This window comes from Actinomadura keratinilytica, assembly GCF_039539665.1.
GTDB classification, from domain to species: Bacteria; Actinomycetota; Actinomycetes; order Streptosporangiales; family Streptosporangiaceae; genus Spirillospora; species Spirillospora keratinilytica.
Genome location: NZ_BAABDO010000055.1, coordinates 1 through 41,174 on the forward strand (window position 1 = coordinate 1; position 41,174 = coordinate 41,174).

The following is a 41,174-nucleotide window of genomic DNA, read 5'->3' on the forward strand; positions in this document are numbered from 1 at the left end:
CCAGTTCCTCGCGGCGCCTGCCGCGCGCCGGCCCCGGCCGGGCCGGCAGCCCGCGGATCGCGGCGACGAGCAGCAGCAGCCCGCCGCCGACCGCCGCGCCCGCGAGGACGGCGAGCAGGACGTCCGGCGAGTACACCTCACCCACCTCCCCTCGGCGCGGGGGTCACCACTGGCCTCCCAGGGAGGTGTCGTAGCCGTGCCGGGCCAGCTCGTCGGCGCAGGCGATGGGGGCGGCGGGCACGGCGACGCCGTCGGGGCCCAGCGCGAACACCTCCGACGACAGCACCCGCTGGTCGACGCCGGTGACCTCGCGGACGCTGGAGACGAACCGGCGCAGCCGCCCGCCGTTGGCGTAGTCGTTGCGCTTCTCGATGAACACCACGAAGTCGATGGCGCCCGCGATCAGCATGTGGGTGGCCTCCACCGGCAGGCGCTCCTCGGCCTGGATGGCGTAGGTGGCGATGCGGTTGAAGACCTCCATCGAGGAGTTGGCATGGATGGTCGACAGCGACCCGTCGTTGCCCTGCGTCATCGCGTTCAGCATGGTGACGATCTCGTCGCCGAGCACCTCGCCGACGATGACGCGCGAGGGGTTCATGCGCAGCGACCGGCGCACCAGCTCGGCCATGGAGATCGCGCCCTGCCCCTCGGAGTTGGGCAGCCGCTGCTCGAACGCCACGACGTTGGGGTGCAGCTCGGGGAAGGCGTCCAGGCCGAGCTCCAGGGCGCGTTCGACGGTGATGAGCCGCTCGTGCGGCGGGATCTCGTTGGCCAGGGCGCGCAGCAGCGTGGTCTTGCCCGCGTTGGTCGCCCCGGCGATCATGATGTTCTTGCGGGCGGCCACGGCGGCGCTGAAGAACCGGGCCAGCTCCTCGCTGAGCGTGCCGTTGCCGACCAGGTCGGACAGGAACACCTTGGCGAGGCGGGCGCGGCGGATCGACAGCGCGGGCCGCACCGTGACGTCCATCACCGCCGACAGCCGCGAACCGTCGGGCAGCCGCAGGTCCAGCTGCGGGTTGGCGGTGTCGAACGGGCGCGACGACAGGCCGCTGTAGGCGGCCAGGATCTGGATCAGCTCGATCAGTTCCTCGTCGGACTCGGCCACCGGCTCGCCCATGACCTCGCGGCCGTCGGCGTACCCGATGAACACCCGGTCGCAGCCGTTGATGTCGATGTTCTCGATCTCGGGGTCCTCCAGCAGCGGCTGCAGGCGGCCGACGCCGAACAGCGCGGCGTGCACGCCCGCCGCCAGCGCCTCCTCCTCTTCGGCGTTGGGCGGACGGCGGCCCGCGGTGATCTCGCCGCGGGCGTACTCCTCCAGCACCTGGCCGATCAGCGCCCGTGCGAACTGCCGCTCGTCCTCGCCGGACATGGGGGGCAGCCCGGCGGCCGCGTCGAGCCGGCGCTGCTGGGCGAGCCGGTCGCCCACTTCCTGGCGCAGCCGTTTGACCAGTGCGTGATCCACCTAGAGCCTCCCCTCCTGCAGCTGCGGGTCGATCGGGGCCGCCGGGCCCCGGCCGCCGGGCGGGACCGGCTGGGCGGCTCCCGCGGGGCCGGGGGCGTAGGGGGCGTCGGGGCCCGGCGCGGCGACGCGGGCGGCGAGCGTGCCGGCGATCTCGCGGGCCGAGCGGATCAGCAGGGACCGGCCGAGCCGTCCGCCCCACCGGCCCGCCAGCAGTTCGGCGCCCTTGGGGTCGAGCGCGAGACCGCCCAGCACCGACACCGGCGGGGGCGGCGGGCCGCCGCCCGTGGCCGCCTCGGCGCGCAGCCGCCGGTGGGCGCTGGTGACGATCCGGTCGACCTCGGCGATGGAGGCGCGGAAGTCGCGCGGGTCGGCCAGCACGACGACGCCGATCGGCGGGCCGCCGCGCAGCTCGCCCGCCAGCGCGGCGATGCGTTCGCGCAGGTGGGCGACCTGTTCGAGGGTGGCGCGGGTGAACAGCACGAGCATGTCGGACGCGCGGATCAAATCCAGCAGCGGGGTGCCGGCGCCGAGCCGTCCGCAGTCGGCGAGCACGTCGACGGGGGCGAGCCCGGCGAACGCCCGGGCCAGCGGGCCCCACAGCCAGGTCATGCCCTGGGCCTGCTCGGCGTTGGTGATGCCGACCAGCACGTCCAGGCCGCCGACCAGCCGCTGGCAGTGCTCGGCGATCTGGTCGGGGCGCAGGCCGCGGCGGGCGGTGGCGGCCAGGCTGAGCAGGCCGCGCGACGGGTTGAGCATGCCGGTGCGGGAGTCGTCGCCGTCGCCGGACGCCGCGGGCAGCCGGTACACCAGGTCGCCGCCGGCCTGGTCGCATTCGGCGACGAGCACCGGCCGGGGCCACACGGCGCCGAGGGCGACGGCGGAGGTGGTGACCCCCGGCGCCCCCTTGTCGGCCGCGAGCGCGATGAGTGCCACGGTCAGTTCCCGCCCGTGCCGGACGACCGCTGCTGCCCGCCCGACTGCTGGCCACTGGACTGCTGCCCGCCCTGCCGGCCGCCGGTCGAATCGGGCAGCGGGCTCTGCCCGCCGTCGGAGCCTGCCGTGCTCGGCGAGGACTGGGCGGTGCGCTCGGGTGCGGCCGCCGGAGCGGACCCGACCTGCGTGCCGTCCGGGACGAGGCCCACGGCGACGGTGCCCGCCGACGCGGCCTGGGTGACCAGCGCGGCCTCGCCCGGCGCGACCGCCACGTCCACCGACGTCAGGTCGTCGCGCAGCCGGTCGGAGGCGCCGCCGCCCACGCCGAGGACGATCGCGTCGGTGGACAGCACCGTGCCCGCGCGCGGCCCGCCGTTGCCGCCGCCGACCGCGTACAGCGCCACGCGCTTGCCGCTCTCCAGGCCCCGGGCGGGGAACTGGCCGGGTTTGAGCGCCAGCCCCACCACCACGCGGCCCCGCGCGGCGTCGTCGCCCCGGCTGACCATCTCGTTGGTGAGCAGCGCGCCCTTGACCAGCGGCACGGCCGCGTACGCCTGCGTCACCCGCGCCCGCTCGGACCAGGCGATGTACGCCACGCCGGTGTCGCCGATCTGCACCTCCTCCAGCGCGCCGATCGGGATGCGCTGCCCGGCCGCGACCGGCTGGGCGATCCGGATGGCCGACACCCGCTGGCCGCTGGCCATCACCAGATACGCGCTGGTCAGCGCACCGCCGAGGATCAGGAGCACGGCCAGGGCGGCCAGCGCGGGCTTGCGCTCGCGCGGCGCGGACGGAAGCCGCTGCCCGCCGGACGCGCCGAGCCCGGACCGGCCGAGCCCGGCCGCCGCGCCGGCGCCGGTCGTCCCGCTCGCGACGGCCGACTGGTTGCTCTTCATCGCACTCGCCACGTGCTCCTTCCCGCCCCGGCGGGCGCCCGCCCCCTCGGGCCCCGCCCGCGATTCGGTGCCCCGTCATGCGCATGGAGTCCGCCGCACTCGCCCTGGCGGATCGCTCGGCACGGCATGCCCGAGCGATCCATGCTTGCGGGACCGGCGAGGTCACGTCAATGGATTCTGCTAGGTGAAGCCGCACCGTAACCGCACGCACCGTGGTGACCAGCCGATTCTCCGGCCACTCCGGCGCTTACACGAAGTTGCAGAGATCGCTGACTGCATTCGGGAAACCGCAGGTCGGGCCGGGCGAAATGGCGCATCCTGGGATCCGGCGCCACCGCGCGGCCGCCGAAACCCGGCGGAACGCGGGTGGGTAATCTCTGACCGGCGGCGGGGCACGACGGAGGGGCTCTGTATGCGGATCTCGTTCACGGCGCTGACCGGCCGGGGCTCCCGCGACGTGATCGTCGACGTCGATTCGGACGCGACGGTCGAAAGCGTCGCCCGTTCCCTTTCCACGGCCCTGGACGCCGATACGACGGCGAATGAGCGGCCGATTCCCATGGTGCCGCGATTTTCCAAAGCCGCCCGTGCCGCGGCCGGCGCGCCGCCGACCGTTCCGGCGGCGGGCGTTCCGGCGGCGGGCGCGGCGGCGGGGAGCGGCGCCCGGCACGCGCTGTGGCTGGACGGCCGCATGCTCGACCCCAAGGCGCAGGCCGTGCGGGAGCTGCGCGAGGGCGCCGTCGTGGCCGTCGAGCAGCGCACGGCCGCCGCGACCGTGCTGGCCGAGCCGACCGGCACGGTGGAGGTCCGCGTGGTGGGCGGGCCCGCCGCGGGCTCGGTGCACCGGCTCGGGCCGGGCGCGGCGACCCTGGGCTCCGGCGACGATGTGGACGTCCGCGTGGACGACCCCGCCGTGCCCGCCGTCGCGCTGCGGGTGACCGTCGACCGCGAGACCGTCCGGGTGGCCGCGTCGGCGACCGCGGTGCTGGACGGCGCGCCGCTCGACCGGGACGGCGAACCCGCGGTGTGGGAGCCCGGCGCGCTGCTGGCCGTCGGCGCCACCGTGCTGTCGCTCGCCCCGGCCGCCGCGCCCGACACCCACCTGGAGCGGATGCCCGAAGGCGGGCTGGCGTTCAACCGCCCGCCCCGCCTGCACCCGGCCCGGCCGCCCCGGCGGCTGGAGGTGCCCAAGCGTCCCGAACGCAACCCGCGCGAGCGGCTGCGGCTGTTCGGCGCGCTGCTGTTCTCGGCGTTCGGGCTGGTCATGGCGGTGGCGCTGGGCCAGTGGTGGTGGGCGCTGTTCGCGCTGGCCTGGCCGGTGATGACGGTCGGCGAGTGGATCGGCGACCGCATGCACGGCCGCAAGTCGTACAAGAAGGCGCTGCGCGAGTACCACCGCAAGGCCGCCGAGTTCGACGGCGAGCTGGACCGGCTGTGCCGCGCCGACCAGGAGGAGCGCCGCGCCCTGCACCCCGACCCGGCCGAGGTGCTGCTCACCGCGACCGGTCCGCGCCGCCGCCTGTGGGAGCGGCGCGTCACCGACGCCGACACGCTGCACCTGCGCGTCGGCCTGGCGGACCTGCCCGCCCGCGTGGAGCTGGTCGGCGACACCGACGGCATCGACGTCCCGGAGGCGCGGCTGGTGCCGGTGGCGCTGCCGCTGCCCGACCTCGGCGTGATCGGCCTGACCGGCCCGCGGACGGCCACCCGCGGCCTGGCGCGCTGGCTGGTGGCGCAGGCCGCCGCCCTGCACAGCCCCCGCGACCTGGCCATCGTCGTGCTGTGCGCCGACGACGAGGAACGCGCCGCGGAGAACTGGAACTGGGTGCGCTGGCTGCCGCACTGCGCGCCGCGCGAGGGCGAGGAGTGCGTGGCGCTGGTGGGCAGCGACCCCGAGTCGGTGGCGCACCGCGTCACCGAGCTGGCCATCCGCGTCACCGAACGCCGCCGCGCCGCGCAGGCGTCGTCCTCGTTCTTCGGCCAGGAGCGGCCGCCCGGCGACGCCGTCCCGTACAACATCCTCGTCGTGCTGGACGGGGCGCGGGCGCTGCGCCGCGTCCCCGGCATGCCGATGCTGCTGTCCCGCGGCGCCGAGTACGGCCTGTACGCGATCTGCGTGGACGACGAGGAGCGGCTGCTGCCGGAGGAGTGCACCGCCGTTGCGGCCTGGGAGGGGCCCCACACCCTGCGGCTGCGCGGCCAAGGGCTGGACGCGCTCGGCCCCGTCCTGGCGGACCAGGTGTCCGCGGCATGGGCCGACCGCGTCGGGCGCGCGCTCGCCCCCGTGCGGGACGTGTCGCGCGAGGACGCCGAAGACGCCATCCCCGCCTCGGCCCGGCTGCTGGACCTGCTCGACATGCCGGACCCGTCCGCCAAGCACGTGCTGGAAGCCTGGTACCGCACCGGCGGCCGCACCACGCGCGTGCCCATAGGCATCGGCCCGGACGGGCCGTTCGAACTCGACCTGCGCACGGACGGCCCCCATGGGCTGATCGCCGGAACCACGGGTGCGGGCAAGTCGGAGCTTCTGCAGACGCTCATCGCGTCCCTGGCGGTGGCCAACCGCCCGGACGAGATGACGTTCGTGCTCATCGACTACAAGGGCGGGGCCGCGTTCAAGGACTGCGCCCGGCTCCCCCACACCGTCGGCATGGTCACGGACCTGGACGGGCACGCCACCGAGCGCGCGCTCGAGTCGCTGTCGGCGGAGCTGCGCCGCCGCGAGGAGATCCTGCTGCGCGCCGGGGCCAAGGACATCGACGACTACCACGAGGGCGGCGGCGGCACGCTGCCCCGGCTCGTCCTGGTCATCGACGAGTTCGCCGCGATGGTGACGGAACTGCCCGACTTCGTGGCGGGCCTGGTCGATATCGGGCGCAGGGGGCGTTCCCTGGGCGTGCACCTGATCCTGGCCACGCAGCGTCCCGCGGGGGTCGTCACGGCCGACATCCGCGCCAACACCAACCTGCGCATAGCGCTGCGGGTCACCGACCCGGACGAGTCCACCGATGTGCTGGACGCCCCCGACGCGGCCAACATCCCCAAGTCGATCCCCGGGCGCTGCTATGTGCGCTCGGGCGCGTCCGAGCCGTACCCGGTGCAGACCGCCCGCGTCGGGGGCCGCCGCCCCGGGAGCGTCACCGCGTCCGCCCCGGCCGTCGTGCCGCTCCCCTGGCAGGGGCTGGGCCGCCCCCTGCCCGCGCCCCGCGAGGCCCTGGACGACGCACCCGGCGTCACGGACCTGGCCGTACTCGTCGAGGCCGTGGACGAGGCCGCGCGCCGCGCCGGTATCGACCGGCAGCCGTCGCCCTGGCTGAACCCGCTGCCGGACAGGGTCAAGCTCACGCCCCGTACGGCCGCCGGCGGCTCCGTGGTGGACGTGCCGCCGCTCCCGTTCGGCATCACCGACCTGCCCGCCGTCCAGTCGCGCGAGGCGCTCACCCTCGACCTGACGTCCGGCGGCCACCTGTACATCGCCGGGTCCGCCCAGTCGGGCCGGTCCACCGCGCTGCGCACCATCGCGGGCTCCCTGGCCGGGGCGTGCTCCCCCTACGACGCGCACCTGTACGCCATCGACTGCGGCGCCAACGCGCTGCTCCCGCTCGTCTCGCTGCCGCACTGCGGGGCCGTGGTGAGCCGCGACCAGCTCGACCGCGTCGAACGCCTCATCGCCGCGCTCTCCGCGGAGGTGTCCCGCCGCCAGCAACTGCTGGCCGAGGCGGGCTTCGCGTCCCTGTCCGAGCAGCGCGCCGCCGTGGCCCCCACCGACCGCCTGCCCTGGATGCTGCTCCTGCTGGACCGCTGGGAGGGGTTCGTCGCCGCGTTCGAGCACTACGACTACGGCCGCCTGGTGGACGCCCTGATCCGCCTGCTGCGCGAGGGCGCCTCGGTCGGCCTGCGCGCGGTGTTCACCGGGGACCGCTCCGGGCTGTCCGGCCAGGTCTCCACCGTCTTCGACCGCCGCCTGGTCCTGCGCATGGCCGACCCCAACGACTACGGCTACGCGGGCCTGCAGGACAGGCAGATCCCCGCCGCCATGCCGCCCGGCCGCGCCCTGGAGGTCACCGGCCCCGGCCTGCCCCCGCGCGAGTCGCAGATCGGCCTGCTCGGCGACGACCCGTCCGGCACCGCCCAGGTGGCCGCGCTCCAGGACATCGCACGCGCCTGCGTCACCCGCTACGGCCGGCTGCCCCGCAAGCAGCGCCCCATCCACGTGGACGAGCTGCCCGTCCGCGTCACCTACCGCGAGGCGATGGCCCTCGACCCCGAGTTCCTGGCGCCGTCCCCGCTGTGGGCCCTGGTCGGCGTGGGCGGCGACACGCTCTCCCCCGTCGGCATCGACCTGCTCAACGAGGGCCCCGGCTTCGTCGTGGCGGGCCCGCCGCGCTCCGGCCGCTCCACCACCCTGCGGACGATCGTCCACTCGCTGCTGGACCCGTCGGTGGGCGGCGGCCTCACCCCGGTCGTGCTCATCACCCCCCGCCGCTCGCCCCTGCGGCAGCTGGCGGGCCGCCCGGGCGTCCTCGGCGTCCTGTCGGCCGACGCCGACTCCGACGACCTCGCCGAGACCATCGGCGAGGAGCACCGCTACGTCGTCGTCGTGGACGACGCCGAACTGCTCGACGAAACGGACCTCGACGACGCCCTGTGCGGCGTCCTGCGCACCGCCCGCGACGGCGAGCACGCCGTCGTCATCGGCGGCACCACCGAGGATCTGGGTCGCGGCTACCGCGGCTTCCTCTCCGACACCCGCCGCTCCCGCTCCGGCGTCCTGCTGTCGGTGGACTCCCCTGACAGCGGCGAGCTGTTCGGCCTGCGCCTCCCCCGCAACGCGCCGCTGGGCGGCCCCACCGGCCGCGGCCTGTTCGTCGCCACCGGCGTCACCACCCAGATCCAGGTGGCCCTGCCACCCCCCTTGACCGGCGACGACCGCTGACCCGCACCTCCGCGGCCAAGCCCGGCCCCGCCCACCGACAGCCGTCCCGAAGCCCTTGTGCCCCGCCGCCGCGCGTGACGCCCGCAGCCGTGCGGCTCAAGCCGGCCGCATCGGGATCTCGGGTCGGGCACGGACTCCAAGCGCGGACGTCTTCGTGCACAGGCATGGCGCGGGCCCCGGCCTCGGGGGGTTGGGCCGGGGCCCGCGCGTCCTTGGGGCGCGGTCAGCGCGTGGCGGCCTCGATGTTCTGCTGGGAGCGCTTGATGTCCTGGCTGCCCTGCTCGAGCGCGATGGCCATCTTGTCGAACGCGGCCTTGGCCTCGGCCCACGCGCTGCGGAAACGGTCGGCGCCGGGGCCCCACCAGATCTCCGTGCTGCTCACCGTGCGGCTGTTGAGGTCCTTGATCAGGGCGTCGAGGTTCCGGGAGTGCTTGCTGAACATCCGGGAAAGCTCTTCGAGGGCTCCGATGCTCGCGCCCCGCTTGTCGCTCATGCCCGACCCCTTTCGTCGCTTACCCCGAATTGCGAGAGCGTCGACAGTTTACGACTCAAGTATCACAGGAAGCCACCCGTACATCGATCTGGAGGCATGTTCCACCGCATTCCCACCGCACCCGCATGGCCGGTTGCGGCCACCGATTGCCCTGCTGCACGCCCACGTCGACCACTGACCGACTACGCAGCGCGATGTCATGACGCGATGGATGACTAAGCGTCAAGAAATCCGCGGGCGACCGTCCACGCGACGTATGCGACCGCCGCGGCGTCATTTCCGCCCACGCAGTTACCCGCGTCCATTTCGCCGCAAAGCACACCGTTGCGTTGATCGATTGGCGAACGCCGTCCATGCCGGGCGGCGCCCCGCGACGAGGCGCCCCACACGTTCGCCCTGGTGACCGACATGCCGCCGCACGGGCACCCCGCCCTCCGGCCGCCGCAACGGCCCCGTCAAGCGATCGCCGCACCTAGCCCCTTCGCCTAGATCACCTCCTCGCCTGGAATACCCCGCCCAACGCCCGTTCACCCCGAACGGTCGCCAACCGCACCGAGGCGTCGGCGTCCGACGACGCCCTGGAAGGCGGCTTCGGCGGCGCGCAATCAGGCGGTATCGCCATGAAGGCGGGCGGGGCGGCCGGGTGGTCGGCGCAAGGTGCTCGTCGAGCCGATCGGCAGGCCCGCCGGGTTGGACGAGGTCGTGGCGCCCGCGCGGGAGCGGATCGGGGAGATCCTCACCGGGTGCTCGCCCGAGCAGCTCGACGTCCTGTCCGACTGCTTCACCCGGGCCGCGCAGGCGTGCCAGGAGGCCGCCGACCGGATGCGGGAGTGAGGGTCAGTGTTCGGGGCGGGGGTCGTTGAGGGGGCGGGCGTCCGGGTCGCGGACGTGTTCGGCGACGAGGGTGAACTGGGGGCCGTCGACGGTGAAGTCGAAGCGGCGGCGCACCGACTGGGTGACCTTGCCCGTGTCGTAGCGGACCTCGGTGTGCTCGGTGGCGTCCAGGGTGATGCGGTCGCCGGTGCGGACGGCGCGCTCGGGTTCCAGGCGGGTGCGGGCGCCGGTGTACGGGGGGCCGCCCTCGACCGGGGCGCGGCTGCGGTTCTGCAGCTCGCGGGCGGCCCGGTGCTGCTGGCGGGCGATGTCCGGGGAGATCCGCACGCCCAGCACCTCGGTGGGCACCTCCTCCGGGCGTGCGCTCTGCACGAGGGCCTCCGTGCGGTACTCGAGCATCGCGCGGGCGGCGACGGTGAGCTGGTGCGTGATGTCGGCGTCCACGAACGGGCGGTCGTCGACGACGGCGGACGAGGGCAGCGTCACGCACGCGGCCAGCACGGCCGTCGCAAGACCCAGACGGCGAACCATCAGTCTCCCTGGGAACCAGCCGAAAACAGAGCAAAGATACACCCCGTGCGGCGGGCCCGGGAGTCACTCGCATGTGGCCCGGCGGTCAGTCGTGGAGGGCGGCGCAGGACCCCTGAACCGCGCATTCCCTCCTCGGTGAGCAGGCCCCCGTCGCATGCTCGTTCCGCCGGGCCGGGCGGCGGCCGTCCAACTGCGCAATCGGAAAGTCGCCGGATCCGGCCGGATATCGGCAGGTCGTGTCGGGGACCGGGACGGGAATGTCAAGTTCGTCACACGGTCCGCGGGGTCGCCGACCGCGCGGTCGGGCGGCCGGATCGCACGTATTTCCGCTGGTCGCCGCGGCAGTCAGCGCGGCGTCCCTGGTCGCGGCCGGGTCCTCGAGAAGTGGAACGGTCGAACCGCCGCCGCACGAGGTGAACACGCCGGGCGGGACGCGGCCGCGGCGTCCCGATCCGGACAGGCGCGGGGCCCGTTATAAGGAGGGCCTTACGAAGTCGGCCGACAGTGATTATCTAGACTGCGTGCGTTGGTTGAGGGAGGAGACCCAACGTGCGCAAGGTCCTGATCGCCAACCGCGGCGAGATCGCGGTCCGCATCGCCCGCGCCTGTCGTGACGCCGGTCTGGCCAGTGTGGCGGTGTACGCCGAGCCGGATCTGGACGCGCTGCACGTTCGGGTGGCCGACGAGGCGTACGCCCTGGGCGGGCAGACCGCCGCCGACAGCTACCTGGACTTCGAGAAGATCCTGAAGATCGCCGACATGGCGGGCGCGGACGCGGTGCATCCCGGCTACGGGTTCCTGGCCGAGAACGCCGAGTTCGCCGCCGCCGTGGAGGCCGCCGGGCTGACCTGGATCGGCCCGCCGCCGGCCGCGATCACCGCGCTCGGCGACAAGGTGCAGGCCCGGCACATCGCGCAGAAGGTCGGCGCGCCGCTGGTGGCGGGCACCAAGGACCCGGTCTCGGGCGCCGACGAGGTGGTGGCGTTCGCGCGCGAGCACGGGCTGCCGATCGCGATCAAGGCCGCGTACGGCGGCGGCGGGCGCGGCCTGAAGGTGGCGCGCACGCTGGAGGAGGTCCCCGAGCTGTACGAGTCGGCGGTGCGCGAGGCGGTGTCCGCCTTCGGCCGCGGCGAGTGCTTCGTCGAGCGCTACCTCGACCGGCCCCGGCACGTCGAGACGCAGTGCCTGGCCGACCGGCACGGCAACGTGGTGGTCGTGTCCACCCGCGACTGCTCGCTGCAGCGCCGCCACCAGAAGCTGGTCGAGGAGGCGCCCGCGCCGTTCCTGACCGACGAGCAGGTGCGGGTGCTGTACAGCTCGTCCAAGGCCATCCTGAAGGAGGCCGGGTACGTGGGCGCCGGGACGTGCGAGTTCCTGGTCGGCCAGGACGGCACGATCTCGTTCCTGGAGGTCAACACCCGGCTGCAGGTGGAGCACCCGGTCACCGAGGAGGTGGCCGGCATCGACCTGGTGCGGGAGATGTTCCGCATCGCCGCCGGCGAGGAGCTGGGCTACGACGACCCGCCGCTGCGCGGCCACTCGATCGAGTTCCGGATCAACGCCGAGGACCCGGGCCGCAACTTCCTGCCCGCCGTCGGCACGCTGACGACCTGGCGTCCGCCGTCCGGTCCGGGCGTGCGGCTGGACTCCGGCTACGTCGAGGGCCAGACGGTGCCGCAGGCGTTCGACTCCCTCGTCGCCAAGCTGATCGTGACCGGCGCGACGCGGCGGCAGGCGGTGGAGCGGGCCCGGCGGGCGCTGGCGGAGTTCGAGGTCGCGGGCATGCCGACCGTGCTGCCCTTCCACCGGGCGGTGCTGGACGACCCCGCGTTCGTCCCCGCGGAGGACGACCGGGCGTTCACCGTGCACACCCGGTGGATCGAGACCGAGTTCGACAACCGGATCGCGCCCTACGACGGGGCGCCCGAGGCCGCCGAGGCGGGCGAACGCGAGCGGGTGACGGTCGAGGTCGGCGGCAAGCGGCTGGAGGTCGTGCTGCCCGCCGGGCTGGGCGCCGCGGCGTCCGGCACCGCCGCCGCGGGCGCCGCTCCCGCGCGCCGGCGCGGCGGCAAGAAGGGCGGGGCGGCCCAGGCGTCCGGGGACGCCCTGGTCAGCCCCATGCAGGGCACCATCGTCAAGATCGTCGCCGAGGAGGGGGCGACCGTCGCGGCCGGGGACGCCATCGTGGTGCTGGAGGCCATGAAGATGGAGCAGCCGCTGACCGCGCACAAGGCGGGCACGGTGTCCGGGCTGTCCGCCGAGGTGGGCGCGACGGTCCCGTCCGGCGCGGTGATCTGCGAGATCAAGGACGCCTGACCGGCCGACGGCGCCTGAGCGTCCGCGGAGCACGATGGACACCCCCGCCCCGGCGGGGGTGTCGCGCTTCCTCACCGGGTATTGCCTCCAGGGCACACCGACGCACGACTTCGGGATGATCGCGGCGAATCGCCTACCCGACACGGAACGGAGCGCGCCGCCCGCTCGTCGTACAAGGTGACGTGAGGAGGCACACTGTCATCATGACTTCGCAGCTTCGGCGAGGGACCGCGGGCCGGGGGCGAGGCGTCCGGCGCGGCGCCCTCGCGACCGTGGCCGCCGCGGTGTTCCTGCTGCTGTTCGGTTTCGCCGTCCCCGCCCAGGCGGACGACGTCTCGCAGATCGCCAACGGGCTCACCGGGTCCCGCCTTTACGTGACCACCGACGCCCGCGCGGCGGTGCCGGAGGCCGACCAGGCCGCCATCCGCGCCGCCCTCGACCACCGGCAGGACGCCGACGTGCGCGCCGTCGTCGTGCAGAGCGGCGTGGGCAAGAGCCGGCTCGGCCCGATGCTGGAGGCGGTCGCCCAGCGCGTCGGCGAGGGCAAGACGTACGTCGCCATCACCGCCGACGGCAAGATGATGGCGATCTCCAAGGAGCTGTCCGGCCAGGAGATCAACCAGCTGATCGCCCGGACCGCCGGCGGCGACATCAAGACGCGGCTGATCGGGTTCGCCGACCTGGCCGAGACCAAGGCCGACGAGAAGGCCCGGTCCAGCATGATCGGCGCGTTCGTGACGCTGGGGCTGCTGATCTTCGTGGTGGCCGGGGCGTCGGGCGCGCTGCTGGTCGCCCGCAGGCGGCGCCGCGAGCGGCAGGCCCGCGAGATGGCCGAGCTCAAGCGGGGCGTGGCGGAGGACGTCACGCTGCTCGGCGAGGACATCGCCCGCCTGGACCTCAACGTCATGGACCCCGATCTCGACCCCGCCGCGCGCGAGGACTACGAGAAGGCCATGAACTCCTACGACCGGGCCAAGGCCGCCACCGAGCGGGCCGCCCGTCCGGAGGACATGCACGCCGTCACCGAGGCGCTGGAGGACGGCCGCTACCACATGACGGCGGTGCGGGCGCGGCTGGCGGGCGAGCCGGTGCCCGAACGGCGCGCGCCGTGCTTCTTCAACCCGCAGCACGGGCCGTCGGTGAAGGACGTCACCTGGGCGCCGCCCGGCGGGGTCGCCCGGTCCGTCCCGGCGTGCGCGGCCGACGCGCAGCGGGTGCTGAACGGCGAGATGCCCGACGTGCGCATGGTGCCCTACGGCGACGGGCGCCGCCCCTACTGGGACGCCGGGCCGGCCTACGCCCCCTACGCGGGCGGCTACTACGCCTCCTACGGCGGCATGGACCTGCTCAGCGGCATGATGATCGGCACCATGCTGGGCTCGATGATGTCCGGCGGCTTCGGGGGCGGCTTCGCCGGCGCCGACGTCGGCGGCGGTTTCGGCGGTGACGCCGGTGACATCGGCGGCGGCTGGGACTTCGGCGGCGGCGACTTCGGAGGCGGAGGCGACTTCGGCGGAGGCTTCTGATCCCCCCGCCGCCTCCCTTCGCGGTCGATGCGGCACCGTCCGGGCGCGTTCCCTCGGGGACGCGCCCGGCGCGCGTTTTCACACGGGTCGCGGGGGGGGGAGGGCAGGACGATGACGCGGTTGCCGGGAGATCCGGGGCCGCTGCGGCGCGTCCGCTACGTGCTGGGGTTCCGGCTGCCGCCGGAGAACCGCGAGTGGGTGCGGCACGACCTCACCGACGCGGGCTGGCGCGGCCGCATGCTGCGCCGCCACGCGGCGCTGATGGTCCCGGTCTGCCTGCTGTTCACGCTGCTGCCCGGCACGTGGTGGATCGGCGCGGCGGCCGGGCTGCTGGCGCTGGCCGCCAGCACGTTGACCGTGGTGATCGGCGCGGAGGACCTGCGCCGCTCCCGGCTGCACCGGCACGGCCTGCCCGGCCCCTGACCGCGCCCGAACGGCGGCGGCCGGAAGGGCTAGAAGGCGTGCTCGGCCATCAGGCGGCGCGCCGCCTCGGTGATGCTGCCCGACAGCGACGGGTAGACCGCGAAGGTGTGCGCGAGCTGGTCGACGGTCAGGTGCTGCTGGACGGCCATCGACACGCCCAGGATCAGCTCGCTGGCGCGCGGTGCGACGATCACGCCGCCGAGCACGATGCTGGTGGACGGCCGGCAGAACAGCTTGACGAACCCATCCTGGAAGCCCTGCATCTTGGCGCGCGCGTTGCTGAACAGCGGCAGCATGACCGTGCGGGCGTTGACCTCGCCGGAGTCGACCATGGACTGGGTGACGCCGACGGAGGCGACCTCCGGCTCGGTGAAGATGTTGGAGGCCACCCAGCCGAGCTTGAGGGGCTGCACGGCCTCGCCGAGGGCGTGCCACATGGCGATGCGGCCCTGCATGCCCGCCACCGAGGCCAGCATGAGCACGCCGGTGCAGTCGCCGGCGGCGTAGATGTGCGGGACGCTCGTCCGCGACACCTTGTCGACCTTGACGAACCCGCGCCGGTCGAGCTCGACGCCGACCTCCTCCAGGCCGATGCCGCGGGTGTTGGGCACCATGCCGACCGTCATCAGGCAGTGCGAGCCCTCGACCTTGCCGCCGTCCTCCAGCGTGACGATCACCCGGTCGCCGGAACGCTCCACCCCGGCGGCCCGCGACCGCGACATGACCTTCATGCCGCGCCGCAGGAACACCTCCTGCAGCACGGACGCGGCGTCGGCGTCCTCGGTGGGCAGGATGCGGTCGCGCGAGGACACCAGCGTGACCCGCGACCCCAGCGACAGGTACGCCCCGGCCAGCTCCACGCCGGTGACGCCGGAGCCGACCACGATCAGCTCCTCGGGCAGCTCGGGCAGGTCGTACAGCTGCCGCCAGTTGAGGATGCGCTCGCCGTCCGGCTCGGCCCCGGGCAGCACGCGCGGGGTGGCGCCGGTGGCCACCAGGACGATGTCGGCCCGGATGTGCCGGTCGCCGACCGCGACGACGTGCGGCTCGACCAGCCGCCCCTCGCCGCGCACGATCTTGACCTCCTCGTAGGCGAGCCGTTCGGCGATGTCGAACGACTGCGCCCGGGCCAGGTCCTTGACCCGCTTGTTGACGGTGGCCATGTCGGCCTCCAGGGCGCCGACCACCCCGTCCGGGCCGCCGTTGTAGCGCAGCCCCAGGTCGGCCGACTCCGACATGACCGCCATGCGGACCGAGGTGGCGATCAGCGTCTTGGACGGCACGCAGTCGGTCAGCACGCACGCCCCGCCGGGACCGTCGCGCTCCACCACGGTCACGTCGGCGCCGAGCTGCGCCGCGACGAGAGCGGCCTCGTAGCCGCCGGGGCCTCCACCGAGGATCACGATGCGGGTCACGGTCCCATTGTTTCGCATAACGGGCAGTGACCTGTCCCGACCCGGGGTCGGCGGCCGCGTGCTGGGTACGCTTGGCTGCCGTGGCACTGTACGCGGCGTACGCCTCCAACATGGACCCCGACCAGATGGCCGAACGGGCCCCGCATTCGCCGATGCGCGGCACCGGCTGGCTGACGGACTGGCGGCTGACGTTCGGCGGGCAGGACGTCGGCTGGGAAGGCGCTCTGGCGACGGTCGTCGAGGAGCCCGGCGAGCAGGTGTTCGTCGTGCTCTACGACGTGCCCGCCTGGGACGAGAAGGAGCTGGACGCGTGGGAGGGCGCCGCGCTCGGCGTCTACCGCAAGATCCGGGTCCGGGTGCAGACGCTGGACGGCGACGTGCTGGCCTGGATGTACGTGCTCGACGACTACGAGGGCGGCCTGCCGTCCGCCCGCTACCTGGGCATCCTGGCCGACGCCGCGGAGAAGGCGGGGGCGCCCGACGACTATGTCAAGGACCTGCGCACCCGGCCGTGCAAGTCGCTCGGCGACTGACCGGCGGCCGCGCGAGCCGATCGGCCGCGTCAGCGGATCGACCACGCGAGCCGATCGGCCGGAGTCGCCCGCGGGCTGATCTCCAAGGTAGCGTCGCGGCGTGAGCAATGAGGCTTTCGACCTGGCCCGGGCGGCGGCCGAGCGGCTGCGCGCCCGCACGTCCCTGGACTCCTTCGACGTCGCCCTGGTGATGGGCTCGGGGTGGGTGCCGGCCGCCGACGCCCTGGGCGAGCCGGTGGCCGAGCTGGCGGTGACCGAGCTGCCCGGGTTCGCGCCGCCCGCCGTGGAGGGCCACGCGGGCCGGATCCGCGCGGTGGAGGTGGGCGGGCGCCGCGCCCTGGTGTTCCTGGGCCGCACCCACCTGTACGAGGGACGCGGCGTGGACCCCGTGGTGCACGGCGTGCGCACCGCGCTGGCCGCCGGGGTGGGCACGGTGGTGCTGACGAACGCGGCGGGCGGGCTGCGGCCCGAGCACCAGCGGGTCGGCGACCCGGTGCTGATCGCCGACCATCTCAACCTCACCGGCGCCAACCCGCTGACGGGCGCCAGGTTCCTGGACATGACCGAGGCGTACTCGGCGCGGCTGCGGACCCTGGCCCGCGAGGTCGATCCGACGCTCGGCGAGGGCGTGTACGCGGCGCTGCGCGGCCCGACGTACGAGACCCCGGCGGAGATCCGCATGCTGCGCACGCTGGGCGCCGACATGGTGGGCATGTCCACGGTGCTGGAGACGATCGCGGCGCGCGAGGGCGGCGCGGAGGTGCTGGGGATCTCCCTGGTCACCAATATCGCGGCCGGGCTGACCGACGAGCCGCTGGACCACGAGGAGGTGCTGGCGGCCGGCCGGGCCGCCGCCGCCCGCATGGGCGCGCTGCTGGGCACCGTGCTGTCGAAGCTGTAGGAAGCTGCAAGAGGCCGTCATGAGCGACTACCGCCGCCGGGCCGAGGACTGGCTGGCCCAGGACCCCGACCCGGACACCCGCGCCGAGCTGCGCGCGATCCTGGACGCCGGCGACGAGGCGGCGCTGGCCGACCGGTTCGGGGCGCGGCTGGAGTTCGGCACCGCCGGGCTGCGCGGCGAGCTGGGCGCGGGCCCCAACCGGATGAACCGGGTCACGGTCATGCGCGCCGCCGCCGGGATCGCCGCCCGGCTGCGGCAGGAGCCGCCGCCGGACGACGAGGGCGCGGGCGTGGTGATCGGGTACGACGCGCGGCACGGTTCGGAGCGGTTCGCCCTGGACAGCGCCGCGGTGCTGACCGGGGCGGGGCTGCGGGTGTGGCTGCTGCCGCGTCCGCTGCCCACGCCGGTGCTGGCGTTCGCCGTCCGGCACCTGGGCGCCGCCGCGGGCATCATGGTGACGGCCAGCCACAACCCGCCGCGCGACAACGGCTACAAGGTGTACTGGGGCGACGGCGTGCAGATCACGCCGCCGGTGGACGCGCAGATCTCGGCGGCGATCGACGCGGTCGGCCGGGTCGACGAGCTGCCGCTCGGCGAGGGCTGGACGGTGCTCGGCGACGAGATCGTCGAGGCGTACCTGCACGCCCTGTCGCATCTGCCGCTCGGCGACGCCCGCGAGGTGTCGGTGGCCTACACGCCGCTGCACGGCGTCGGGCGGGAGGTGCTGGAGCGCGCCTTCGCCTGGACGGGCTTCCCCGCGCCCGCCGTCGTCCCCGAGCAGGCCGACCCGGACCCCGACTTCCCCACCGTCGCGTTCCCCAACCCCGAGGAGCCGGGGGTGATGGACCGGGTGATCGGCCTGGCCGCGTCCTCGGGCGCCGACCTGGTGATCGCCAACGATCCGGACGCGGACCGCTGCGCCGTGGCCGTGCCGGGCCGCGACGGCGGCTGGCGGACGCTGACCGGCGACGAGATCGGCGGGCTGCTGGCCGAGCACGTGCTGCGCCACACCGCGGGCCGGGACCGGCTGGTCGTCACCACGATCGTGTCGTCGTCGCTGCTCGGCGCGCTGGCCCGCGAGCACGGGGTGCGGTTCGCCGAGACCCTCACCGGGTTCAAGTGGATCATGAAGGCGGAGCGGCCCGGCGACCGGCTCGTCTACGGGTACGAGGAGGCGTTCGGCTACAGCGCCGGCGGCGACGACGGCGTGGTCGTGCTCGACAAGGACGGCATCGGCGCGGCGCTCACCGCGGCGGCGCTGGCCGCCGAGGCCGCGCGCGCCGGCCGCACGCTGCTGGACCTGCTGGACGACCAGGCCCGCCGGCACGGCGTGTACGCCACCGCCCCGCTCACCATCCGCGTCACCGACCTGGACCTGATCGGCGCGGCGATGGCCCGGCTGCGCGCGGCTCCCCCGTCCCGGCTGGGCGGCCGCGACGTGGAGGCCGTCGAGGACCTGTCGGACGGGGCCGGGGGGCTGCCGCCGACGGACGCGCTGCGGTTCCGGCTGGGGTCGGCGCGGGTGGTGGTCCGCCCGTCGGGCACCGAGCCGAAGCTCAAGTGCTACCTGCAGGTCGTCCACCCGGTCGCGGACGGCGAGGACGTGGACGCCGTGCGCGCCCGCGCGGCCGCCGACCTGGACCGGCTGCGCGCCGACCTGGCGGCCGCCATCGGCCTCAGCTGAGCCAGGCGGCCAGGATCAGCGCGGCGGACGCCGCCGCGGGCACGGCCACGCTCGCCACGGCGGGCCACGCCCAGCCCGCCGCGTCCCCGGCGCCCGGCCCGCCGGCCCGTTCCCCGGTCCGCGTGCCGCGGTGGCGGGTCCTCAGCTCGTTGAGCTGCTGCGCCACGAACATCGTCGGCGTCCGCCCGGCGGCGTCGGGCGGCCTGTCGGCCCCGCCGCCGGACTGCGCGCGCCGGGCGGCGCGCTCGGCCTTGGCCTGGGCGCGCGGCGAGGTCTGCAGGGCCCAGGCGCGGACGGTGCGCTCGGCGCCGCCGCCGTCGGCGAACGTGATCGCCACGGCGGTGGTGGCCTCGATCTTCGTGATCGCGGGCCACGGCATCCGGGTGTCGCGCAGCGGGTTGCGGACGGTGACGCCCCGCTCGTCGGCGACGATCACGGGCCGCAGCCCCACCACGTAGGCGATGCCGCAGCCCAGCAGCAGCACCGCGGCCGTCGCCGCCGACGCCAGGTCGCGGCCGCGCAGCACGATGTCCAGCAGGTTCAGCGCGGCGAACGCCATCCACAGCCAGGCGCCGACCCGCGCGGGCGTGGAGCGGAACCGTTGCGGAGCGGTCATGCCAGCGGGCGGGCGCCGCGCCACTTGAGCTGCGCGAACCCGGGCTTGATCACACCGTTGATCAGTTCCAACCGGTCGCCGAACCCGATGAACGCCGACTTCATCGCGTTGACGGTGAACCACTGCAGGTCGTCCCAGCCGTAGTCGAACGCCTCCACCAGCTTGTGGAACTCGCGGGACAGGCTGGTGCCGCTCATCAGCCGGTTGTCGGTGTTGACCGTCACCCGGAAGTGCAGCCGGCGCAGCAGCCCGATCGGGTGCTCGGCGATCGACTTGGCCGCGCCGGTCTGGATGTTGGACGTCGGGCACATCTCCAGCGGGATCCGCTTGTCGCGCACGTAGGCGGCCAGCCGGCCCAGCCTGGGGGCGTCGTCGCCGGTCAGGTCGATGTCGTCGATGATCCGCACGCCGTGGCCGAGCCGGTCGGCGCCGCACCACTGGATCGCCTGCCAGATCGACGGCAGCCCGAACGCCTCGCCCGCGTGGATGGTGAAGTGGGCGTTCTCGCGCTGCAGGTACTCGAAGGCGTCCAGGTGGCGGGTGGGCGGGTACCCGGCCTCGGCCCCGGCGATGTCGAACCCGACCACGCCCTCGTCGCGGTACCGGACGGCCAGCTCGGCGATCTCCATGCTGCGCGCCTGGTGCCGCATCGCCGTCACCAGCGTGCCGATGCGGATGCCGTGGTCGCGCTCCCCCGCCTTGAAGCCCTCCAGGACCGCCTCGACGACCTGCGGCAGCGTCAGCCCGTTGCGCAGGTGCTGCTCGGGCGCGTACCGCACCTCCGCGTACACCACGCCGTCGGCGGCCAGGTCCTCGGCGCACTCGTAGGCCACCCGGGTCAGCGCCTCGGCCGACTGCATGACCCCGACGGTGTGGGAGAAGGTCTCCAGGTACCGCTCCAGCGACCCGGAGTCGGACGCCTCCTCGAACCAGGCCCGCAGGTTGTCGGGGTCGGTGGCGGGCAGCGCGTCGTACCCCGCGTCGCGGGCCAGGTCCACGATGGTCTCCGGGCGCAGCCCGCCGTCGAGGTGGTCGTGCAGCAGCACTTTCGGCGCACGCCGGATCGCGTCAAGAGTCGGCCGATCGTCCATGACGGCCAACCTACCCCCAGGTTTCCGCGGAGCTCTTCGTCAACTGTCGCCTATACCGGCGCGTCGCGCAGCTCCAGGTAGCGGGCGGCGGCGCGGGCGATGTCCGGGCCGTGCTCCCACAGGTCGGCGGGGTCGTCCCGCATGAGGCCTTCGGTGACGGCGTCCTGCAGCGGGTAGGGCACCTCGTGCCGGCCGCCCTCGGGGTAGAACGCGAGGACTTCGGCGGGGAGCTCGTCGCGCGGGACGTCGAAGCCGAAGGTGTAGTAGCGGATCCCGAAGACGATCATGGCGGCGTCGATCTCGCTCATGCCGGTGCGTTCGACCAGCTCGTTCACCCAGGCGGGGTCGGGCTGGAGGGGGCCGCGTTCGTCGAGCAGCCGCCGCAGGGCCAGGACGCGGTCGGCGCCGCCCCACCCCTGCGGCACGGGCGTCCGCAGCTCGCGCCATCCCGGCAGTTCCACGGGGTCGAACACGCCGTCGGGCGCGTACTCCCACACGTTCATCATCTTGTAGTGGCGGCTGTAGTAGCCGAAGAGCAGGACGCCGCGCGGCGTCCGCCACACCTCGCCGGACGCGTCCTCCCTGTCCCGTCTGTCCTCGGAGGTGAGACGCAGCAGCCGCCAGCGTCCCGACCCGTCGCCGCGCATGGTGTGCACCCAGGCGTTGAGGCTCTCCACCACGGGCCTGCGCGCGCGTTCGGTCCTCCACGGCCAGACGGTGCTCAGCGCGGCCGCACCCGTCTCACCGAACGACACCGAAAGCCCGGAACGCAGGTCGGGCAGGGACACGACCCGCACCGGACGGGGCTCGGACGGCGCCGGGATCTCCATGGCGTCCCGCACGACGGCCTCCTCCCACCGCAGGTTCGGCAGGGCCGCCAGGGCGCGGCCTGCCGGCAGGCCGGGGCGCGTCCGCAGCGGTGTCGGCGGCTGCGCGGGATGGGGAAGGCCGAGCCGTTCGCGCAGGCGCACGATGTTCAGCACGCACTGGGCGGCGTCGCGGGCGCACTTGATCACGCCGTCGCGCAGGGCGGGCTCGGAGATCTCGGGCACCAGCTCCGGCCACGCGTCGCGGGCCGGGCCGCGCCCGGCGAGCGCCGTCTCCACCAGCCGCTCGGCCCGCTCGCGGTCGAGGTCGCGCAGCGCGGCCGAGCCGTCGGGGTCGACCGGCCGCAGGTGGGGCCACCAGCCGGGCGGGTAGACCGGTGCGGCCTGCTCGGGGGCCGGTTTCTGGCACAGCTGGTACGGCAGCCGGGCGGTGACGGTGCCGTCGGCGGCGATCACGCTGATCGCGCCGTCGCGGAACACGACGCGCGACGGTTCGTCCGCGCCCGGGAAGGTGACCTCGGACTCGGTGGGGCCGTCCGGGCGCCGGTTCCGCTTCGCGGGGTCGAACGTCAGGACGAGCCGGGGATCCTCGATCCGCGCGCGGAACGTCACCAGGGAGCCGTGCACGCGCAGTGAGTCGAGGAACTCCTCTCCGTCGTACCACAGGATGAAGTCCTCGTAGCCCTTCACCATGCGCAGGTCGGGGATCTGCCCGTCGGGGGTGTACACCCTGGCCCAGTGCCCGTCGAAGACGGCCGTCAGATAGTCGCCGTGCTGGACCAGCTCCACGACGCCGCGGATCGCGGGCCGCCAGGTGGCGTGCGGGAAGTGCAGCTCCTCCGGGATGCCGCGGCGCAGGGTGGCGTGCAGGGCGTCCACCGGGTCGGCGGGCCGCAGGCCGTCGGTGAACGCGGGGTCCAGCTCGGCGTAGTCGTGGTCGGCCAGCCGCAGCAGGCGGTGCAGGGCCGGGACGAGGAGGGGCAGCGACGGCGAGGCGGCCTCGGCCTTCCAGGCGGCGACCTGTTCGCGCAGGACGTTCCGGATCGCCGGTTCCCGCCAGATCTTGCGCAGTGTGGCCGCGTAGTCGACGTTGACGTAGCGGCCGAGTTCGACGACGAAGACGTCCAGGAGCCGGGCGAACTCGGCCGGGTCCCGCTCGGCCTGGGCGGCGAGATCGGCCGTGTCGACCGAGGTGTCCCACCAGCGCGGCTCCGGCCGCCGGTGCGCCCAGCCGCTGCTCCAGTGCCTCGGCCGGTCGCCGGACAGCAGGTCCGCGGCCGGACCGGTCCCGGCCCGCCCGTCCGGCACCAGCCGTTCGCCCGCCTGCCAGGTCAGCCGGGCCAGCACGTCCGGACGGCACCGGCTCGCGTGCTCGGCGAACCACTCGTCGGTCAGGTGCGCACCCGCCTGCGCACTGACCAGCGCAGCCAGCCACAACCACCGGATCTCCTCGGCGAGGTGGGGATCGTCCTCGGCGTCGGTGTCCGGCTCGGTCGCGATCAGCAGCCGCTGGAACTCCTCGTCGCCTTCGGTCAGCCGCGCCAGGGAGTCCTTGGCGGCGTTCCACACCGCGTGCGAGGCGTACCGCAGCGCCCCCGTGCGCAGCAGCCGCGCGGTGAGGTCGTCCTCGGCCGCCGCCTTCTTGATCTTCGCGGCCCGCGCCAGCTTGCGCACGTCGGGATAGATCCGTGCGTACGGGACGAGCTGCACGGCGAACGCGGCGTCCAGGACCTCGTTGTACCTGCGGTACGCCTCCTCGGGCGCCAGCCGCTCGCCCATCAGCGCGACGTAGTCGCGCAGCGCCGTCGGCGCGACCACGCCCATGGGGGTGAACTCCAGGAAGACCCGGTGCACCCGGTCCACGTCCACCAGCGACGGGTGGTTCTTGTCCGCCTTGCGCGCCTGGTTGAACGCCCACGTCGCCAGCTCGTTCGCCGCGGCGGCGGCGAACGCACGGCACGCCCGCTCGAAGAACGGCGCAAGCTCCTCGGCGGACAGGGACCGCGCGAGCCTGGTCACCCCCGCCCTGGCCTTGCGGGGCTCGTCCGCCGCCATCTCGACCAGCTCGGCCAACCGCGTGTCCAGCCCGGCCAACTGCGTGTCACTCACTCGTACACCCTCGGAAAGCTCGACGACACCCCCTCAGACTCCCGAGAAGACGATCTGGTTCAGGCGGCCGGGGGCCCGCGGCCGTCGGGCAGGTCGCGGGCCGGAGCGCGGCCGACGGGGCGTCAGGACAGGTCGCGGACCAGGGCGCGGCCGGCGGCGCGGCCGGAGAACAGGCAGCCGCCGAGGAAGGTGCCTTCGAGGGCGTTGTAGCCGTGCACTCCGCCGCCGCCGAATCCGGCGACCTCACCGGCCGCGAACAGCCCGTCGACGGGGCGCCCGTCCAGCCCGAGGGCGCGCGAATCCAGGTCGGTCTGGATGCCGCCGAGGGTCTTGCGGGTGAGGATGTGGAGCTTGACGCCGATGAGGGGCCCGGCCGCCGGGTCCAGGATGCGGTGCGGGGCGGCGACCCGGCTGACCCGGTCGCCCAGGTAGCGGCGCGCGTTGTGGATGCCCTGGACCTGGGCGTCCTTGCTGTAGGGGTTGGCGATCTGCCGGTCGCGGGCCTCGATCTGGCGGCGCAGCAGCGCGGCGTCCAGCAGCGGCTCGTCGGTGAGGGCGTTCATCTTGTCCACCAGCTCCTCCAGGGTGGCGGCCACGACGAAGTCGGCGCCGTGGCGGACGAACGCCTCCACCGGGCCGGGCGCGCCCTTGGACAGCACCCGTTCGCGCAGCACCGCCTTGCGGTCGCCGCTGGTGATGTCGGGGTTCTGCTCCGACCCCGACAGCGCGAACTCCTTCTCGATGATCTGCCGGGTGAGCACGAACCAGGAGTGGTCGTGCCCGGCCAGATCGGGGGTGGTGCGCAGGTACCGCAGGGTGGACAGGGTGTCGTAGCCGGGCAGGCAGGGGTCGGGCAGCCGCCGCCCGAGCGCGTCGAACCACATCGACGACGGGCCGGGCAGGATGCGGATGGCGTGGCCCGGCCAGATGGGGTCCCAGTTGCGCACGCCCTCGGTGTAGTGCCACATCCGGTCCCGGTTGACCAGCCGGGCCCCGGCCTTGGCGCTGATGTCGAGCATCCGCCCGTCGACGTAGGCGGGCACGCCGGTGATCATCTTGGCGGGAGCGGGGCCCAGCCGCTCGGGCCAGTACCGGCGCACCAGGTCGTGGTTGCCGCCGATCCCCCCGGTGGTGAGCACGACCGCCTGGGCCGTCAGCTCGAACTCGCCCACGGCCCGGCGGTTGGACGCCACGCCGCGCGGGGCGTCGTCGGGGGCCAGCAGCGTGCCGCGCACTCCGGTGACGGCTCCGCCGTCCACGATGAGCTCGTCCACCTGGTGGCGGTGGTGGAAGGTCAGCAGCCCCTCCTCGGCGGCCCGCTGGGCGCTGCGCACGAACGGCCCGACCACGCCGGTGCCGGTGCCCCACGCCACGTGGAAGCGCGGCACCGAGTTGCCGTGCCCGTCGGCGCGCAGGCCGCCGCGTTCGGCCCAGCCGACGATGGGCGTCAGCCTGATGCCGTGCTCGAGCAGCCAGGAGCGCTTCTCCCCGGCGGCGAACTCGACGTAGGCGCGGGCCCAGCGCACCGCCCAGGAGTCCTCGTCGTCCAGCCGGTCGAACTGCGCGCTGTCCTGCCAGTCGCTCCAGGCCAGCTCGAAGGAGTCGCGCACCCGCAGGCGGCGCTGCTCGGGCGAGTCGACCAGGAAAAGGCCGCCGAACGACCAGTACGCCTGCCCGCCGAGGTTGGCGGCGTTCTCCTGGTCCACCAGGGCCACCTTCCGGCCGCGGCGGGTCAGCTCGTGCGCCGCCGCCAGACCGGCCAGCCCCGCCCCGACGATGATCACATCGGCGTCCATACCGCCTCCTTCTCCGACCGCCGCCGGGCCTCGCGCGGCGTCCTGGCGGGCGTGCCGGTCGCCCGGCGGCCGACCGCCCGCTCCCGCTTCTGCATACGCCGGTAATCACATGCACCGTAGCCGACCGCGCCGGCCGGCACCCGGCGCGGTGCGCGGCCGACGGGGCCGGGACGCGGGGTGCCGCACCGCCGCGCCCCGGCGCCGGCGGAGTCAGCCGGCGGAGTCAGCCGGCGGACGGGCCCGTCCAGCCCGCCGGCAGGTGGGCCAGGCGGACCCGCTGGGGGTGGTCGCCGACCGGCACGGAGGTGATCTTGCGGCCGGTGGCGAAGTCGATGGCGGTGACCTGGTCGGCGCCGCTCTCGGAGATCACGCAGGCCCGCCCGTCGCCGCTGACGGTCGCCCAGTACGGCTTGGACGCCGGCACCAGCGGGCCCTCCTGGAGGGTGGCGCGGTCGACGACGGTGGCGTAGTCGTCCATGGTCCCGGCGACGCACAGCTTGGTGCCGGCGGGGTTCATCGCCAGGCCGTGGTGGCGCGAGTCGTTGACGAAGGTGGTGCGGTCGTCGCTGGTGTCGGGGTTCTTCGGCAGCACCTTCTCCCGGGTGATCCGGTCGGCGGCGACGTCGTACTCGAAGAAGCCGTTGAAGAACGACACCTGGAAGTACAGCTTGGACTCGTCGGGGGTGAAGGCGACCGGGCGCACCGCGTCGGAGAAGTCCCGGCGGCCGAAGGCGTCCAGGCGCGGCCGCATGTCGATGGTCCGCACGACCTCGAACGTGGCGGCGTCGGCGATGGTGATCTTGCGGTCGCCCTTGAGGAAGTCCAGCCAGGGGGCGTCGAGGTCGTTGTTGACCTCGCCGATCGACATGTTCCAGATGTACCTGCCGCCGTCGGTGAAGACGTTCTCATGCGGCTTGTCGCCGGTGCGGAACGAGCCGACCTGCCGCCCGGTGCGGATGTCCAGCACATGGACGGTGTTGCTGGTGGACGCCGACACCGCCACCCGGGAGCCGTCGGGCGAGACGGCCATGTGGTCCGAGCGGTAGCCGGAGACCGGGAACCGCCAGTTGAGCCTGCCGGTGGCGGTGTCGATGGAGGCCACGTCGGCGAAGCTCGGGCGCGACACCACGATGGCCGAGCCGTCGGGGGTGGTGTACATGTCGTCGACGAACTGGTCGTGGCCCTCGCCGACGGTCTCCCGAATGCCCAGGAAAAAGGCGAGTCTGATCGGATTGAGGTAGATCTCGCGCAGCCGCTGGTCCTTGTCGGGAATGAGGTTGATCCGGCCGATCTTGGCGAAGTCGCCGGTGGACCTGATGGCGTCGGCGGTGCCCTCCCAGTTGTTGCCGACGAGCATCACCTCCTGCAGCGCGGGGTCGGCGCTCGCGGGAGCGGCGGGGGCGGCCGACACGATACCGGCGGCCGTCACGGCCGCCATCACGCCGCTGAGCAGGGATCTGCGCCGACGCGCAAAGGCCGGAACCTGCATTTCTTCCTCCGGGGGGTGGGACGAGAGGAGAAGTCTGAAAACGTCGATATTCAGACTTGTTACTCGATGGTAGGCACACGTGACCCGGGCCACAAGACCGATCAGGCGACCGGGTGCGGCCGCCCGGCGAGAACCGCGGACGGGGCCGACCGGCGCCGATGGGCGACAATCGGTGCGGCACGAAAGCGGAGGACACGGTGGCGGGCAGGATCACCCCGGCGGCGGGCCGGTACGGAGGCAGGTCGGCTGCCGAACGGCAGGCCGAACGCCGCAGGCGCTTCATGGAGGCGGGCCTGGACCTGTTCGGCGCGGGCCCCGGCTACCGCGCCACCAGGCTCACCGACGTGTGCCGGGCCGCCGGGCTGTCCACCCGCCAGTTCTACGAGGAGTTCCGCACCCTGGAGGACCTGCTCGCCGAGCTGCACCTGCACGTCAACGACGTCGCCGAGCAGGCCGTGCTGGCCGCCCTGCCGCAGGTCCGGCACCTGCCCGCCGCCGAGCGGTACGCGCGCCTGTTCCGCGCCTACGCCGCCGGAGCCACCGGCGACCCCCGCCACACCCGCATCGCCTACGTCGAGATCATCGGCGTGAGCCCCCGCCTGGACCGCCAGCGCCTGGACCGCCGCGCCCGCTGGATCGACTTCCTCCACCAGCAGGCCCGGGAGGCCGTCGCCCGCGGCGAGATCCCCGACCGCGACTACCGGGTCACCGCGACGGCGTTCATCGGGGCGGTCAACGGCCTCATGCACGACTGGGCGGTCGGCTGGGTCGACGCCACCCTCGACGAGGTCGTCGAGGAGCTCGTGCAGATTCTGCTGAGCCGCCTGCACCTCGCCCCGCCGCCCCCGGCCGGCCCGCCCGCGCCGGGCCGGTAGCGGGGGCCCCAGGGCCCACCGGGCCCGGCGCCGCCGAGGCGCGACGGGGTGACCGGAGTCACCCTCCGCCCGCCCGGCGGCGAGCGGAACCTATGACCGCCGCGCCGCGTCAATAGCATCACCGCGCGGTTCCGGGCTGTCCGAAGCCGGTCATTGCGAAATGCCTTGTGAACCGATCCAACGACCGCCTGCGTCAGATGAACGCGGGCATGCAGAAATTGCGGGCATCCGGCCCGATTGCATGGTAAATGGGCTCCGCACGGGAGGGTGATGGCCATCCGGAGGCTAACAGACTCGCGCACGCCGAGGGCGATAATCCGGGAACTTCTGAAGATCGACTACTTCCCCACTACTCTCCTGCAAACGCATGTTCGAGGCCCGGCAATTGAGCCCGGATTGGGGCCTGGGGGCCCATGCTCCCGCAACCGCCTGGCTGTTTGATGGGGCCCCTTCGCATGGTAGGAGGGCGTGAACTGTGAAGGGACGGAAACCGGACACCGGCGAAGGTTCGCTGTCATACATCGCCATTGCCCTGCTGATAGCCGCGATCGCCGGGGCGGTCACGCTCTCGGGGGTGGGCTCCGGTGTGGTCGGCGACATCCGGGCCGCTGTCTGCAAGGTCGGCGACGACGACTGCGAGAGCGAACGCACGGTCTACGCGGCCAAACCGCCGAGCCCGCAGGAGTGGGGCAACCGGCCCGCCGACCCCGGCCAGGCCCCTCCGCCCCCCACCGACGATGAGCGGAAGGCCGGCAAGCGGGCCGCGGACCAGATCCGCAACTATCTCGACGGCTGCGGCTGGTTGCGGTTCTGGAACTGCTGGGGCAAGCAGCCCCCCAAAGACATCCTGGCCACGATGTCGCCGGGCGAGATCCAGGCCCTGTTCGACCAGCTCAGCGACGACGAGACCCGTCGGCTCCTGCGGGAGCCCGGCGTAGTGGACGTCCTCCGGCTCCGCGCCGACCCCTGGCTGCTGCACCAGCTCGAACGCATCGCGCCGGGCTCCATCGAGCCGGACTTCACCGAGTACTACAAGAAAGAGAAGAACGACAACCCCGCCATCGCGTGGGGCCACGTCCCGGGCGCGCGGGTGTGGGGCGACACCGGGCAGCCGTCCCTCGAGGACCTCAACCAGGGCGGTCTCGGCGACTGCTGGTGGCTGTCCAGCATGGGCGCGCTCGCCCAGACCCCGGAGGGCCGCCGGCGGCTCCGCGAGATGATCCGGCAGAACCCGAACGGGACGTACACGGTGACGTTCCCGGACGGCGAGCGGGTCACCGTCACGCCCTACTTCCCCGTCAACAAGGACGGGAACCTGTCCTTCGCCCAGCCGGAGGGCCAGACGATCTGGCCGCTCATCCTGGAGAAGGCGTTCGCGCAGAAGAAGGGCGGCTTCAACAAGATCAACGGCGGCGACCCGGCGCACGGCATGGAGGTGCTCACCGGCCACGACAGCGACAGCAAGGACGCCGACGACGTGACCCGGCAGGACCTGGAGAACTGGCTGAACAGCGGCCGGCCCGTCGTCGCGAGCACCAAGGACGACGTCGACGGCAAGGAGATCTACCAGCAGCGGCTGCACGCCAACCACGCCTACGTCGTCAAAGGCATCACCAAGGATGGCAAGGTGGAACTGTTCAACCCGTGGGGCTACGACCACGCCACCCTGACGATGGAAGAGTTCAATCGATACCTCGCCGAGGTCGACATCGGTTCGTTCGAGTGAGGAAGGGTCACCATGTTCGAGCGTGCACACCGACGCGCGGTGCCGATTCTTCTCACCGGCGTACTGACGTTCGCGGCCGTCGGCTGCGGCTCCTCCGAGGAGACCACACCCATGACGAAGTCATCTCCGCAATCGATCCCCGCCGCCCGGCTCAGCCCGCCGGCCAACCCGCAGAAGGAGACCAACACGGTCGCCCGCGGCACCACCGGCTGGGTCGGCGGGCTGCGCCTGGGCGTCGCCAGCACCCAGAACGACTCGGGGACCGTCGTCGTCCTCGACGGGGACGGCGTGCCCCACGAGAACAACTGGCGGGTGACGGGCAAGGCCGGGCACAGCGAGAGGCTCGCCAACGGCTACACGATCACCATCGACAAGGTCGTCAACGCCGAGAAGCTCGAAAAGGGCATGATCGGCTCCGGCGGCGGCTCCGTGACCATCACCGTCACGCCGCCGAAGTAGCCCCGCTCCGGCGGCCTTGACCGCCCCGCCCACCCTGCTCCTTCCGCAGGGCGCCGCCTCGTCCCCGTCCGCCGCGGCGGGGGCGAGGCGGCGCCGTACCCGCCCGCACCGCACGTTCGATCAGCGAACGGCGCAGAAGGGAATGGGTGTTGAACAAGGTCGCCAAGGCGGTGGCGGGCGGTCAGGGGTTCGGGGGCGCGGCACGCCGTCGTGCGGGCGCCCCCGGAAGCTGCGCGGGTCAGCGGAGGCCCACGGCGCGGCGGGCCTCCTTGTAGGTGCGGGCAGGGCGCGGCCAGTAGCCCCAGGGCAGTCCGTCGGTGAGGGTCATGCCCGCCTGGGAGAGGTGGTGGCGGGCCCGGTCGTGGTCGCCCGCGTAATAGAACGCGGCGCCGAACAGGTGGTGGGCCTCGCGGGTGCGGGGGTGGTCCGCCATATGGGTCAGCCACTTGTCGGCCGCCGCGCCCAAGGCGGCATGAGTTTCGGGACGGGAAGAAAGGTACGCCTTCACACCGTCCTCGGACCCGATGCCGTTCTCCAGCAGGGCGACGGGCAGCATTGCCGTCAGCGGGTCGCCCGGTTCGGCGGCCTCGACCGCCGATTCGGCGAATTCCAGGACTTCGGCGTCCGAGCCGCACCACTTGCCGCACAGTGCCTGCGCCCGGGTGTAGTGGCCGCAGTACAGGCCGCCATGCCGGTCCTTCAGTTCCCGCCAGATCCGGTCGAGCTCCAACCGGCCCAGTTGGAGGCCCATGGCGTGCAATTGCAGGCAGTTCCAGGGAACCGGGTCCTCGGGCAGCAGTTCGGCGGCGCGGTACAGCGGTTCTCCGGCGCCCGCGAGGATCAGCCAGAACTGGGCGAACCGTTCCTCCGTGACGTCTTTGGCTCGGGCGCCGCCGCGGACGTTCCAGGCCTCGCGGATCAGTGTGCCGCCCAGCCACAGGTGGACGTCCGGGTCGTCCGGCCGGGCGGCGGCCAGGGCGTCGAGCCGGTCGCTGTGGCCCGCCGCGGCCCGGGAGAGCCGGTCGAGATAGAACCCGCGCAGTTCGGGCAGCGGCCGCGAGCGCGACAGCAGCTCCAGACCCGCGTCGAGCCGGCCGGCGCCGACCTGGGGCAGCACGGCGGCCAGGCAGGGATCGTCCCAGGCCGTGCCCCTGCGCAGGCCGAAGGGCAGGCGGAACCGCGGTGCGCTGCGGCGCCTGCCGGGTTTCGGGCGCGCGGGGGCGGTCTCGGGGCGCTCGGGGATGTCCTCGTCGGGGCGGGCCGGCATGGGGACGACGCGGTCGGCGGGAACCATCCGGTCGATCCGCGCGGGCAGGCCGTCGGCGCCGATCCACCGGTTCGGCTCGATGTGGACGGTGATGCCGTCCAGGCCGATGAGGGCGCGGGCGCCGTCCGGCCAGGCGAGCACGGCGGCGCACGAGTCGTAGCGGACGGTCCCCAGGCTCGGCCCGGTCATGCTGGTCACGCCGGTGGGGCCGACGATGAGGTGCAGGTGGCCCGCCTCGGGGTCGGCGCGGTCGAAGGTCTCCCCGCGCACCGCCACGACCGAGCTGCCGGGCGCCGGGACGTAGCGGTCGACGTGGGGTTCCTGGCCGTCGGGGACCATCAGCAGCGCCGAGTCGCGCACGGTGCGCGCCACCTCCCGCACGTCGCCGGGCGTCAGCCCGTCCAGGTCGAGCAGGATCTCCTCGTACGTGCGGTCCGGGGCGCCCATCAGCTCGTTCCAGCAGGACGACATCGTCAGCGCGCCCGCGACCTCGGGCTGGTCCAGGCGGGCGCGGTGGATCGACACCGCCTCCCGCAGCTCGGCGTCCGGCACGGGCTCGTCGGCGATGCGCTCGATCTCGTCGACGAACTCCTGGGTCAGCCGGGGGTGGGCCTCGGCGAGCCCGTCGGCGAACGCGACGATGTGGGCCATCTCCCCGTCGCGGGGCGAGTAGCCGACCTGCACGTTGTAGCTGAGCGCGTCGTCGAGCCGCAGCGCCCTGTGCAGCCGCCGCTGCAGCAGCGTGGCGAACACGTTGCCGGCGGTGGCGCGGGGCACGACCGCGCTGAGGCCGACGCCGTTGACCTGCGAGTTGAAGTAGGCGGGGGTCTGCGGCAGGGCGCTGGTCGGCGCGGGCGGGGGCACGCGTGCGCCGTCGGGCAGGTCCAGCCGCAGCCCGGCGGGCGGCGGGCCGCCGACGACGGCCAGGGCGGCGTTGGCGCGGGTGAACCAGCGGGCGGTCCACGCGGTGACGTCCTCGGCGGTGTGCGCGGGCAGCCCGAGCTCCTCGTAGCCCTGCAGGCCGTATCCGGCGGCGCCGTACCGCCACAGCAGCAGCCGGCCGGCGGCCCCCGGGGACCGGCCGGCGGCCTCGGTCCGCAGGATCTGCTTCTCCGCCTCCAGCCGGTCGAGCGGGGGTTCGCGCAGGGCACCGCAGACGGTGCCCAGGAAACGGACCACCTCGTCGCCGTCGCCTTCGGTGAAGAACGCCGTCGTGACCGAATCGACGGTGCCGTTGTAGTGGTGTTCGGGCTGGCCCACTCGGTGCAGCGCCAGATGCTCCACCAGATGGGTGATCCCGCTGCGCGCCAGCGTCTCGTCGGACTGGCCGACGCGGAACAGCAGAGCGACGCGATAGCCGTCGGCGGTGCCCCCGGAAGCCCAGAACACGGGAACCCCGTCGATTTCCGTCCGCGTGACCTTCACGCAGTCCTCCCCGTTTCTCAAGGTCGCGTCATCATACGGTCCCGACGCGCCGGAAACGGCGGAATATCGGCGCCGCGGACCGCGGCCGGACGCCGTCGCGGGGTTTATCCGCAGAACCCCCGCCGGGCGCCCGCAATTGTGTTCGCGGCGGTACTGTTCGTCATCGGGAACGGGCGCGGCGCGCGCCGCTTTCCGGCGGGCGCCGGCCCTGATATCCGGTGGCGCGGCCGGTCAGGCGATGCGGTCGATGACGAGCGGCAGCAGGTCGGGGGTGCCGTCGGCGGCCACCTCGACCGCGCCGTCCAGCGCCTCCAGGGCGCGGGGGATGCGGTCCGGGTCGTCGGTGTGCAGGGTGAGCAGGGGCCGGCCGGCGGTGACGCGGTCGCCCGGCTTGGCGTGGCAGACGACCCCGGCGGCGGCCGAGACCGGGTCCTCCTTGCGGGCGCGGCCCGCGCCGAGGCGCCAGGCCGCCACGCCGACCGCGTAGGCGTCCAGGCGGGTCAGCACCCCCGTGGCCGGCGCCGCGACGTCGTGGGTCTCCTTGGCCGCCGGCAGCGGCGCGTCGGGGTCGCCGCCCTGGGCGGAGATCATGCGGCGCCACACGTCCATGGCCGAGCCGTCGGCGAGCGCGTCGGCCGGGTCCTTGGCGGACGCAAGGCCCGCGGCCGCCAGCATCTCCCGGGCCAGCGTCACGGTCAGCTCGACCACGTCGGACGGGCCGCCGCCGGCGAGCACCTCGACCGACTCGGCGACCTCGACGGCGTTGCCGACCGCCCGGCCGAGCGGCCGGTCCATCGCGGTGAGCAGCGCCACGGTGCGCACGCCGTGGTCGGCGCCGATGCCCACCATGGTCTCGGCCAGCTCCCGGGCCTGCCCGACGGTCTTCATGAACGCGCCCGAGCCGACCTTGACGTCCAGCACCAGCGCCCCGGTGCCCTCGGCGATCTTCTTGGACATGATCGACGAGGCGATCAGCGGAATCGACTCGACGGTGCCGGTCACGTCGCGCAGCGCGTACAGGCGGCGGTCGGCGGGCGCCAGGCCCGAACCCGCCGCGCACACCACGGCCCCGGTGCCGGCCAGCACCGCGAGCATCTCCTCGGGCGTCAGCGACGCCCGCCAGCCGGGGATGGACTCCAGCTTGTCCAGGGTGCCGCCGGTGTGGCCGAGGCCCCGGCCCGACAGCTGCGGGACGGCCGCGCCGCACGCCGCCACCAGCGGCGCCAGCGGCAGGGTGATCTTGTCGCCGACGCCGCCGGTGGAGTGCTTGTCGGTGGTGGGCCGGTCCAGCCGCGACCAGTCCATCCGCTCCCCGGAGCGGATCATCGCCTCGGTCCAGCGGGACACCTCGGCCCGGGTCATGCCGTTGAGCAGGATCGCCATGGCCAGCGCCGCCATCTGCTCCTCGGCGACGACGCCGCGGGTGTAGGCGTCGATCACCCAGTCGATCTGCTCGGGGGTCAGCGTGCCGCCGTCCCGCTTGGTGCGGATGACATCGATCGCGTCCACGTCGGTGGGCTCCTTCAGGAGGTCAGGTCGTCGGGGCCGAACGCGTCGGGCAGCACCTCCGCCAGGGGGCGCACGCCGCGCACCGTCTCCAGCAGCATGTCCGGGCCGCCGTGCTCCCACAGCAGCTGGCGGCAGCGGCCGCAGGGCATCAGCGGCTCGCCGTCGCCGCCGACCACGGCCACCGCCACCAGCCGGGGGCGGCCGGTCGCGCCCGGCCCGTACAGGGCGCCGACGAGGCTGCACTCGGCGCACAGGCCCACGCCGTAGGAGGCGTTCTCCACGTTGCAGCCGGTCACGACTCGGCCGTCGTCCACCAGCGCGGCCGCGCCGACCGGGAAGTCGGAGTACGGCGCGTACGCGCGCCGCATCGCCTCCCGGGCGGCGGTCCGCAGGGCCTCCCAGTCGATGTCGCTCACCGGGCCTCCCCTTTGCGGTAGCGCAGGCCGTCCGCCGCGGGCATCCGCAGCCGCTGGGACGCCAGCGACAGCACCAGCAGCGTCGTGATGTGCGGGCTGTAGGTGACGATCTCCTTCGGCAGCTCGTCGGTGAGCAGGTACCACACCAGCATCAGCACGCCGGCGAGGAACGCGGCGGCCGCCTGGTAGATCCGGCGGCGGCGGTGGGCGTCGCCCGCCTCCGCGGGCGTCACCGGCGTGCGGCGCAGCGCCCACAGCCGCCAGGCGGCGAACGCGAACAGCGCGACCGCGACGACCAGCAGCAGCGAGTGCACCGCCCCGGTGGCGCCGCGCTGCTGGAGCGCATCGGTGTAGCCGAACAGCCCGGTGCCGGCGGCCAGCCCGCCGGGACGCCAGTTCCCGAAGATCATGGCGGCCAGGCCGATGAAGCCGCGGCCGCCGGTCTGGTTCTCCTGGTACTGGTGCGTTCCCACCATGGCCAGGAACACACCGGCCAGCCCGGCCAGCGCGCCCGAGACGGTGACCGCCACGTACTTCATCGTGTAGACGCGGACGCCGAGGGACTCGGCCGCGTACGGGTTCTCCCCGCACGACCGCAGCCGCAGCCCGAACGCGGTGCGCCACAGCAGCACGTAGGTCAGCGGGATCAGGGCCAGCCCGATGATGGTCAGCGCGGACAGGTCGGTGGTCAGGCCGCGCACCAGCCCGGCCAGGTCCGACAGCAGGAACCAGTGCCGGTCCTCCAGGTCGCGCAGCGGCCCGGCGACGCCCGGCACGCTGACGGTCGGGAACTCCGGCAGCGGCGGCGACTGGGTGGCGCCGCCGCCCTCCTCGCCCAGGAAGAACATGCTGGACAGGTAGCGGGCCACCCCGGGCGCCAGGATGTTGATCGCCACGCCGGAGACGATGTGGTCCACGCCGAACGTGACGGTGGCCACCGCGTGCAGCAGCCCGCCGAGGGCGCCCATCAGCAGCCCCATCAGCAGCCCCAGCCAGGGGTTGCCGGAGAAGTAGGCGCCGAACGCCCCGCCCCACGTCCCGAAGATCATCATGCCTTCGAGGCCGATGTTGACCACGCCCGCCCGCTCGGCCCACAGGCCGCCGAGCGCGGCCATGCCGATCGGCAGGCCGAGGGCCAGGGTGGTGCTCACCGTCCCGCCGGAGGTGATGGTGTGCTCCCCGGTGATGGCGCGCAGCACCACCAGCACGCCGAACACGGCCGCGAGGGCGGCCAGGACCCGCACCAGCGGGCGGCGCGCCCGGCGGGCGGGCGCGGGCTCCGCCGCCGGCATCGCCTCGGCCAGGGTCGAGCTCACGCGGCCACCTCCTTCGGGGACGGGTCACGGTCGGCCAGCTCCGCGGCGACCGCCTGCTGCTGCCAGCGCAGCCCTAGCCGCCGCACCACCTCGTACACGACCACCACCGACAGCAGCACCGCCGCCTGCGTGATCGCCACGATCTCCTTGGGGATCTCGTTGAACTCCAGGATCTGCGACGACTGGTCCAAAAACGACCACAGCAGCGCGGCGAACACGATCCCGACCGGCTTGTTGCGGCCCAGCAGCGCGATGCCGATGCCGACGAAGCCGAGGCCGCCGGGGAAGTCCAGCCCGTAGGAGTAGGACGAGCCGAGCAGCTGCGGCATGCCGATCAGCCCGGCCGCCGCGCCCGACAGCAGCATGGCCGTCACGACCATCCGCTTGGCGTCGACGCCGCTGGCCACGGCCGCGCTCGGGGACAGCCCGGTGGCGCGCAGGTCGAACCCGAACCGGGTGCGCTCCACCACGACGTGGAACGCCACGCCCACCGCCACGGCCAGCAGCACCAGGCCGAAGATCTTCAGGTCGGCCCCGGGATAGGGGATGCCGCCCACCCGTCCGGACGGGGCGATCGGCTCGGTGCCGATGTTGTCGCTGCCCGCCACCTGCGTGCCCAGCCTGCCGTCCTGCAGCAGGTAGGCGATGATCCCGGTGGCGATGAAGTTCAGCATGATCGTGGCGATCACCTCGCTGACGCCCCGGGTGACCTTCAGCAGCCCGGCGATGCCCGCCCACAGCGCGCCCACCAGCATCGCGACCAGGATGATCACGCCCTGGTGCAGCACCGGCGGCAGCGCCACCGCGCCGCCCACCGCGGCGGCCAGCATCGCCGCCAGCCGGTACTGGCCGTCCACGCCGATGTTGAACAGGCCCATCCGGAACCCGATCGCCACCGCCACCGCGGCCAGGTAGTACGTCGACGCCCGGTTGACGATGTTGACGACGCTGTCCGGCTCCAGGCCGAACTCGATCATCGCCTGGAACGTCGACGGCGGGTTGAAGCCGCTGATCGACAGCACGATCGAGGTGACGGCGACGGAGAACGCCAGCGCGACCACCGCCGCCAGGACCGTCAGCGCCAGCGGCGAGTTCTTCAGCCGGTTCACTGTTCCCCTTCCAGCGGCGCCCCGGTCATCGCCGAGCCGAGCCGTTCGGGCGTCACGTCGGCCGGATCGACCTCGCCGACCATCCGGCCGCGCAGGATCACCCGCAGCGTGTCGGACATGCCGATGAGCTCGTCCAGGTCCGCGGAGATCAGCAGCACCGCCAGGCCCTCGGCGCGGGCCTTGCGCAGGTGCTCCCAGATCGCGGCCTGCGCGCCGACGTCCACGCCCCGGGTGGGATGCGCGGCGATCAGCAGCTTCGGCTCGCCCGACATCTCCCGGCCGACGATCAGCTTCTGCTGGTTGCCGCCCGACAGCGCCCCGGCGTCCACGTCGATGCCGGGCGTGCGCACGTCGTAGGCGTCGACGATGCGGCGGGTGTCGGCGCGGGCGCCCGCCCGGTCGATCCACGGGCCCTTGACGTTGGGCCGCCGCGTCTGGTGCCCGAGGATGCGGTTCTCCCACAGCGGGGACTCCAGCAGCAGCCCGTGCCGGTGCCGGTCCTCGGGGACGAACCCGACGCCCTCCTCGCGGCGCCGCCGGGTCGACCAGCCGGTGATGTCCTTGCCGTCCAGCAGGATCGTCCCGGCGGCCGGGGCGCGCATGCCCATGATCGCCTCGACCAGCTCGGCCTGCCCGTTGCCCTCCACCCCGGCGATGCCGAGGATCTCGCCGGCGTGGATGGTGAGGGAGACGTCGTCGACGACGGCGCGGCCGGTGCCGTCCCGCACGGTCAGCCCCTTGAGCTGCAGGACGGGCCGGTCGGTCACCGTCGACTCGCGCAGCTCGGGGACGGGCAGCTCGCTGCCGACCATCATCCGGGCCAGCTCCCGGGAGGTGGTCGCGGCGGGGTCCACGCCGGTCGCCACCGTGGTGCCGCGGCGGATCACGGTGATCTCGTCGGCGACCGCCAGCACCTCGTCCAGCTTGTGCGAGATGAACAGGACGGTGAGCCCCTCGCGGCGCAGTTCGCGCAGGTTGGCGAACAGCTCCTCGACCTCCTGCGGCACCAGCACGGCGGTGGGCTCGTCCAGGATCAGGATGCGGGCGCCCCGGTAGAGCACCTTGAGGATCTCGACCCGCTGCCGGTCGCCGACGCCGAGCTCCTCCACCAGCCGGCCGGTGTCGACGCGCATGCCGTACCGCCCGGCCAGCTCCTCGACGCGCCGCCGCGCCCTGGCGCCGATGCCGTGCAGGCGCTCGGCGCCCAGCACGATGTTCTCCAGGACGGTGAGGTTGTCGGCGAGCATGAAGTGCTGGTGCACCATGCCGATGCCGCGGGCGATGGCGTCCGCCGGGGAGTGGAAGACGACCTCCTCGCCGCCGACCTTGATGGTCCCCTCGTCGGCGCGCTGCATGCCGTAGAGGATCTTCATCAGGGTGGACTTGCCCGCGCCGTTCTCCCCGACGATGGCGTGCACGGTCCCGGCGGTGACGGTCAGGTCGATGTCGCGGTTGGCGACCACGCCGGGGAAGCGCTTGGTGATGCCGCGCAGTTCGAACGCGGGCGGGGCGGCTGCGCCGGTGCCGGACGGCCGCTCGGTGGTGGACATCCCTGGTTCTCCTACACCAGAGCCCGGGAGGAGGCCGGTGGCCGTCCTCCCGGGCCGGGGGCGTTCAGCTCACTTGGTGGGGACGGTGATGGCGCCGCTGATGATCTGCTGCTTGTACTCGTCCAGCTTGGCCTGCACGTCCTTGATCTCCGCGGCGTTGGCGGTGGAGTAGCCGACGCCGTCGTTCTTCAGGTCGAAGGTGATCGGCCCGGACTTGGCCGTGCCCTCGCCCGCGGCCTTGACGAAGTCGAACACCGCGGTGTCCACCCGCTTGAGCATCGAGGTGATGATGAGCGGCTTCTGCGCCGCCTCGGCGGTCTGGTACTGGTCGGAGTCGACGCCGATCGCGTACTTCTGCTTGGCCGCGGCGGCCTGGAACAGGCCGACGCCCGACAGGCCGGCCGCGTGGTAGATCACGTCGGCGCCGCCGTCGTACTGGCCCTCGGCGACGGTCTTGCCCTTGGCCGGGTCGCTGAAGCCGGAGAAGTCGGTGCCGCGGGAGATGTACTTGACGTCGATCTTGATGTCCGGCTTGGCGTGCTTGGCGCCGGCGGTGTAGCCCGCCTCGAACTTCTTGATCAGCGGGGTGTCCACGCCCCCGATGAAGCCGATCTTGCCGGTCTTGGACTTCAGCGCCGCCGCCGCGCCCACCAGGAAGGAGCCCTGCTCCTCGGCGAACACCAGGTTGGTGACGTTCGGGCCGGTGACCGAGCTGTCGTCGACGATCGCGAACTTGGTGTTCGGGTGGTTCTTGGCGACCTTGCCCAGCGGACCCGCGTAGGCGAACCCGACCGCGATCACCGGGTTGTAGCCGGACTTGGCCAGCAGCTCCAGCCGCTGCACCTTGTCGTTGTCGCTCTCGCCCTTGGTCGCCTCGATGTCCTTGACCTCGAGGTTGAGCGTCGACTTCACCCTCTGCAGCCCGGCGTAGGCGGCGTCGTTGAACGACTTGTCGCCCCGCCCGCCGATGTCGTACGCCAGCCCGACCTTGACGGTCTTCTTGCCGTCGCCCGCGTCCCCGCCGGTGGTGGCCTTCTTGCCGCCGCACGCCGAAGCGCCGAGCGTGAGCGCTGCGCCCGTCAGCGTGACAAGCGAGATTCTGAGTCCACGGCGCACGTTTGGCGCTCCTTCCGTTCCCCGCCCGTGAAATGGCGGCCCGCACGGTGGGCCGCCGAAATCGATCGGACGTTACCCGGAGAACAGACCGAAACGTCCTCGGTGCGCCGATTCGCAACGGGTCCGTTACCAAGGTGTAGGCATATCGCCACAGGTCAGGCCGCTCGTGCACGGCCCGCACACCGTCCGGTGCGGACAGGGAGCGCCGCCCCGGGCCCGGCCGGGGCGGACGGTGAGAACGTCGTCGCCGCCGGTGACGGCTCACGCCACGGCGGCGCCCTCGACCTGCTCGGGGTCGCCGGGGCGGCCGCCGTCCCACAGCGCGGTCAGCGCGGTGGCGGTCAGCACCCGGACGCCGACGGCGATGCAGCGCTCGTCCACGTCGAAGTCGCCGCGGTGCAGGTCGTACTCGGCCGGCGAACCGGGGGTGCGCACGCCGAGCCGGGCCAGCGCGCCCGGGACCGACTCCAGATACCAGCCGAAGTCCTCGCCGCCGAGGCTCTGCGGCGTGGGCACCGCCGCGTCCTGGCCGAGCACCTGGTCGGCCGCGTCCCGGAACATCTGCACGCTGGCCGCCTCGTTCACGGTGGGCGGGACACCGCGCACGTACTCCAGCGACGCCTCCACGTCGTAGGCGGCGGCGACCGACTCCAGCAGCGCCTTCATCATCTCCGGCGCCCGGTGCCAGGCCTCGTCGTCCAGGCAGCGCACGGTGCCCTCGGCGATGCCGTCGTCGGGGATGGCGTTGGCCACCGACCCGGCCGACACCCGGCCCCACACCAGCGACAGGCTGGAGCGCGGATCGACCCGGCGGGACAGCGCGGCGGGCAGCTCGGTGACGATCTTGGCCAGCGCGTACACCAGGTCGGCGGTCAGATGCGGCCGGGCGGTGTGCCCGCCGGGCCCGGTGACCTTGACGTACACCTTGTCGCAGGCCGCGGTGATCGGCCCGGTGCGCAGGCCCAGCCGGCCGACCTCGATGCGCGGGTCGCAGTGCAGCGCGAACGCCCGGTCGACCCCGCACAGGCCGCCGGCGGCCATGACGTCCAGCGCCCCGCCCGGAGTCTCCTCGGCGGGCTGGAACAGCAGCCGCACCCGGCCCGGCAGCAGCCCCGCCGCGGCCTGCTGCGCCAGGAACAGCCCGGCGCCCAGCACCATGGTGGTGTGCACGTCGTGGCCGCAGGCGTGCGCGACGCCCGGCACCGTGGACCGGTACGGCACGTCCTCCTTCTCGTCCTGCAGCGGCAGCGCGTCGATGTCGGCGCGCAGCGCCACCGTCGGGCCGTCGGCCGGGCCGACGTCGCAGAACAGGCCGGTGCCCTTGGGCAGGACCGTGGGGGTCAGCCCGGCGGCGGTGAGCCGCTCGACGATCCGCCCGGTGGTGCGGTGCTCGGCGTACCCGAGCTCCGGGTGCCGGTGCAGATCGCGGCGGAACTCGATCAGCTCGGCCTCGTGGCGGGCCAGGAAGGAGTCCAGCTGCAGCTGCAGCGCCTCGCCGCCCAGCGCCCGGCCGCCCCCGGCCGGCGAGCCGACCGCGGGGCTCTGCGCCGTGCCGCCGGCACCGCCGGTCGCGCCGCCGTGCGGTGCGGCCC

The 41,174-nt window shown here is 73.7% G+C and carries 30 protein-coding genes; 11 read left to right on the top strand and 19 right to left on the bottom strand.

The genetic code is table 11. From position 1 onward, the window contains the following. Nucleotides 1–163: 163 nt before the first annotated feature. Genes ABD879_RS18150 through ABD879_RS18160 form a run of 3 tightly spaced genes read right to left on the bottom strand, consistent with a single transcriptional unit; the run spans nt 164 to nt 3,306 of the window. A complete protein-coding gene (locus tag ABD879_RS18150; RefSeq protein WP_345022636.1) occupies nt 164–1,465 on the bottom strand; it encodes a TadA family conjugal transfer-associated ATPase in 1,302 nt (433 codons plus the stop codon). Beyond that, the gene (locus ABD879_RS18155) at nt 1,466–2,398 is read right to left on the bottom strand and encodes a hypothetical protein (RefSeq protein WP_345022637.1); all 933 of its coding nucleotides are present in this window, start codon (nt 2,396–2,398) and stop codon (nt 1,466–1,468) included. A 2-nt stretch (nt 2,399–2,400) separates the two neighbouring features. Next, nucleotides 2,401–3,306 (bottom strand): hypothetical protein, encoded by a 906-nt coding sequence (locus ABD879_RS18160; protein ID WP_345022638.1) that lies wholly within the window; start codon nt 3,304–3,306, stop codon nt 2,401–2,403. Nucleotides 3,307–3,706: 400 nt separating this feature from the next. On the opposite strand from ABD879_RS18160, the gene ABD879_RS18165 reads away from it, so the two are divergent. After that, on the top strand, nt 3,707–8,230 hold the full coding sequence (locus tag ABD879_RS18165) for an FtsK/SpoIIIE domain-containing protein (RefSeq protein ID WP_345022639.1): 4,524 nt from the start codon (nt 3,707–3,709) through the stop codon (nt 8,228–8,230). A gap of 223 nt (nt 8,231–8,453) precedes the next feature. Here the strand turns inward: ABD879_RS18165 and ABD879_RS18170 are convergent, their stop codons facing one another. Further along, the gene (locus ABD879_RS18170) at nt 8,454–8,723 is read right to left on the bottom strand and encodes a WXG100 family type VII secretion target (RefSeq protein WP_345022640.1); all 270 of its coding nucleotides are present in this window, start codon (nt 8,721–8,723) and stop codon (nt 8,454–8,456) included. Nucleotides 8,724–9,380: 657 nt separating this feature from the next. Between ABD879_RS18170 and ABD879_RS18175 the strand changes: the two genes are divergently transcribed. Next, nucleotides 9,381–9,557 carry a hypothetical protein gene (locus tag ABD879_RS18175; RefSeq protein ID WP_345022641.1) on the top strand — a complete coding sequence of 59 codons (177 nt, stop codon included), beginning with the start codon at nt 9,381–9,383 and terminating at the stop codon, nt 9,555–9,557. 3 nt (nt 9,558–9,560) lie between these two features. On the opposite strand, the gene ABD879_RS18180 is transcribed toward ABD879_RS18175, so the two are convergent. Then, on the bottom strand, nt 9,561–10,088 hold the full coding sequence (locus ABD879_RS18180; RefSeq protein ID WP_345022642.1) for a hypothetical protein: 528 nt from the start codon (nt 10,086–10,088) through the stop codon (nt 9,561–9,563). A 549-nt stretch (nt 10,089–10,637) separates the two neighbouring features. On the opposite strand from ABD879_RS18180, the gene ABD879_RS18185 reads away from it, so the two are divergent. From ABD879_RS18185 to ABD879_RS18195, 3 genes are all read left to right on the top strand, one after another. Then, complete coding sequence (locus tag ABD879_RS18185; protein WP_345022643.1) at nt 10,638–12,404, top strand: acetyl/propionyl/methylcrotonyl-CoA carboxylase subunit alpha; 1,767 nt, start codon at nt 10,638–10,640, stop codon at nt 12,402–12,404. A 203-nt stretch (nt 12,405–12,607) separates the two neighbouring features. Further along, nucleotides 12,608–13,930, top strand: coding sequence for a hypothetical protein (locus ABD879_RS18190; RefSeq protein WP_345022644.1), 1,323 nt, complete (start codon nt 12,608–12,610; stop codon nt 13,928–13,930). Nucleotides 13,931–14,041: 111 nt separating this feature from the next. Next, complete coding sequence (locus tag ABD879_RS18195) at nt 14,042–14,353, top strand: DUF5313 family protein (RefSeq protein ID WP_345022645.1); 312 nt, start codon at nt 14,042–14,044, stop codon at nt 14,351–14,353. Nucleotides 14,354–14,382: 29 nt separating this feature from the next. Here ABD879_RS18195 and ABD879_RS18200 read toward each other — a convergent pair whose 3' ends face one another. Next, nucleotides 14,383–15,768 carry an NAD(P)H-quinone dehydrogenase gene (locus ABD879_RS18200; RefSeq protein ID WP_345022646.1) on the bottom strand — a complete coding sequence of 462 codons (1,386 nt, stop codon included), beginning with the start codon at nt 15,766–15,768 and terminating at the stop codon, nt 14,383–14,385. 80 nt (nt 15,769–15,848) lie between these two features. Here ABD879_RS18200 and ABD879_RS18205 point away from each other — a divergent pair, with 80 nt between their 5' ends. From ABD879_RS18205 to ABD879_RS18215, 3 genes are all read left to right on the top strand, one after another. Then, on the top strand, nt 15,849–16,301 hold the full coding sequence (locus tag ABD879_RS18205) for a gamma-glutamylcyclotransferase family protein (protein WP_345022647.1): 453 nt from the start codon (nt 15,849–15,851) through the stop codon (nt 16,299–16,301). Nucleotides 16,302–16,401: 100 nt separating this feature from the next. Further along, entirely contained in the window at nt 16,402–17,202 is an 801-nt protein-coding gene (locus ABD879_RS18210) for a purine-nucleoside phosphorylase (RefSeq protein ID WP_345022648.1), read from the top strand. A gap of 19 nt (nt 17,203–17,221) precedes the next feature. Beyond that, nucleotides 17,222–18,886, top strand: coding sequence for a phospho-sugar mutase (locus ABD879_RS18215; protein ID WP_345022649.1), 1,665 nt, complete (start codon nt 17,222–17,224; stop codon nt 18,884–18,886). On the opposite strand, the gene ABD879_RS18220 is transcribed toward ABD879_RS18215, so the two are convergent. From ABD879_RS18220 to ABD879_RS18240, 5 genes are all read right to left on the bottom strand, one after another. Continuing rightward, nucleotides 18,879–19,502: a PH domain-containing protein gene (locus ABD879_RS18220; RefSeq protein WP_345022650.1), complete on the bottom strand. Its 624-nt coding sequence runs from the start codon at nt 19,500–19,502 to the stop codon at nt 18,879–18,881. The two genes, ABD879_RS18215 and ABD879_RS18220, sit on opposite strands and share 8 nt — an antisense overlap. Beyond that, nucleotides 19,499–20,593 carry an adenosine deaminase gene (locus ABD879_RS18225; RefSeq protein ID WP_345022651.1) on the bottom strand — a complete coding sequence of 365 codons (1,095 nt, stop codon included), beginning with the start codon at nt 20,591–20,593 and terminating at the stop codon, nt 19,499–19,501. Before ABD879_RS18225 ends, ABD879_RS18220 begins: the two co-directional genes overlap by 4 nt. Nucleotides 20,594–20,643: 50 nt before the next feature. Further along, the gene (locus ABD879_RS18230; RefSeq protein WP_345022652.1) at nt 20,644–23,529 is read right to left on the bottom strand and encodes a hypothetical protein; all 2,886 of its coding nucleotides are present in this window, start codon (nt 23,527–23,529) and stop codon (nt 20,644–20,646) included. A gap of 122 nt (nt 23,530–23,651) precedes the next feature. Further along, the gene (locus ABD879_RS18235; RefSeq protein ID WP_345022653.1) at nt 23,652–25,325 is read right to left on the bottom strand and encodes an FAD-binding dehydrogenase; all 1,674 of its coding nucleotides are present in this window, start codon (nt 25,323–25,325) and stop codon (nt 23,652–23,654) included. Nucleotides 25,326–25,548: 223 nt separating this feature from the next. Continuing rightward, a complete protein-coding gene (locus ABD879_RS18240) occupies nt 25,549–26,763 on the bottom strand; it encodes a YncE family protein (RefSeq protein WP_345022655.1) in 1,215 nt (404 codons plus the stop codon). Between the two features lie 248 nt (nt 26,764–27,011). Between ABD879_RS18240 and ABD879_RS18245 the strand changes: the two genes are divergently transcribed. From ABD879_RS18245 to ABD879_RS18255, 3 genes are all read left to right on the top strand, one after another. Then, the gene (locus tag ABD879_RS18245; RefSeq protein ID WP_345022657.1) at nt 27,012–27,689 is read left to right on the top strand and encodes a TetR/AcrR family transcriptional regulator; all 678 of its coding nucleotides are present in this window, start codon (nt 27,012–27,014) and stop codon (nt 27,687–27,689) included. A 574-nt stretch (nt 27,690–28,263) separates the two neighbouring features. Continuing rightward, the gene (locus ABD879_RS18250) at nt 28,264–29,415 is read left to right on the top strand and encodes a C2 family cysteine protease (RefSeq protein ID WP_345022659.1); all 1,152 of its coding nucleotides are present in this window, start codon (nt 28,264–28,266) and stop codon (nt 29,413–29,415) included. A gap of 111 nt (nt 29,416–29,526) precedes the next feature. Further along, nucleotides 29,527–29,874 (top strand): hypothetical protein, encoded by a 348-nt coding sequence (locus tag ABD879_RS18255; RefSeq protein WP_345022660.1) that lies wholly within the window; start codon nt 29,527–29,529, stop codon nt 29,872–29,874. A gap of 238 nt (nt 29,875–30,112) precedes the next feature. On the opposite strand, the gene ABD879_RS18260 is transcribed toward ABD879_RS18255, so the two are convergent. From ABD879_RS18260 to ABD879_RS18295, 8 genes are all read right to left on the bottom strand, one after another. Further along, entirely contained in the window at nt 30,113–32,566 is a 2,454-nt protein-coding gene (locus tag ABD879_RS18260; protein ID WP_345022661.1) for a M16 family metallopeptidase, read from the bottom strand. Nucleotides 32,567–32,797: 231 nt separating this feature from the next. Further along, on the bottom strand, nt 32,798–34,075 hold the full coding sequence (locus tag ABD879_RS18265; protein WP_345022662.1) for a thymidine phosphorylase: 1,278 nt from the start codon (nt 34,073–34,075) through the stop codon (nt 32,798–32,800). A gap of 14 nt (nt 34,076–34,089) precedes the next feature. Continuing rightward, nucleotides 34,090–34,491, bottom strand: coding sequence for a cytidine deaminase (locus tag ABD879_RS18270; protein WP_345022664.1), 402 nt, complete (start codon nt 34,489–34,491; stop codon nt 34,090–34,092). After that, a complete protein-coding gene (locus ABD879_RS18275) occupies nt 34,488–35,807 on the bottom strand; it encodes an ABC transporter permease (RefSeq protein WP_378270437.1) in 1,320 nt (439 codons plus the stop codon). The genes ABD879_RS18270 and ABD879_RS18275 overlap by 4 nt, the downstream gene beginning before the upstream one ends. Further along, complete coding sequence (locus tag ABD879_RS18280; RefSeq protein ID WP_378270439.1) at nt 35,804–36,916, bottom strand: ABC transporter permease; 1,113 nt, start codon at nt 36,914–36,916, stop codon at nt 35,804–35,806. The genes ABD879_RS18275 and ABD879_RS18280 overlap by 4 nt, the downstream gene beginning before the upstream one ends. Continuing rightward, nucleotides 36,913–38,466, bottom strand: coding sequence for an ABC transporter ATP-binding protein (locus ABD879_RS18285; RefSeq protein ID WP_345022665.1), 1,554 nt, complete (start codon nt 38,464–38,466; stop codon nt 36,913–36,915). Before ABD879_RS18285 ends, ABD879_RS18280 begins: the two co-directional genes overlap by 4 nt. Before the next feature lie 69 nt (nt 38,467–38,535). Further along, on the bottom strand, nt 38,536–39,582 hold the full coding sequence (locus tag ABD879_RS18290) for a BMP family lipoprotein (RefSeq protein WP_345022666.1): 1,047 nt from the start codon (nt 39,580–39,582) through the stop codon (nt 38,536–38,538). A 261-nt stretch (nt 39,583–39,843) separates the two neighbouring features. Then, complete coding sequence (locus ABD879_RS18295; RefSeq protein ID WP_345022668.1) at nt 39,844–41,085, bottom strand: M20 family metallopeptidase; 1,242 nt, start codon at nt 41,083–41,085, stop codon at nt 39,844–39,846. Nucleotides 41,086–41,174: the final 89 nt, after the last annotated feature.

Excerpts from the sequence above, each read along its gene's own strand:
- ABD879_RS18180 (WP_345022642.1), bottom strand. The coding sequence starts at position 10,088 with ATGGTTCGCCGTCTGGGTCTTGCGACGGCCGTGCTGGCCGCGTGCGTG.
- ABD879_RS18285 (WP_345022665.1), bottom strand. The coding sequence starts at position 38,466 with ATGTCCACCACCGAGCGGCCGTCCGGCACCGGCGCAGCCGCCCCGCCC.
- ABD879_RS18170 (WP_345022640.1), bottom strand. The coding sequence starts at position 8,723 with ATGAGCGACAAGCGGGGCGCGAGCATCGGAGCCCTCGAAGAGCTTTCC.
- ABD879_RS18220 (WP_345022650.1), bottom strand. The coding sequence starts at position 19,502 with ATGACCGCTCCGCAACGGTTCCGCTCCACGCCCGCGCGGGTCGGCGCC.
- ABD879_RS18240 (WP_345022655.1), bottom strand. The coding sequence starts at position 26,763 with ATGGCGGCCGTGACGGCCGCCGGTATCGTGTCGGCCGCCCCCGCCGCT.
- ABD879_RS18235 (WP_345022653.1), bottom strand. The coding sequence starts at position 25,325 with ATGGACGCCGATGTGATCATCGTCGGGGCGGGGCTGGCCGGTCTGGCG.
- ABD879_RS18190 (WP_345022644.1), top strand. The coding sequence starts at position 12,608 with ATGACTTCGCAGCTTCGGCGAGGGACCGCGGGCCGGGGGCGAGGCGTC.
- ABD879_RS18225 (WP_345022651.1), bottom strand. The coding sequence starts at position 20,593 with ATGGACGATCGGCCGACTCTTGACGCGATCCGGCGTGCGCCGAAAGTG.
- ABD879_RS18255 (WP_345022660.1), top strand. The coding sequence starts at position 29,527 with ATGACGAAGTCATCTCCGCAATCGATCCCCGCCGCCCGGCTCAGCCCG.
- ABD879_RS18195 (WP_345022645.1), top strand. The coding sequence starts at position 14,042 with ATGACGCGGTTGCCGGGAGATCCGGGGCCGCTGCGGCGCGTCCGCTAC.
- ABD879_RS18215 (WP_345022649.1), top strand. The coding sequence starts at position 17,222 with ATGAGCGACTACCGCCGCCGGGCCGAGGACTGGCTGGCCCAGGACCCC.
- ABD879_RS18165 (WP_345022639.1), top strand. The coding sequence starts at position 3,707 with ATGCGGATCTCGTTCACGGCGCTGACCGGCCGGGGCTCCCGCGACGTG.